General features: G+C 58.1%; 52 protein-coding genes, 1 tRNA gene and 5 pseudogenes. 47 read left to right on the plus strand and 11 right to left on the minus strand.

Annotation, left to right across the window (positions count from 1 at the left end; all coding sequences use genetic code 11):
• Positions 1 to 119: 119 nt before the first annotated feature.
• Genes SD70_RS23785 through larA form a run of 5 tightly spaced genes read right to left on the minus strand, consistent with a single transcriptional unit; the run spans position 120 to position 4,400 of the window.
• A complete protein-coding gene (locus tag SD70_RS23785; RefSeq protein ID WP_041050342.1) occupies positions 120 to 431 on the minus strand; it encodes an MTH1187 family thiamine-binding protein in 312 nt (103 codons plus the stop codon).
• Positions 432 to 484: 53 nt separating this feature from the next.
• Positions 485 to 2,128: a GMC family oxidoreductase gene (locus tag SD70_RS23790; protein ID WP_156158162.1), complete on the minus strand. Its 1,644-nt coding sequence runs from the start codon at positions 2,126 to 2,128 to the stop codon at positions 485 to 487.
• On the minus strand, positions 2,125 to 2,718 hold the full coding sequence (locus SD70_RS23795) for a gluconate 2-dehydrogenase subunit 3 family protein (protein WP_041050343.1): 594 nt from the start codon (positions 2,716 to 2,718) through the stop codon (positions 2,125 to 2,127). Before SD70_RS23795 ends, SD70_RS23790 begins: the two co-directional genes overlap by 4 nt.
• Before the next feature lie 5 nt (positions 2,719 to 2,723).
• A complete protein-coding gene (locus SD70_RS23800) occupies positions 2,724 to 3,116 on the minus strand; it encodes a hypothetical protein (RefSeq protein ID WP_041050345.1) in 393 nt (130 codons plus the stop codon).
• Between the two features lie 24 nt (positions 3,117 to 3,140).
• Entirely contained in the window at positions 3,141 to 4,400 is a 1,260-nt protein-coding gene (larA, locus tag SD70_RS23805; RefSeq protein ID WP_041050417.1) for a nickel-dependent lactate racemase, read from the minus strand.
• A gap of 399 nt (positions 4,401 to 4,799) precedes the next feature.
• Here larA and SD70_RS23810 point away from each other — a divergent pair, with 399 nt between their 5' ends.
• The 22 genes and pseudogenes from SD70_RS23810 (at position 4,800) to trxB (ending at position 24,435) form a co-directional block, all read left to right on the plus strand.
• On the plus strand, positions 4,800 to 5,054 hold the full coding sequence (locus SD70_RS23810; RefSeq protein ID WP_041050347.1) for an isochorismatase family protein: 255 nt from the start codon (positions 4,800 to 4,802) through the stop codon (positions 5,052 to 5,054).
• Between the two features lie 23 nt (positions 5,055 to 5,077).
• Entirely contained in the window at positions 5,078 to 5,212 is a 135-nt protein-coding gene (locus SD70_RS39415) for a hypothetical protein (protein WP_269432520.1), read from the plus strand.
• Positions 5,209 to 5,355 carry a hypothetical protein gene (locus tag SD70_RS35240; RefSeq protein ID WP_197081145.1) on the plus strand — a complete coding sequence of 49 codons (147 nt, stop codon included), beginning with the start codon at positions 5,209 to 5,211 and terminating at the stop codon, positions 5,353 to 5,355. The genes SD70_RS39415 and SD70_RS35240 overlap by 4 nt, the downstream gene beginning before the upstream one ends.
• A 423-nt stretch (positions 5,356 to 5,778) precedes the next feature.
• Complete coding sequence (locus SD70_RS23815; RefSeq protein ID WP_041050348.1) at positions 5,779 to 6,900, plus strand: PucR family transcriptional regulator; 1,122 nt, start codon at positions 5,779 to 5,781, stop codon at positions 6,898 to 6,900.
• A gap of 93 nt (positions 6,901 to 6,993) precedes the next feature.
• Positions 6,994 to 7,421, plus strand: a pseudogene (locus SD70_RS38520) (ABC transporter ATP-binding protein); the annotation flags it as partial.
• Between the two features lie 291 nt (positions 7,422 to 7,712).
• The gene (locus SD70_RS38525; protein WP_231571477.1) at positions 7,713 to 8,120 is read left to right on the plus strand and encodes a TOBE domain-containing protein; all 408 of its coding nucleotides are present in this window, start codon (positions 7,713 to 7,715) and stop codon (positions 8,118 to 8,120) included.
• A gap of 123 nt (positions 8,121 to 8,243) precedes the next feature.
• Positions 8,244 to 9,185, plus strand: coding sequence for an HPr(Ser) kinase/phosphatase (gene hprK / locus SD70_RS23825; RefSeq protein WP_041050350.1), 942 nt, complete (start codon positions 8,244 to 8,246; stop codon positions 9,183 to 9,185).
• A 19-nt stretch (positions 9,186 to 9,204) separates the two neighbouring features.
• Positions 9,205 to 10,203 carry a prolipoprotein diacylglyceryl transferase gene (lgt, locus tag SD70_RS23830; protein WP_041050352.1) on the plus strand — a complete coding sequence of 333 codons (999 nt, stop codon included), beginning with the start codon at positions 9,205 to 9,207 and terminating at the stop codon, positions 10,201 to 10,203.
• A gap of 21 nt (positions 10,204 to 10,224) precedes the next feature.
• Positions 10,225 to 10,872 (plus strand): pyrophosphatase PpaX, encoded by a 648-nt coding sequence (gene ppaX / locus SD70_RS23835; protein ID WP_041050354.1) that lies wholly within the window; start codon positions 10,225 to 10,227, stop codon positions 10,870 to 10,872.
• Positions 10,873 to 10,900: 28 nt separating this feature from the next.
• Complete coding sequence (locus SD70_RS23840) at positions 10,901 to 11,428, plus strand: acyltransferase (RefSeq protein WP_052487817.1); 528 nt, start codon at positions 10,901 to 10,903, stop codon at positions 11,426 to 11,428.
• 100 nt (positions 11,429 to 11,528) lie between these two features.
• Positions 11,529 to 12,758 carry an ATP phosphoribosyltransferase regulatory subunit gene (locus tag SD70_RS23845; protein WP_041050356.1) on the plus strand — a complete coding sequence of 410 codons (1,230 nt, stop codon included), beginning with the start codon at positions 11,529 to 11,531 and terminating at the stop codon, positions 12,756 to 12,758.
• A gap of 25 nt (positions 12,759 to 12,783) precedes the next feature.
• Complete coding sequence (gene hisG, locus SD70_RS23850; protein WP_041050357.1) at positions 12,784 to 13,416, plus strand: ATP phosphoribosyltransferase; 633 nt, start codon at positions 12,784 to 12,786, stop codon at positions 13,414 to 13,416.
• Between the two features lie 53 nt (positions 13,417 to 13,469).
• Positions 13,470 to 14,765 (plus strand): histidinol dehydrogenase, encoded by a 1,296-nt coding sequence (gene hisD / locus SD70_RS23855; RefSeq protein ID WP_041050358.1) that lies wholly within the window; start codon positions 13,470 to 13,472, stop codon positions 14,763 to 14,765.
• Between the two features lie 685 nt (positions 14,766 to 15,450).
• Positions 15,451 to 16,066 (plus strand): annotated as a pseudogene (gene hisB, locus SD70_RS23865) (imidazoleglycerol-phosphate dehydratase HisB).
• 3 nt (positions 16,067 to 16,069) lie between these two features.
• Entirely contained in the window at positions 16,070 to 16,687 is a 618-nt protein-coding gene (gene hisH, locus SD70_RS23870; RefSeq protein WP_041050362.1) for an imidazole glycerol phosphate synthase subunit HisH, read from the plus strand.
• A 77-nt stretch (positions 16,688 to 16,764) separates the two neighbouring features.
• Positions 16,765 to 17,508, plus strand: a complete 744-nt coding sequence (gene hisA / locus SD70_RS23875) for a 1-(5-phosphoribosyl)-5-[(5-phosphoribosylamino)methylideneamino]imidazole-4-carboxamide isomerase (protein WP_041050364.1) — start codon at positions 16,765 to 16,767, stop codon at positions 17,506 to 17,508.
• 576 nt (positions 17,509 to 18,084) lie between these two features.
• Positions 18,085 to 18,843, plus strand: a complete 759-nt coding sequence (gene hisF, locus SD70_RS23880; protein ID WP_041050366.1) for an imidazole glycerol phosphate synthase subunit HisF — start codon at positions 18,085 to 18,087, stop codon at positions 18,841 to 18,843.
• Between the two features lie 5 nt (positions 18,844 to 18,848).
• Complete coding sequence (gene hisIE / locus SD70_RS23885; protein WP_052487822.1) at positions 18,849 to 19,550, plus strand: bifunctional phosphoribosyl-AMP cyclohydrolase/phosphoribosyl-ATP diphosphatase HisIE; 702 nt, start codon at positions 18,849 to 18,851, stop codon at positions 19,548 to 19,550.
• The gene (hisJ, locus tag SD70_RS23890; protein ID WP_041050370.1) at positions 19,550 to 20,356 is read left to right on the plus strand and encodes a histidinol-phosphatase HisJ; all 807 of its coding nucleotides are present in this window, start codon (positions 19,550 to 19,552) and stop codon (positions 20,354 to 20,356) included. The genes hisIE and hisJ overlap by 1 nt, the downstream gene beginning before the upstream one ends.
• Before the next feature lie 92 nt (positions 20,357 to 20,448).
• The gene (locus SD70_RS23895; RefSeq protein WP_041050371.1) at positions 20,449 to 21,393 is read left to right on the plus strand and encodes a ribose-phosphate diphosphokinase; all 945 of its coding nucleotides are present in this window, start codon (positions 20,449 to 20,451) and stop codon (positions 21,391 to 21,393) included.
• A gap of 317 nt (positions 21,394 to 21,710) precedes the next feature.
• Entirely contained in the window at positions 21,711 to 23,447 is a 1,737-nt protein-coding gene (locus SD70_RS23900) for a tetratricopeptide repeat protein (RefSeq protein ID WP_041050373.1), read from the plus strand.
• 31 nt (positions 23,448 to 23,478) lie between these two features.
• Entirely contained in the window at positions 23,479 to 24,435 is a 957-nt protein-coding gene (trxB, locus tag SD70_RS23905) for a thioredoxin-disulfide reductase (RefSeq protein ID WP_041050375.1), read from the plus strand.
• A 57-nt stretch (positions 24,436 to 24,492) separates the two neighbouring features.
• On the opposite strand, the gene SD70_RS39420 is transcribed toward trxB, so the two are convergent.
• Genes SD70_RS39420 through SD70_RS23915 form a run of 3 tightly spaced genes read right to left on the minus strand, consistent with a single transcriptional unit; the run spans position 24,493 to position 25,349 of the window.
• Complete coding sequence (locus SD70_RS39420; RefSeq protein ID WP_269432521.1) at positions 24,493 to 24,771, minus strand: SRPBCC domain-containing protein; 279 nt, start codon at positions 24,769 to 24,771, stop codon at positions 24,493 to 24,495.
• A gap of 22 nt (positions 24,772 to 24,793) precedes the next feature.
• Positions 24,794 to 25,000 carry an SRPBCC domain-containing protein gene (locus SD70_RS39425; RefSeq protein WP_269432522.1) on the minus strand — a complete coding sequence of 69 codons (207 nt, stop codon included), beginning with the start codon at positions 24,998 to 25,000 and terminating at the stop codon, positions 24,794 to 24,796.
• A 19-nt stretch (positions 25,001 to 25,019) separates the two neighbouring features.
• The gene (locus SD70_RS23915; RefSeq protein ID WP_041050421.1) at positions 25,020 to 25,349 is read right to left on the minus strand and encodes an ArsR/SmtB family transcription factor; all 330 of its coding nucleotides are present in this window, start codon (positions 25,347 to 25,349) and stop codon (positions 25,020 to 25,022) included.
• A gap of 283 nt (positions 25,350 to 25,632) precedes the next feature.
• Here SD70_RS23915 and SD70_RS23920 point away from each other — a divergent pair, with 283 nt between their 5' ends.
• From SD70_RS23920 to SD70_RS23950, 7 genes are all read left to right on the plus strand, one after another.
• A complete protein-coding gene (locus tag SD70_RS23920; RefSeq protein ID WP_041050423.1) occupies positions 25,633 to 26,583 on the plus strand; it encodes an ROK family glucokinase in 951 nt (316 codons plus the stop codon).
• Between the two features lie 46 nt (positions 26,584 to 26,629).
• Complete coding sequence (rapZ, locus tag SD70_RS23925; protein WP_041050377.1) at positions 26,630 to 27,517, plus strand: RNase adapter RapZ; 888 nt, start codon at positions 26,630 to 26,632, stop codon at positions 27,515 to 27,517.
• Positions 27,518 to 27,550: 33 nt separating this feature from the next.
• Positions 27,551 to 28,543, plus strand: a complete 993-nt coding sequence (locus SD70_RS23930) for a gluconeogenesis factor YvcK family protein (protein ID WP_041050379.1) — start codon at positions 27,551 to 27,553, stop codon at positions 28,541 to 28,543.
• A 10-nt stretch (positions 28,544 to 28,553) separates the two neighbouring features.
• Positions 28,554 to 29,486, plus strand: a complete 933-nt coding sequence (gene whiA, locus SD70_RS23935) for a DNA-binding protein WhiA (RefSeq protein WP_041050426.1) — start codon at positions 28,554 to 28,556, stop codon at positions 29,484 to 29,486.
• A gap of 194 nt (positions 29,487 to 29,680) precedes the next feature.
• Complete coding sequence (locus tag SD70_RS23940; protein ID WP_041050381.1) at positions 29,681 to 29,950, plus strand: HPr family phosphocarrier protein; 270 nt, start codon at positions 29,681 to 29,683, stop codon at positions 29,948 to 29,950.
• Between the two features lie 198 nt (positions 29,951 to 30,148).
• A complete protein-coding gene (locus SD70_RS23945) occupies positions 30,149 to 31,903 on the plus strand; it encodes a copper amine oxidase N-terminal domain-containing protein (RefSeq protein ID WP_041050383.1) in 1,755 nt (584 codons plus the stop codon).
• Positions 31,904 to 32,021: 118 nt separating this feature from the next.
• Positions 32,022 to 32,576: a DUF3231 family protein gene (locus tag SD70_RS23950; RefSeq protein ID WP_041050386.1), complete on the plus strand. Its 555-nt coding sequence runs from the start codon at positions 32,022 to 32,024 to the stop codon at positions 32,574 to 32,576.
• Positions 32,577 to 32,664: 88 nt separating this feature from the next.
• Here the strand turns inward: SD70_RS23950 and clpP are convergent, their stop codons facing one another.
• Together clpP and SD70_RS23960 are read right to left on the minus strand one after the other, a co-directional pair.
• Entirely contained in the window at positions 32,665 to 33,246 is a 582-nt protein-coding gene (gene clpP, locus SD70_RS23955; RefSeq protein ID WP_041050388.1) for an ATP-dependent Clp endopeptidase proteolytic subunit ClpP, read from the minus strand.
• Positions 33,247 to 33,408: 162 nt separating this feature from the next.
• Positions 33,409 to 33,480, minus strand: a tRNA-Arg gene (locus SD70_RS23960).
• A gap of 220 nt (positions 33,481 to 33,700) precedes the next feature.
• On the opposite strand from SD70_RS23960, the gene SD70_RS23970 reads away from it, so the two are divergent.
• From SD70_RS23970 to SD70_RS24000, 7 genes and pseudogenes are all read left to right on the plus strand, one after another.
• Positions 33,701 to 34,765: a sugar-binding transcriptional regulator gene (locus SD70_RS23970; RefSeq protein WP_041050392.1), complete on the plus strand. Its 1,065-nt coding sequence runs from the start codon at positions 33,701 to 33,703 to the stop codon at positions 34,763 to 34,765.
• Between the two features lie 61 nt (positions 34,766 to 34,826).
• A complete protein-coding gene (gene gap / locus SD70_RS23975) occupies positions 34,827 to 35,831 on the plus strand; it encodes a type I glyceraldehyde-3-phosphate dehydrogenase (RefSeq protein WP_041050394.1) in 1,005 nt (334 codons plus the stop codon).
• A gap of 451 nt (positions 35,832 to 36,282) precedes the next feature.
• Positions 36,283 to 37,464 carry a phosphoglycerate kinase gene (locus SD70_RS23980; RefSeq protein WP_041050395.1) on the plus strand — a complete coding sequence of 394 codons (1,182 nt, stop codon included), beginning with the start codon at positions 36,283 to 36,285 and terminating at the stop codon, positions 37,462 to 37,464.
• Positions 37,465 to 37,484: 20 nt separating this feature from the next.
• Complete coding sequence (gene tpiA / locus SD70_RS23985; protein ID WP_082053611.1) at positions 37,485 to 38,240, plus strand: triose-phosphate isomerase; 756 nt, start codon at positions 37,485 to 37,487, stop codon at positions 38,238 to 38,240.
• 3 nt (positions 38,241 to 38,243) lie between these two features.
• Positions 38,244 to 39,781 (plus strand): annotated as a pseudogene (gene gpmI, locus SD70_RS23990) (2,3-bisphosphoglycerate-independent phosphoglycerate mutase).
• Positions 39,782 to 39,823: 42 nt separating this feature from the next.
• Positions 39,824 to 41,115: pseudogene (gene eno, locus SD70_RS23995) on the plus strand (phosphopyruvate hydratase).
• Between the two features lie 110 nt (positions 41,116 to 41,225).
• Positions 41,226 to 41,930 (plus strand): M50 family metallopeptidase, encoded by a 705-nt coding sequence (locus SD70_RS24000; protein ID WP_041050428.1) that lies wholly within the window; start codon positions 41,226 to 41,228, stop codon positions 41,928 to 41,930.
• On the opposite strand, the gene SD70_RS24005 is transcribed toward SD70_RS24000, so the two are convergent.
• A complete protein-coding gene (locus tag SD70_RS24005) occupies positions 41,931 to 42,575 on the minus strand; it encodes an SGNH/GDSL hydrolase family protein (RefSeq protein WP_041050399.1) in 645 nt (214 codons plus the stop codon).
• 330 nt (positions 42,576 to 42,905) lie between these two features.
• Between SD70_RS24005 and SD70_RS24010 the strand changes: the two genes are divergently transcribed.
• The 11 genes and pseudogenes from SD70_RS24010 to rnr all read left to right on the plus strand — a co-directional run.
• Positions 42,906 to 43,664: a DeoR/GlpR family DNA-binding transcription regulator gene (locus tag SD70_RS24010; protein WP_041050401.1), complete on the plus strand. Its 759-nt coding sequence runs from the start codon at positions 42,906 to 42,908 to the stop codon at positions 43,662 to 43,664.
• 95 nt (positions 43,665 to 43,759) lie between these two features.
• Positions 43,760 to 44,575, plus strand: coding sequence for a BtpA/SgcQ family protein (locus SD70_RS24015; RefSeq protein ID WP_041050403.1), 816 nt, complete (start codon positions 43,760 to 43,762; stop codon positions 44,573 to 44,575).
• Between the two features lie 3 nt (positions 44,576 to 44,578).
• Complete coding sequence (locus tag SD70_RS33880) at positions 44,579 to 45,256, plus strand: FGGY family carbohydrate kinase (protein WP_082053613.1); 678 nt, start codon at positions 44,579 to 44,581, stop codon at positions 45,254 to 45,256.
• Positions 45,210 to 46,097, plus strand: coding sequence for an FGGY-family carbohydrate kinase (locus SD70_RS35245; protein WP_269432523.1), 888 nt, complete (start codon positions 45,210 to 45,212; stop codon positions 46,095 to 46,097). The genes SD70_RS33880 and SD70_RS35245 overlap by 47 nt, the downstream gene beginning before the upstream one ends.
• Positions 46,098 to 46,100: 3 nt before the next feature.
• A complete protein-coding gene (locus tag SD70_RS24025; RefSeq protein ID WP_041050405.1) occupies positions 46,101 to 46,883 on the plus strand; it encodes an SDR family NAD(P)-dependent oxidoreductase in 783 nt (260 codons plus the stop codon).
• 44 nt (positions 46,884 to 46,927) lie between these two features.
• On the plus strand, positions 46,928 to 48,229 hold the full coding sequence (locus SD70_RS24030) for an ABC transporter substrate-binding protein (protein WP_197081150.1): 1,302 nt from the start codon (positions 46,928 to 46,930) through the stop codon (positions 48,227 to 48,229).
• Entirely contained in the window at positions 48,216 to 49,115 is a 900-nt protein-coding gene (locus SD70_RS24035; protein ID WP_197081152.1) for a carbohydrate ABC transporter permease, read from the plus strand. Before SD70_RS24030 ends, SD70_RS24035 begins: the two co-directional genes overlap by 14 nt.
• Positions 49,116 to 49,572: 457 nt before the next feature.
• Positions 49,573 to 49,938 (plus strand): ABC transporter permease subunit, encoded by a 366-nt coding sequence (locus SD70_RS37150; protein ID WP_197081155.1) that lies wholly within the window; start codon positions 49,573 to 49,575, stop codon positions 49,936 to 49,938.
• A gap of 68 nt (positions 49,939 to 50,006) precedes the next feature.
• Positions 50,007 to 50,768: an inositol monophosphatase family protein gene (locus SD70_RS24045; RefSeq protein WP_197081154.1), complete on the plus strand. Its 762-nt coding sequence runs from the start codon at positions 50,007 to 50,009 to the stop codon at positions 50,766 to 50,768.
• 153 nt (positions 50,769 to 50,921) lie between these two features.
• The gene (secG, locus tag SD70_RS24050) at positions 50,922 to 51,161 is read left to right on the plus strand and encodes a preprotein translocase subunit SecG (RefSeq protein ID WP_041050413.1); all 240 of its coding nucleotides are present in this window, start codon (positions 50,922 to 50,924) and stop codon (positions 51,159 to 51,161) included.
• A 355-nt stretch (positions 51,162 to 51,516) separates the two neighbouring features.
• Positions 51,517 to 53,715, plus strand: a pseudogene (rnr, locus tag SD70_RS24055) (ribonuclease R); the annotation flags it as partial.

Genomic DNA, 53,715 nt, shown 5'->3' on the forward strand with positions numbered 1-53,715 from the left:
GAGCGCAAAGAAAGCTAAACAAGCTGACGCCGGCAGAGTACCGACGTCAGCTAGCAGCTTAGGGCTTTTTTCAATGTCCGCTATTTGGGGTCTTGACCACAATGCTGCCGGGCTTCTTTTTACAGCTTCTCTTGCACGGACTGCAGTTTCTGCCGGATCGACACCCCGGGCTTGTCGCGGCGGTCGTCGATTTTGATCGAAGTGGAGACGCGACCGGCACCCTGCTCGAAAGGAACTTCATGCACGCGCCGCACCACAGCCAGCACCTCGTCGAGCGGCCCCTCCACAATGGTGCTCATCGCTGTCAGCTCGAACCGGACGAGCCCTTTGGCTTGCTCCGCTTCCAGCACGCGGTGCATGGCCGCCACATACGAGCTCAGGCTCGTGCTGCCGGTACCGATCGGTACGACGGTAAATTCCGCAATAGCCATAATCTTTTAGCCTCCTCGACCTCTTTGTACGCTCTGCCATCCATCATGGCAAATCAGGCGCGGCTTTGCAAGGCTTGCAGCTCCAGCTTTTTGGCCTTGTCGATCAAGTGGGCGGCGGTCCGGTAGGCGAGCGCCATGACGGTGTTGGTCGGATTGCACCCGCTGGAAGTGACGAACAGGCTGGCGTCGCAAATATACAGGTTGGGGATGTCGTGCGTACGGCCGAACGAGTCCGTGACGGAGCTCGAAGGATCGGTTCCCATCCGGCAGCCGCCCATCAAGTGAGCCGTGTCCGGGACGACGAATTCCGGCGTTCCTCCGGCGGCTTTAATGATCGAAGACATTGTCTGTACGGCGTGCTTGATCAGCTTCATATCGTTGTCGCAGTACGAATAATTCACCTTGGCCCGCGGCAAGCCGTTCTCGTCTTTCTCGTCTGCGAGCGTGACGCGGTTGTCCGCGCCGGGAAGCGTTTCGCCGACGAGCGTGACGCGGCTGTAGTGATTGTAATCGAGCATCATATGTCTCAGCCGCTCGCCCCATACCGGAGGAGATCCCGAACCGACGCCGGCTTGCGGGACGTTCGGCTTCAAGTCGAGGGGCTGCGAACGGGTGATTCCTTGCGCTATCGCAAGCGGCCGGGAGCCGTGCGCATGCAGCGTATATCCCCGCGCGAAGCCGCGTTTCGGGTCCGTCGCGTACAGCTCCTGCGTCGACGCCAGCACCGGGGTTCCTTTGTACAAGCGCACTTCTTCGTCAAATTTCCCGTAAACGTCATGGCTGCTGTGCACCATAATGCCGCGCCCGACCCATCCGCTCGAGTTGGCTAACCCGTCGGGGAACTGCGCATTGGCGGAATTGAGCAGCAGCCGCGGATTTTCGACGACGAATGCGGACAGGATGACGATTTTCGCCCGCTGTTCGTACTCGCGTCCCTCGTGCCGAAACGCAACTCCTCGCGCCCGGCCGTCGGCGCCCATCAGCACTTGCGTCACCATGCAGTCCGCGAGCACTTCGGCGCCGGCCCGGACCGCTTTAGGCACATGAACGATTAACGTGCTGAATTTGGAATTCGGCATGCAGCCTTGGTTGCAGAAGCCGCGGTTAATGCAGGGCGGCCGCCCCTCGAACGGCGCGGACAAAATCGCCAAGGGCGAAGTGACCGTGCGTATGGCGAGCTTCTCGCAGCCGATTTTGAACAAATAAGCGTTCGGGCTGAGCGGCTCCCGTTCGGGATACGGGTACGGGCCGTGAAACTCTCCCCAGGGAAAATGCTTCGGTCCGGACACGGCGATTTCGCGTTCGGAGCGGTCATAAAACGGTTCCAGATCTTCGTAACGGATCGGCCAATCCTCGCCCACTCCGTCTACGGTCCGCGTCATGAAATCGGAAGCGTGAAACCGCAAAAACACGCCGGTAAAATGCGTCGTGCCTCCGCCGACGCCGTACCCCGAGTTGTTGTGGCCCATCGTCAGCGGGTCGCTGCCGCTGACGAGGCGCGTCTCTTGCCAGCCGAGGCTTTTCATCGAGAGCTCGTCGCTGGCAAAATCGTGCTGCGGATCGCGCCAAGGCCCGGCTTCCAGCACGACGACGCTCATGCCGGCCTCCGCCAGCTCTTTGGCCAGCACGCCCCCCGCAGCTCCGGCGCCGACAATGACGAAGTCGACTTCTTCCTGTTCGTAACGTCGTTCGATCATGGCTCTGCCTTCGCCTCCCACGGATCCAGTTGGCCGATATTGGTGCGTACGTAGCCGCGGGGATAGGCCGGACCGCCGTACCCGATTTCGGACCATACCGTCGGATGCGAGTAGTACGATTCCACGGTGAGCGCCAGCACTTTGCCGAACAGCTCCTTTTGCGGCACGCCGTTCCAGACGGAAGACGGTTCGGCGTCGGCTTGGCTGAGTTCGGTCAGCAGCTTGCGGCGCGTCTCTTCGTCCAGATGGAAAAAGTTCCGCCCATGCGCCGAGAGCGCCGCCTGCTCCATCGCTTTCAGCCCGCTGCGCAGCAGCTCGCGCTCGGGCGGGACGCCCGGCTTGCGCTGGCTTTCGCCTTTATTTTTCTCCAGCGTCTCGTCGATATGGCACAGGACGTACTGGATAATGTCGGCCCGGGTGTCGTCCACCAGCAGCGGACACCATGCCCGCAGCGTCTCGGCCTCCACCGTCGTCAGAAACCGGTAGCCATGCTCGCGCACGAGCCGGCTGCTCACGATCGACCTCGTATGCTCGTCCCAGTGCTCCTGCTGTTCCATCACATCATAGGTCGGATATTTTGAGTTTTTCACGGCAGCTACCTCCAATACAAGGCTAATAGCCCCAGGGCGCCGAGCGACGAGAACATGAGAGGCAGCACGACCGGAGGCCCGATCAGGAAATTGCGAGGCTCGTAGCCCCCGACCCTGACCCCGACGCCGGAAAAATGGTAATAAAACCCGACAAAACCTTCCGCCACACCGACCCACATCAGAATTTGGAACAGCACCGCCAGCCAGGGCAAGTTGAGCAGCGCCAAAGCAAGTCCGGCGAGGAAGAACACCGGCGAGGAGAGGACAGGCCCCCACATCGACTTGTGGTGAAAATTTTGCCGGTAATGGAACATCGTCACTTGAATCCCGATAAACGCATACGCGGCCGCGACGAACAGAACGACGATCCGGTCCAGCGGCCAACCGCTCCAGTACATAAAGCGCCAACCTCCTTCGATAGACTAGGCCAAGCTATCGCTTTCCAGCGGATAGGTCAAGCCGCCGTACGGCATTATCGCCATACGAACGTCCGGGCGTTCGCCCGCAAGCTGCGCCACCGCCGCCTCGATGTCGTCGATAGGAATGAAACCGGCGAGCTCAACCGCGGCGGGCGGCATTTCCGAGTACAGAAAAATGCGATTGCGCTTCAACAGTTGATCGATATGCCCCGTCTTATGGGCGCCAAGCACGAATTGCTCCTGCAGCTTGCGTGCCATCGTGGCGCGGTCCTGGATCGTTTCGATCCATTCCTGGAACGTGCCGTTGCCGAACAGCTCCTGACAGCGGGAGACGGTGATGATCGCTCCTCCGGGCTTCGCGTGGGCGGCGGCATTTTTCATCGTCTTGACCGTTTGGTACAGCTGCGTATCTTTCGGATAGCCGCCCGGCGAGGCGATGACTACGTCGTAGTCGGGCTTCGCTTCGACCAAAAACAGCCGCCGCGCTTCGATCACCCCTGCATGGTGTGCCTCGGCTACATGCCCGGCAAAAGCAGCCAGCGGCTGCTGCCGATGATTCACAACTACGTTAAATAAAAAATGGAGCGGAAGCAGCCGTTGCGCCTCCTCCAAATCGCGGTGGACCGGATTGTCAGGGAAGCCGGGCTGCGCCTTGTGCGACTGGGACAGCGAATGATTTCGCTCGATCGTCTCCCGCGCTGCAACGCCGGGCACGAGCGCCTTGACGCCGCCGGAGACGCCAACCAAAGCATGCGGCTCGATGTTGCCCGTGGCTATGCGCAGTTCGGCCTGGACGACAATCCGATTGATGGCAACCGGGGTGCCGTTCGACGTCGTTCCAACCGGTTCGCAATCCTCCGCCAGCGCAGAATGATTCACGACCCGCACCCGGCGGTACACCTCGCTTCCGGCGAGCCGCATCAGCTCTTCCTCGGTATGCTTGCGGTGCGCGCCGAGAGCGACGACGATCGTTATCCCGTCATCCGGTATTCCGCCCCGTTCCAGCTCCCGCAGCAGCAGCGGCAAGAACAAATGGCTCGGGCTGAGGCGCGTGCCGTCGCTGATCAGAATGACGGCGGATGAGCGGCCTCGCGCCAGCTCGTGCAGCGGCGGCGAGGCGATCGGTGCGGCGAGCGCTTGCTCCAGGACGGCGGCCCCGTCGATCGGCGTCACTTGGGCGCCCGGATATACAATGGTGTCGCAGCCCGCACCCGGCGGCAGGCGGAGCGCAACGTCTCCATGTCCGTAAGGCAGCTTGATCATGACCGGCTCCTTTCCATATGCCCTCATTGTTGCCAAAAAGTTGCGAATTATCCGCCGCCGCATCGCGTCCGTCAGGTCCTTGCGGGACATCGGCAAAGGTGCCGGAAGGTGCCGCCGGAGGGCAGCGGTATGGCAGCGAAGGCACGGTGCAGGCGAAGGGCGGGCTGGGGCAAACGTGGTGACGGATCGCGAAGCAAGGGGAACGTAGACTGGGTGCACGCGTAGTGGCGGATCGTGAAGCAAACGTAACGCGGATTGGGCAACGGCGGTACGGGTCCGGTTCAATGGACGGACCCGGTGCAAGCGCGGGCGGGCCGAATCGGTCTCCGGACTGATGCGGGCCACCGGCTTTGTTACCATAATTGTGAATGACGTTAATTCTCCAAGGTGGCCTGTGTAATGATAAAGCCTGTGCTTTTGGTCATGGATATTCAGAACGATTTCACGCTGCCGGCCGGGCGGATGCGCATTGCCGACCACCACATCGAGCCGATGTTGGACGGGGCGAACCGGGCTATCGAAGCTTTTGCCGCGAGAGAGTGGCCGATCGTTTATGTCGCTAACGAATTCGAGAAAAGGCAATGGATCGGCAATCTGGGGCGGCGATTCGCGGCGATGAAGGGCAAGGAGGGGGCCAAGCTCGATTCGCGCTGACGGTGAAGGAGGGCGGCATCTACTTGCCGAAGCGGACGCCCAGCGCCTTCGTCAATGCGCAACTGCAGGCCGAGCTTACGAAGCATGACGCAACCGGGCTCGTTTTGGCCGGCCTGTATGCCGAAGGTGCGTGGCGGCAACGGCGCGAGCCGGCTTGAGCCGGGGCTATCCGGTCACGCTGCTGTCGGACGCGATCGGCAGCGCCTCCGACGGCAGACGGGACAAAGCGATGAACAAATTGCGGCGCGCAGGGGCGCTTATTGCCGACACGCGGAGCTATTTGGAGCGGCTGGGCTACTAACAGTCTGAGTTAGAGTGCGCAGACGAAGTCATATGCAAAACGTAGGAAAATCAGCGGGGAAAGTCGAACCCAATTTAAAACGTACATGTTTTTCCAAGCCATCCATCCGATTAGGGACATTTCGCAACAATTACGTGTAAATTTTGCATCTTATATCTACTTATTTGCTGAAATCGTTCTTTTGAAATGCACAATTTGCAATTGACGTCTTATGGCACAACGAGTTGATGCTTTATGGCGAAAATAGAGTCGTTCAGTATGGGACTGTTGCGCGGAGCTAGTGGCTTCCGTAGAACGCAGCTGCTTCCCGCCAAATAGGCTTCAATTAGTTTTTATCTCGTCCTATTGTCGAGCGGACAATCGATAAGGGCTTTTTTATGGTAATATAGAATGAAACCGATAGACACGAATGGGAGACGTGCGATGGACTGGGAGCAGATGAAAACGCAACTGGAAGCGATCCTGGGAACGCCTCTGTCGATCAAAGACATACCGGCGGACGAGTGGGAGAAGCTTGCCGCCGGCGAGCAGCAAACAAGCGGTGCGGCGGGTGCCGTGCGCAGCGCAGCCGCGGATCACTCGATCTATTTCCCGCTGCAAAAAAGCGGCCACAACGTGCGCGTTCTGCTCGCCCCGGACGGACTCATGACATCGTCGGAGCGGCAGCTCGTGGAGCTGACGATCGAGGCGAGGCGGGCGTCCGAACGCAAAGCGGCGCTGCCCGGGCAATCCGACGAGGAGAAGCGCATCGCGGCGCTGCGGGAGTGGCTGCTGGAGCAGACCGAGCTCGGCGTGACCGAGGCGGAGCTGCCGGATTCGTTCGTCTCGCAGCTGTCGCTGTACTACACGCGCATTCCGATTTTGCTGTACGGCGACTATTCGACGACGAGACGGGTGACGTACCAGGAACTGAAAAAGCTGCTGGAAACGTTTTTCGACGGCGATATTATTCTGATTCCGCTGCTGGACAAGGAATGGCTCATTCTCGGCTCGGAAGGGCTGCTTGTCAGCGGCGGGGAAGAAAGAGACGACGATGCCGAGGAGACCGTCGAGGAAACGCTGTCCGCGCTGGTGTCCGGCCTGCATGCGATGCTGGAGAGCGAATGGGTGGGCGAGTGCCATCTGGCCGTCGATCTGCCTCTGAAGCCGGCGCAAGGGCTGCTCGGGGCGCTGCTCAGGCTGCGCGAGACGATGATGCTGGGACGGCTGTTCCATGTGACGAGCAACATTCATTTGCCGTGGATGCTGCGGCTCGAGAAGCTGCTGCACCTGCTGCCGGACCGCGACAAAGCCAAGTTTTTGGAGCAAGTGCTGAAGGGCGCCGATCATTTGCTGGACGCCGAGACGCAGACGACGCTGGAGCAGTTTTTCGCCCTCGACTGCAACGTGAGCGAGACGGCCAAGAAGCTGTACGTCCACCGCAATACGCTGCTGTACCGGCTGGACAAGTTCAAGCAGGAAACCGGACTCGACGTGCGCACGTTCAGCGACGCCGTGCTGGTGCGCATCGTGCTGCTATTGTATAAAGTCACGAAAAGAAAGTAATTTTTTTGTAGAGATTGTGCATAGTCACGCGCATAGGGCTGGGGTAAGATGTAGGTAGTTGAAAATCACTTTTTCGGTAGGGGGAATACTACGATGGCAGGCGTTCGTTTGAACCACATTGTGAAGAAATACGCTGGCAACGAAGAAGCGACGGTAAAAGATTTCCACCTCGATATTAAAGATAAAGAGTTTCTCGTTCTTGTAGGCGCTTCCGGCTGCGGTAAATCCACTACGCTGCGGATGATCGCAGGCCTCGAGGAAATTACCGAAGGCGAGCTGTACATCGGCGACCGTCTGGTCAACGACGTAGCTCCGAAAGACCGCGACATCGCATGGTGTTCCAGTCCTACGCGCTGTACCCGCACATGAGCGTGTATCAGAACATGGCGTTCGGCCTGAAGCTCCGCAAATTCAAAAAAGCCGACATCGACGCTCGCGTTCGCGAAGCGGCGCGCATTCTCGATATCGAGCACCTGCTCGACCGCAAGCCGAAGGCGCTCTCCGGCGGTCAGCGCCAGCGCGTTGCACTCGGCCGTGCGATCGTCCGCGAGCCGCAAGTGTTCCTGATGGACGAACCGCTCTCCAACCTTGACGCCAAGCTGCGCGTACAGATGCGCGCCGAAATCGGCAAACTGCAAAAGCGTCTCGAAGTTACGACCATCTACGTAACCCACGACCAGACGGAAGCTATGACGATGGGCGACCGTATCGTCGTTATGGATAAGGGTATCATTCAACAAGCCGATACGCCGGAAAACATCTACAACTACCCGGTCAACATGTTCGTAGCCGGCTTCATCGGTTCGCCTTCGATGAACTTCGTTACCGGTACGCTTTCCGAAGAAGGAGGCGTCGTACGCTTCAAAGCTCCGGGCATGAACGTCGCTGTGCCGCAAGGCAAAGCGCAAGGCCTGCGCGAGAAAGGCTACATCGGCAAAGAAGTCGTGCTCGGCATTCGTCCGGAAGACATCCATGAAGAAGCGATCTTCCTGGAAGCTTCCCCGAACACGATCATCGACGCCAACATCGAGCTGTCCGAGAACCTCGGCCACGAAATGTACCTGTACATCGCCGGCATCGGCCAAGGTACGGTCATCGCTCGCGTCGACGGCCGCGCCGGCTTCAAGGAAGGCACGAACGTGAAGCTCGCGCTGGACATGAACAAAGCGCACTTCTTCGACAAGACGTCAACCGAGTCCATCCTTGTCAACGTGAATTAATAATCGTTATTAAGGCTTGCCGTTCCGACGAACGGCAGGCCTTTTTTCATGCAGAGAAGTTGCTTTCCCCGCCTGTTTCCTTTACGATGGGAGTATTGGGGACACGCAAAGGAGACATGCACCGTGGGCAAAAGGGTGAAAGTAGCGGACCTGGTCGAGCAATTCCGGCTGGAGGTCGTTGCTGGGGAAGCGGGACTGAAGCGCCCGATCACGACTGCCGACTTATACCGCCCCGGCCTCGAATTGGCCGGTTATTTCAATTACCACCCGAACGAGCGGGTGCAACTGATGGGCAAGACGGAGCTCTCCTTCATGGAAACGTTGTCGGCGCAGCAGCGCCGGGACCGTTTGGACGAGCTGTGCAAAGGGCCGGAAACGCCGGCGATATGCGTGACGCGCGGGCTCGACATTCCGCCCGAGCTGGCCGAAGTGGCGAGCGAACGCGCTTTGCCGCTGCTGCGCAGCCAAATGGCGACAACGACGCTTGCCAGCAGAATTACCGGGTTTCTCGAACGCCGCCTGGCTCCTTCGACAACGATTCACGGGGTGCTCGTCGACGTATACGGCATCGGCATGCTGATTACCGGATCGAGCGGCATCGGCAAAAGCGAGACGGCGCTCGAGCTGGTGAAGCGGGGACATCGGCTGGTCGCCGACGATGCGGTCGAAATCAGGCAGACCGGAGATTTTACGCTTATCGGCAATGCGCCGGAGCTGATCCGCTATTTGCTTGAGATCCGCGGCGTCGGGATCATTAATGTCATGACGCTGTTCGGAGCCGGAGCGATTCGGACGGATAAAAAAATTTCCGTCGTCGCCAGGCTCGAGAACTGGCAGCAGGACAAACAATATGACCGGCTCGGCCTCGACGAGGAGACGACGCGCATCATCGACACGGACTTGCCGCTTGTGACGATACCGGTTCGCCCGGGCCGCAACCTGGCAGTCATCATCGAAGTGGCGGCCATGAACTTCCGCTTGAAACGAATGGGCTATAACGCGGCGCTTCAGTTCACGAACAAGCTGACGGAGACGCTAGCCGAAGATATGGACGACAGCGATTGAAGGGAGTTTGCAAAACTACATGTTGAATCCGATCGCATTCTCGCTCGGGCCGATCCCCGTGCATTGGTATGGCATCATTCTAGGCACGGGCGCGCTCGTCGGTCTGCTCCTCGCGATACGGGAGGGCAAACGGTTCGGGATCGTACCCGACTTTTTTATGGATCTGCTCCTCGTCGGAGTGCCGTCGGCGATCGTCGGCGCGCGCATCTATTACGTCGCTTTCCAATGGGATCAATATAAGAACAACTTGCTCGATGTGTTCAAAATCTGGAACGGCGGCATCGCCATCTACGGCGCGCTGATCGGAGCCATTATCGGCGCCGTTATTTATACGAGGCGCAAAGGATACAACTTTTGGCGCATCGCCGATATTTGCGCGCCCAGCTTGATTGCCGGGCAGATGATCGGCCGCTGGGGCAACTTCATGAACCAGGAGGCGCACGGCGGGCCGGTGGCGGAAAGCTTCCTGCGGAATACGCTCCATTTGCCGAATTTTATCGTAAATCAGATGTATATTCAGGGTGAGTACTATCATCCGACGTTTCTATACGAATCGCTCTGGAACTTGGCGGGTCTCTTGTTCTTGTTCTGGCTGCGCCGCCGTCCGGGGCTGCGGGCCGGGGAGCTTTTTGCTGCGTATTTTGCCTGGTACTCGGTAGGCCGCTTCTTCGTCGAAGGAGTGCGCACGGACAGCTTGTCGTTCGCCGGCCCGGATTGGCTCGCTTCGCTGCTGCGGACGCTCTGGTCGCCGATGAATTCGTTCGGGTGGGGCGCCATGGAGCCCGGCACGAACATCCGCGTCTCGCAATTGCTGGCGGTGCTGCTGGTGATCGGCGCTACTGTGTTCGTCATATACCGCAGACGGAAAGGGCTTGCCGTAATCCGCTACGCGGACCCGATCGTTTCGGCGAAAGCAGCAAAAAGGGAAAACGGTTCTGCCGAAGACGGCGCAGCGGCGGCAACCCCGGCCGAACGCGCCATCGACGCCGCTCCAGCCCGCGAAGATACGGCAACGTGACCAATACGAAGGAGCTGCTGCATGATTACGACCGTATTGTTTGATCTGGACGGCACGATTGTCGATACGAATGAGCTTATTATTCAATCGTTTCTATATGCGCTCGAGGGAGTACCGGCCAAGCCGCTGACGCGCGAGGTCATCATTCCGAATATGGGCGGAGCGCTGACGGATCAGCTGCGGCTGTTCTCCGGGAAGAACGACGTGGACGATCTGGTGCGCAAATACCGCGAGTTCAACATCTCCCGTCATGACGAGCTGGTTCGGGAGTTTCCGGAAGTGAAGGACACGCTGGCGGAGCTGCGGCGGCGCGGTCTGCGCCTCGGCGTCGTGACGAGCAAGGTGCGGAACACGACGGAGATGGGGCTGAAGCTGTGCGGCTTGCGGGACTTCATGGACATCGTCGTCACCGTCGACGACGTGCAGAAGCCGAAGCCCGATCCGGAAGGGATCCGCAAAGCGCTGGCGGCGCTCGGAGCGAAGCCGGAGCAAGCGATTATGGTCGGAGACAGCCATTACGACATCGAAGCCGCGAAAAACGCGGGGGCGCGCTCCGTCGGCGTCGCCTGGTCGCTGAAGGGCGAAGCGTACTTGCAGCAGTTCCGGCCGGACGATATCATTCAGTCGATGAGCGAGCTGCTCGAGGTTGTGGACCGGGCGAACGGGTGACGGCCCGCCCGGCGGGGAGAGGATGACTGTGAGAAAAACGCAGCGGTACCCGGTCGACGGACCGAACGCGTTGTGGCAAATATACCGTACCGTCAGCCCTTGGAGGTCGGTACGGAATTTTATTTTTATCCAGCTTGCCAGATACTGCCCGTGGCTGCCGGCGAAAAACTGGATCTACCGGCGGGTGCTCGGCATGCAGGTCGGCAAAGAGACGGCGTTCGCGCTCATGGTCATGGTGGACGTGTTTTTTCCGGAGCTGATCAGCGTCGGGAACAACTCGATCATAGGCTACAATACGACAATTCTCGCGCATGAGTACTTGATCAAGGAATACCGGCTCGGCGAGGTCAAAATCGGCTCGAACGTGATGATCGGCGCCAACTGCACGATATTGCCGGGTGTGACGATCGGCGACGGCGCCGTCGTAGGGGCCGGATCCGTCGTCCACAAAGATGTAGAGCCGGGCTCGTTCGTGGCCGGCAACCCGCTGCGGGTCGTCCGCGAGGCGGGCGAAGGCGTGCAGAACGCTCTTGAAAACGGCGCTGAAAACCGTTGACGGGTTTTCGCCGCCGTGGTAAACTTACGAGTACATTCTTTACTTTGGTAGCATGGTAGCATATTAGCAGACTAAAGCGTTTGTTGTTGGGGTGATCCGGTTGACGAAACCGAAAGTGTTTGAAAAACCTACCGGCGTCCGGGACTATTTGCCGGAAGCGGTAGCGCAGCTGCGCGCGGTCGAGTTCCGCGTGCTCGAATGCATGGAGCGTTGGGGCTACAGGCAAATTATAACGCCGACGCTGGAGTTTTACGATACGGTCGGGGTGGCCAGCTCGACGGAGGATAAAAAGCTGTTCAAGCTGCTGGACCGCAAAGGCCAGACCGTCGTGCTTCGTTCCGACATGACGGCGCCGATTGCCCGCGTCGTCTCGTCGCTTTTGAAGGAGCATCCGTTCCCGGTGCGCCTTTCTTATCATTCCAACGTATTCCGCGCGTTCGAGGACGAGGCCGGACGCGATGCGGAATTTTTTCAGACCGGGGTGGAGCTGGTCGGCGACGCTTCGTCGGAGGCGGACGCCGAAGTGGTGGCGCTGGCGGTGGCCAGTTTGCGCGCGGCCGGCGTGAAAAGCTTCAAAATCGCGATCGGCCACGTCGGATTCCTCAACGGCTTGCTGCAGGAGACGCTGCCTGGCCGGGAGGACGACCAGACGCTTCTTAAGGAATGCTTGCTGCACCGCGACTATGTCGGGTATCGCGACGCGATTCGCCGCTTGAACGTCAGCGCGGACGCCGCCAGGGAGCTTGAAGGCATTTTGCGGCTGCGCGGCGGGCAGGAAATATGCGAGCAGGCGGTGCATGTCACGAAGGACGAGACCGCCAAGGCGGCGATCGGCCATCTGTGCGGAGTATGGGACGTGCTGAAGGCGTACGGCGTAAGCGAGCATGTGCTGATCGACCTGACGATGATCGGAGATTTTTCTTACTATACAGGCCTCACGTTCGAGGGCTACGCGGCGGAGCTCGGTTTCCCGGTATGCAGCGGTGGCCGTTACGACAATTTGCTGGCGCAGTTCGGGCGCCCGGCACCGGCGACGGGGTTCGCTTTGAAGACGAACCGCATTTTGGAGGTTGTCGGCAAAGAGCGGGGCGAGCAGCCGCAGCGCGTGCTCGTTATGTATACGGCGGGCCGCCGGGCGGAGGCGTTTGCGGCAGCGGCGGAGATGCGCTCCCGGCAAGGGCTGCTTGTGGAGACGCGGCTTGTGCCCGGCCGCGCGGATGGTGCCGGTTCGGCGGACGATGCCGGACGCCGCGTCGAAGCGCTGGCGGACGGCACGTACCGGTTCCAGGGGATTTTGTACCATAACGTGATGACGTATTCGGATAAGTAAGTCAGGACGAAGCGGGTGAGTAACGATGGGGGATTTGTTAAAGGTTGCGATGCCCAAAGGGCGCATTTATAAGCAAGCGGCGAAGCTGCTGCGCAGCGCGGGCTTGCCCGTTCCGGAAGAAATCGACGATTCGCGCAAGCTCATTATTCCGGTGCCGGAGATGAACATGGAATTCATTATGGCGAAGCCGGTCGACGTGCCGACGTATGTGGAATACGGGGTGGCGGATATCGGCATCGTCGGCAAAGACGTGCTGATGGAGGAAAACCGCAACGTGTATGAGCTGCTGGACCTCGGCATCGCGCGCTGCCGCATGTCGGTCATCGGCTTGCCGGACTGGCGGCCGGCGCTCCATCCGCGCGTGGCGACGAAGTACCCGAACGTGGCGTCGCAGTTTTTCCGCGAAAAGGGGCAGCAGGTCGAGGTGATCAAGCTGAACGGCTCCATCGAGCTGGCGCCGCTGATCGGCCTAGCCGACCGGATCGTCGATATGGTCGAGACCGGGCAAACGCTGCGCGAAAACGGACTGGTCGAGCAGGAAGTGCTGTTTGAAATTACGAGCCGGCTCATAGCCAACCGCGTCAGCTACCGGATGAAGAACGAGCCGATCCAGCGGCTGTGCGATTTGCTGCAGGACACGGTGACGCAGCGTGCGTAGCTTAGCGATGGGCGCGAAGCGGACGGCACAACGGTAAAAGGAGGAATGGGACGATGAAAATTATCGGCGCGGCGGATTTTAAGCTGGAACGGGAAGTGGAGATGGGCACCGCCGAGCATCAGGAGACGGTGCGGCGCATTATCGGCGACGTGCGGCAAGACGGGGATGCGGCGCTGAAGCGGTATGCGCGGCAGTTCGACGGCGTGGAGGTCGATGAGCTTCGCGTCGGGCCGGAAGAGCTGGAAGCCGCGTACAAGAGCGTCGACGCCGGGTTTTTGGCCGCTCTTCGCCAGGCGGCTGCCAACATTCGCGCTTTCCACGAGAAGCAGAAGCGGACCTCATGGTTCGATCTGCAGCCGAGCGGAACGATGCTCGGCCAAATCATCCGGCCGCTGCGCCGCGTCGGCTTGTACGTGCCGGGAGGCAAGGCGGCGTATCCGTCCTCCGTGCTGATGAACGCCATCCCCGCGCAGGTTGCCGGCGTACCGGAAATTGTCATGGTGACGCCGCCGGCTACGGCAGGCACCCACGGCATCGATCCGCACATCCTCGTAGCCGCTGCCGAAGCGGGCGTGCGCGAAATATACCGCGTCGGCGGCGCGCAGGCGATCGCGGCGCTGGCATACGGGACGGAATCGATCCGTCCCGTCGACAAAATCGTCGGCCCGGGCAACGTCTATGTCGCCTTGGCGAAGCGCGCCGTGTACGGCGCCGTCGACATTGACAGCATCGCCGGCCCGAGCGAGATCGTGGTGCTCGCCGACGAAACGGCGAATCCCGCGTATGCGGCGGCGGACCTGCTGTCGCAAGCCGAGCACGACGAGCTGGCGTCGGCCATGCTCGTCACGCCGTCGCGCGCGCTCGCGGAGCGTGTGCAGGCGGAAGTACTGCGCCAGCTCGAGACGCTGCCGCGCAAAAGCATCGCCGCGAAGTCCGTCGCGGACTACGGGGCGATCCTGCTCGTCGACTCGCTCGCGGACGGCGTGGAGCTCGTGAACAAGCTCGCGCCGGAGCATCTCGAGCTGCTCGTCGCCGAGCCGCTGGAGCTGCTGGGCGCGATTGAGAACGCCGGCGCGATTTTCCTCGGGGCGTACAGCTCCGAGCCGGTCGGCGACTATTTTGCCGGTCCGAACCACGTGCTGCCGACGAGCGGTACGGCGCGGTTCTCATCCCCGCTCAACATCGACGATTTCGTCAAAAAGTCGAGCGTCATTTCGTACAGCAAACAAGATTTGCTGGCGAACGGCGAGGCGATTATGACGCTGGCGCGCCACGAAGGGCTGGAAGCTCACGCGCGGGCCATTCAGGTGCGGCTTGAGAATGAAGGAGGGGGCCGCGGTCATGAGTGATCAGGAGCGCAGGGACACTGGCGCGCCGCAAGGCGCGGACGGCAGCGAGGCGGAGCAGAGCGGGAAGCAGGCGGAGCAAGGCGGAAGTGCGGAAACGGGGCGCACGGGCCCCAATTGGTGGGAGCTGCGGCCGGACCCGGACGCCGCTTATGCGGAGCCTGCGGGAAGGCCTGCGGCTTCGGCCGGCGGGTCCGGGACGGAGCATATCGTGACTGGCTCGTGGGGCGAAGGCAAGACGGTCGCCGACGCCCAGCTGCTGCAGGCGGCGGCGCAATCGGCGGCCGGGCGGGAGCAGCCGGAAGGCACGAACGCAGCCGGAACGCCGGGGCGGCCGCGAACGCAGGCGCCGCACGGAACAGTGGCGGTGCAGCAGGCGCAGGCGGCGACAGTGGCGCTGCCGGTACGGGCAGTGCGGCGAGTGCAGGCAGTGGAGCGGCAAATGCAGACAAAGACAATGGGCGGGGGAACGGTTGTAATGGGCGGTGAGTATGGAGCAGTTGGTACCGGAAGCGGTGGTAGTGCGGCAAGTACAAGCACAGGAGGCGGCGCGGCAGGTTCGGGCGAATTCGCAGGCGGTTATGCAGCTGCGTCTGGGCAGACGGGCGGAACCGCCGGCAGCCTCGGTCAAGCGCCGGGTAACGGGGGTACGGCCGGCATTGCTTCTTCGTCCGCTTCCTCCTCCCCCCTGGGCGAACGCCTCACGGGGCCAGTCGGCGGGGAGCGGACCGCTTCCATCTCCCGCCGCACGAACGAAACCGACATTTCGCTCACGTTCGCGGTGGACGGCAGTGGCCGGTCGGAGATCGAGACGGACGTGCCGTTTTTGAACCATATGCTCGATCTGTTCACGAAGCACGGCCAGTTCGATTTGCGCGTGACAGCGCGCGGGGACGTCGACATCGACGATCATCACACCGTCGAAGACATCGGCATCTGCCTCGGCCAGACGCTGCGCGAGGCGCTCGGCGACAAGCGCGGCATCAAGCGCTATGCGAGCGTGTTCGTGCCGATGGACGAAGCTTTGGCGCAAGTTGTGATCGACATCAGCAACCGGCCGCATTTTGAATACCGGGCTCAGTACCCGTCGGCCGGGGTCGGGAGCTTCCAGGTCGAGCTTGTGCACGAGTTTTGTGGAGCTGGCGCTGGAGGCGCGCATTACGCTGCACGTCATTGTGCACTACGGGCTGAACACGCACCATATGATCGAAGCCGTGTTTAAGGCGCTCGGACGCGCGATCGACGAGGCGACGTCCATCGACCCGCGCGTGCAAGGGGTTCCGTCCACGAAAGGGGTGCTGTAGCGAATGATCGCGATCATCGATTACGGCATGGGCAATCTTCATAGCGTCAGCAAAGCGGTCGAGCGGCTCGGCTTCGCGTATGTCGTAACATCGGACGAGGCCGAGCTGATGAAGGCGGACGGGGCGATTTTGCCCGGCGTCGGGGGATTCGGCGATGCGATGGAGCAGCTGCGCGCCACGGGCCTGAAGGACGCGGTGCTGCGCTTTGCGGCCAGCGGCAAGCCGCTGCTCGGCATCTGCCTCGGCATGCAGCTGCTGTTCACGAGCAGCGAGGAGCACGGCGAGCATGAAGGCTTGAATCTGCTGCCGGGGCGGGTCGTCCGTTTCCGGGGCGACTACAAAGTGCCGCATATGGGCTGGAACCGGCTTTCGTTCGTAGGTCCGAGCCCGCTGTTTGACGGCCTGGAGGAAGGCTACGTTTATTTCGTTCACTCGTATCATGCGCTGCCGGAGCAGGCTTCCGATTTGCTGGCGGTGACCGACTATCACCAGCCGGTGACGGCTATCGTCGGCCGCGGCAACGTGTACGGCATGCAGTTCCATCCGGAGAAGAGCAGCGACGTCGGCATGAAGCTGCTGAGCAATTTTTTGCGGCTGACGGCTAGTCCGGTATTAGGGTGACGGGGCGATTCGCCCCCCTATGTCGAACAGTTAACCGAATAAAATTTTTATCCCATTAACGGAGGCACATCATCCTCATGTCCGCTTTTATCGTTTATCCAGCCATCGATATCCGGGACGGCAAATGCGTCCGGCTCGTTCAAGGCGATTACAATCGGGAGACCGTCTATAACGACAATCCGCTGGAGGTTGCGCTTCAGTGGCAGGAGCAAGGCGGGGAGTGGATCCACACCGTCGACCTTGACGGCGCGAAAGCCGGTCATCCTGTCAATTACGAGCTGATCGGGCGCATCGCCAAAGCCGTCCGGGTTCCGGTCCAGACCGGCGGCGGCCTTCGCACCGAAGAAGACGTCGACCGGCTGCTGTCGCTCGGCGTCTCTCGCGTTATTCTCGGTACGGCCGCGATCGAAAACCGCGCATTCGTGCACGAAGTGCTCCGCAAGCACGGCGGCGACAAAGTCGCCATCGGCCTTGACTGCCGGGGCGGGTACGTCGCCACTCGCGGCTGGTTGGAGACAACGGAAGTGCTCGCCGCCGACCTTGCCCGCGAGCTTGCGGAGTACGGCGCGCGCACGTTCATTTTCACCGACATAGCCCGCGACGGCATGATGGGCGGCCCTAACGTGGAGGCTATCGTTCAGCTCGCGCAGGCGTCGAAGCAAACCGTCATCGCCTCGGGCGGCATCAGCCGCTTCGAAGATCTTGCCGCGCTTGCCAAGCATGCGCCTGAGGGCGTCGGCGGGGCCATTGTCGGCAAAGCGCTGTACACCGGAAGCATCGTGCTGAAGAGGCGTTGGTCCGAGCTGGGACGCAGCCGGTAAATTGATTCTCAGAGAAGGGGCCCCGGTTAACGGAAAATGGTTCCGCTATCAGTCGATCTCGATTAACGGAAAATGGTTCCGCTATCGGGTCTATCCCAGTTAACGGAAAATGGCCCCGCTATCAGTCGATCTCGATTAACGGAAAATGGTTCCGCTATCGGCCTATTTCCCGAGTATTTCCCGAAAATAGCGGAACGAGAGTGCGTTATTTAGGCGTTTTGGGGAAGTATCGTGCTAATAACGGACAAATAACGGAACAAAGTTCCGTTAAGATTGATCTGTTGACTTTCAATCCGTGCGATAACGGAACTAAGTTCCTTTAAGGCGCCAAGGCAAGTGCAAGCTGCCAAGAAGTCATGTTTTGCCCGGCTGCGGCGTTTCTTGCTGCAGTCCTGTCCACGCCTTTTGGTTGTAGCGGGAAACTTAACCGCCGCTGCAGCTGCAGGTCGTGGCACATCGCCGCAGCAGGGCCATCCAACAGCAAAAGCGGCCACCCGCCGCAGCGCCACCATCCAACGGCAAAAGCGGCACACCGCCGCAGCACCACCATCCAACAGCAAAAGGAGGCCTTCCCGCATGCTGGCCAAACGCATCATTCCTTGCCTTGACGTCAAGGACGGCCGCGTTGTCAAAGGCGTCAACTTCGTCAATTTGCGCGACGCGGGCGATCCGGTCGAGCTGGCGGCGCTTTACGACCGCGAAGGCGCCGACGAGCTTGTGTTCCTCGACATCTCGGCGTCGGTCGAAGGCCGGGCGACGATGGTCGAGGTTGTCCGCCAAACGGCGGGCGAAATCACGATCCCTTTCACCGTCGGCGGCGGCATATCCAGCGTCGACGACATGAAGCGGCTGCTACGCGCAGGCGCCGATAAAACCGGCATCAACACGGCTGCCGTGCTGAGTCCGCAGCTCATCTCCGACGGCGCGCGCCGTTTCGGCTCGCAGTGCATCGTCGTGGCGATCGATGCCCGTATGAACCCGGAATGGGGCGAATGGGAAGTCGTCACGCACGGCGGCCGCAATCCGACCGGCATCAAGGCGCTCGAATGGGCGAAACGCGTCGAGCAGCTCGGCGCCGGCGAAATTTTGCTTACCAGCATGGACGCCGACGGCACGAAGGACGGTTTCGACCTGCCGCTTACGAAAGCGGTGTCCGAGCTCGTTTCGATCCCGGTAATCGCCTCTGGCGGAGCCGGACGCGCCGAGCATTTTTACGACGTGTTTACCGAGGGGCGCGCGGACGCAGGACTTGCCGCAACCATTTTTCACTATAAAGAAATTTCCATCCATGAGGTCAAGGACGACCTCCGCCGCAAAGGAGTCGAAGTCCGGTGACAACTATCCCCGCCGAAATCAAATACGACGCGCATGGACTCGTCCCGGCGATCGTTCAGGACGTGGCGAGCAAGGAAGTGCTGATGCTCGCGTACATGAATGCCGAGTCGCTCGAACGCACGGTCAAGACAGGCGAAACGTGGTTCTGGAGCCGCTCGCGGCAGGAGCTGTGGCATAAGGGCGCGACGTCCGGCCACACGCAAGCCGTCGTCTCGCTGAAGTACGATTGCGACGCCGACACGCTGCTTGTGCTCGTGGAACAGAAAGGGCCGGCCTGCCACACCGGCAAATACAGCTGCTTCTACAACGACATCCCGCTGCAAAACGGCGCCGAAGCCGCATCCGCCGCTCCGGACACCGGCTCCGAGCATGCCGCAGCCCGCCGCTTCGCCATCGTGTCCGAGCTCGAGTCGCTCATCGCCTCCCGCGACGCCGAGCGCCCGGAAGGCTCGTACACGACGTATTTGTTCGAGAAAGGGCTCGACAAAATATTGAAGAAGTTCGCCGAAGAGGCAGCGGAAGTCGTCATCGCGGCCAAAAACAACGACAACGACGAGCTACGCTGCGAAGCGAGCGACGTGCTTTTCCATTTGCTGGTGCTGCTTCGCGAGCGCAAGCTGCCGCTTGACGCGGTGCTGCGCGAGCTGGAAAACCGCCACGTGAAAGGCTCGGACGTCAAATATTCCCGCAGGAGTGAGATACGCTGATGCTGATCGATTACCACACGCATCACGTCCGCTGCGGCCACGCCTCCGGCACGCTGGAGGAATACGTACTACGCGGCATCGAGATCGGGCTGACCCAGCTGGGGCTGTCCGATCATATGCCGCTTCTTCATGTGGACCCGGCGACGTATTACCCAGGCATGGCCATGCCGATGGAGGAGCTGCCGCGCTATGTCGAAGAGTGCCTGCGGCTGAAGGAGAAATATAAAAGCGAGATCGATATCCGCGTCGGGCTCGAAGGCGACTACATCGAAGGCTACGAACGCCAAATCGAGGACATCATAACGAAGTACCCGTTCGATTACGTGATCGGCTCGGTCCATTTTCTCGGGGAGTGGGACATTTCCGATTCGCGCCAGCTCGCCGGCTGGGAAGGCAAACGCGTTATCGACGTATTCCGGCAATACTACGATGCCGTGCAGAAAGCGGCGCGCACCGGTTTTTACGACTACATCGGCCATATCGACGTCATTAAACGATTCGGCCACAAGCCGGAGGAGGAGATTGCCGAGCTGGAGCGGGAAACGCTCGACGTAGTACGTTCCTGCGACCTGGCGATCGAGCTCAATGCATCGGGGCTGAGCAAGCCGTGCGAGGAAATGTTCCCGAGCCACCGCATGCTCGAATACGCGCACCGCATCGGCATCCCGATCACGATCGGCTCGGATGCGCACCAGCCGGAGCGGCTGAGCGAAAATCTTGACCGGGCGGCGGCGCTATTGAAGGAAATCGGTGTTACCGAATTAGCCACATTTTCCGGGCGAAAACGCTTTATGACGGCTTTCTAAATTCGACATCTTTCATGTATAATGGGAAGTGTGTGACAGGCTCGGGTCCGCGCTAGCGCCGATCCCGCCATGATTTGAATGCGGAGGGTATCATGGATAAACTGAAGATCTTCTCGGGCTCCTCGAACCCGAAATTGGCGGAGCGAATCGCCGCCGAGCTGGGCCAGCCTTTAGGGGAAATTAAGCTTTCGCGCTTCAAGAGCGGCGAAATTTATTGTCTTTACGAAGAGAGCGTCCGCAACTGCGACGTCTTCCTGGTACAAACCTTCTCGCATCCGATCAACGAGCATCTTGTCGAACTGCTGGTCATGATGGATGCCGCCAAGCGCGCGTCGGCAAGAACGATCAATATTGTCATTCCGTACTACGGCTATTCCCGCCAAGAGCGGAAGGCGGCGCCGCGCGAGCCGATCTCGGCGAAACTGGTGGCCGACTTGCTGCATGCCGCGGGCTGCAACCGGATCGTGACGATCGATCTGCACGCTCCGGCGATTCAAGGATTTTTCGACATTCCGGTCGATCATCTGACCGCGCTCGATCTTATCAGCGATTACGTCCGCCGCAAAAACATCCGCAACCCGGTCATCGTCTCGCCGGATGCGGGTCGGGCTTCCACCGCGGAGAAAATGGCCAGCGTCCTCGACGCACCGTTCGCCATTATGATCAAGAAGCGGCCGGCCCATAACGAATCGGTCATCACCCACCTGATCGGCGAAGTCGAAGGGTATACGCCGATCATTATCGAGGATTTGATCGATACGGGCTCGACGATCGTCAACGTTGTCGAAGGGCTGAAGGAACGCGGTGCGGAGGACGCCTATATTTGCGCCACCCACCCGGTATTTTCCGGCCCGGCGGTCCAGCGTCTCGACCATCCGAATATTAAAGAAGTGGTCATCACCGACTCGATCGCGGTGGAAGGAGGCAACCCGGACAAGTTCAAAATCTTGACGGTAGCGCCGCTCTTATCCAACGCCATCCGCATCATCGTAGAAGGCGGTTCAATCAGTTCGCTATTTAAGTACGGCGGGGTGTGACACCCCGCTTTTTTGTTTGCTGCCGACTGGCCGAGAAAGTAGGACTGCGCACCCGCACTCGAGTTTCCATGAATGAGGAAATAATTTTGGAACACGAGTTCAAAGGCTGATGCTTACGAAGCGAGTTTTGCTGCGCAAAACTTGTGGCTCACCGGCGCGCATCCCCATCCTCCGCTCCGCCATTCTCGGGCAGCAGGAGTTTTTCTACTAAACCGTTTGCTCCGGCAGGGGCGTATTTTGCATTCACTTGATCTGTGCTATAATCTTGATTATAGTATTCTAGAATGATTCTAATTTACACGGAGGTGCCGGGCGACATGGAGAGGAAAAAGCGCGTATCCGCAGCGAAGAACGGCAGCCGCAACGTCATCGACGTTCGGATGGATGCGGCGTTCTTCTTCGACCGGGCCGTGGAGTCTTTGGGTCGGTTCCGTTACGACAGAGCGGTCAAGTATTTCCGGCGCGCCGTCGAATACGAGCCCGGGAACCCGGTGAACCATTGCAATTTGGCCGGCGTCCTGTCGGAAATGGGCGATTACGAAGAGTCGAACCGGCTCTTGCGGCACGTGCTCGACAACATCGATCCGGCGATGACGGAATGCCATTTCTATATGGCTAATAATTTCGCCAACATGGAAAACTACGAGCAGGCCGAGGAAGCGCTCGTCCGTTATTTGGAGAACGACGAAGGCGGCCAGTACCTGAGCGAATCCGAAGAAATGATGGAGTTTCTGTCGCTCGAGCTCGGCAGGCCGCTGAAGCTTACTTCGATTAAGGCGCGGGAAGGGTTGTACGAACACGATAAGGCCCGCTCGCTGCTGGAGGAAGGCAAATTCGCCGAAGCGGTGCGGCTGCTCGAGAAACTGCTCAAGCAGCATCCCGATTTCACGGCGGCCCGCAACAATTTGGCACTCGCCTATTACTATATGGGTCAGTTCGACAAATCGACGGCTACGATCCGCGAAGTGCTCGAACGCGACCCGGGCAACTTGCATGCGCTGTGCAATCTGGCTATATTCCACCAGCATTTCGGCAACAAGCAGCAGCTGCAAGAGCTGCTCGACACGCTTCGCAAGACATACCCGTACCATGCGGATCACGTCTTCAAGCTGGCGACGACGATGGGCATTCTGGGCGAGCATGCCAAGGCGTATCGTTTGTTCAAGCGGCTGCTCAAGACGGGCGAGGCCGGGGGCGAACCGTCCCTGTACCATTACGCCGCGGTAGCGGCGGCGAACATCGGCCGCTACGCGGAAGCCGAGAGGCTGTGGCGGCAGGCGGAGAAGCTCGACCCGGGGTCGGACATCCCGCAGTTCTACGTCGGCCAGCTCGAGCTGCTGCGCAGCGGACAATCGGCCCAGCCGCTGAGCTACCATTACCATCTTCCGTTCGAGGAGCAGTTCCGCGTACTCGAGAAGACGAACCAAGGCATACCGGATCATCTGAAAAAAGATCCGCTCGTCCGCTCGTCGTTCTTCTGGGCGCTGCGCCACGGCGATACCGATACGAAGCTGCAGGTCATCCAGGCGTTCGGCCTGATCGGCGACGGCGAAGTGAAAGACGCGCTGCGCGAGTTCATTCTCGACCCGGCGGAAGACGATTACTTGAAGAAGGTCGCCGTCTTCGTCCTGCGCTACATAGGGACCCGGGAGCCGCTGCCCGCGGTGCTGGAAGGCCAGAGGCTGACGCTGGAGGCATCGCCGTATTCGCCGAAGCTGCCGCGCTGGGAAGCCAAATGGCAGTCCGTGATGGACACGGCGCTTCACACGATGAACAAGCGGTACGACATGGTCCAGCAGCACGATCTGGAGACGCTGTGGGTCGAATACTTGACCCGCGTCTACCCGAACGTGCCGAAGATCACCAAGATCGAGGGCTGGGCCGCGGCGCTGGAATACCTCATCGCCAAAATGCACCGCCGCGCCATTTCGTACCACGAAGTCGCGGCCCGCTACAACGTCGGCGTCACGACAGTGAGCAAAAACGCCAAATGGATCGACGAGGCGTGCGGCTTGAAAGAGAAGATGGATGCGATTTTCCCCAAATTACCATAATCATGGTCAGGTAGAGAGAGGAGAGATTTATATGTACAAAACGGTAGTAGTCGGCACGGGCCCTTCGGGGCTGACAGCGGCCATTTATCTTGCCCGCGCCAATCTGAATCCGCTGGTGATCGAAGGCCCCGAGCCGGGCGGCCAGCTGACGACGACGACGGACGTCGAGAACTTCCCGGGCTTCCCGGAAGGCATCATGGGTCCCGAGCTGATGGACAACATGCGCAAGCAGGCGGAGCGTTTCGGCGCCGAGTTCAAAACGGGCTGGGTGAACAGCGTCGACTTGTCGAAGCGCCCGTTCAAGTTGAAAGTTGAAGGGCTCGGCGAAATCGAAACGGAGTCGCTCATCATCTCCACCGGCGCCTCTGCGAAATATCTCGGCATCCCGAACGAGCGCGAAGCGATCGGCCGCGGCGTAAGCGCGTGCGCAACGTGCGACGGCTTCTTCTTCCGCGGCAAAAAAATCATCGTCGTCGGCGGCGGCGACTCCGCGATGGAGGAAGCGAACTTCCTGACCCGCTTCGGCTCGGAAGTGCGTCTCGTGCATCGCCGCCATGAATTGCGCGCCTCCAAAATCATGCAGGACCGCGCCCGCCAAAACCCGAAAATCGTCTGGAGCCTGAACGAAACGCCGCTCGAGGTCGTGCTGAACGATCAAGGCGCCGTGGCAGGCCTGAAGACCAAAAACAACGAAACCGGCGAAGAGCACGTGTTCGAAACCGACGGCTTGTTCATCGCAATCGGCCATAAGCCGAACACCGAGTTCCTCGGCGGCCAAATTACGACCGACGAAGTCGGCTACATTCAAGTGAAGCCGGGCACGACGGAAACGAACATCCCGGGCGTATTCGCTTGCGGCGACGTCCAAGACAAGCACTACCGGCAGGCGATTACGGCGGCAGGAAGCGGCTGTATGGCGGCGCTCGACTGCGAGAAGTTCCTCGAGGGCAACCCGGTCCACGACTGGAGCCAAACGCTGAGCAAATAATAGTTAAAAATGAACAGGGCGCCCATAAGAGCGCCCTGTTCATTTTGCCTGAAGCGATTATTGAATGGCTTGCAGATGCTCGGCGAGACGATCCCAAGTTTCCGTGATGCCTTGTTCCATCCCCATATCCAGGACGGTTTTGAGCGCTTCGGCAGAAGCGTAACGAGCCCGATTGACAAGCTTCGTCTTGCCTTCGTGTTCGACAAAAGTGAGCGTAACCTCAGTCGAAGGCATCCCCTCCGCTTCATTGCCCTCGGCATCCGAGAAGTAGTCGACGTAGACGATCTTCTCCACAGGCGCGATTTCCTGGAAAACCGCTTTGCCCCAAGATTCCATTCCGTAAAAATCCCCTTGGTTCTTATCTTCGCACTTCATTCAGTAATGCCAAACGCCGCCCGGACGAAAATCGATGTTGCATACCGGCAGCGTCCAGCCGCGGGGGCCACCAACGCTTCAGGTGCTCAGCCTCCGAGAACGCTTTGAATACGAGCTCGCGCGGCGCATCGAAAACGCGCTCCAGAATAAGTTCCTGACCTTCTACCTTCTTCATCATTTTGTTCGACATTGACAATTCCTCCTGGAAATTAGTTTTGCTCGTTTTGTTTGATTCGCAGCTTCTGCAAGTAGCCCGCCAGTGCGTCGAATCGTTCGTCCCACACTTCGCGGTACGTTTCCAGCCAAGCGTCCAGCTCTTGGAACGGCTCCAGCCGGAGCTTGTAATTGCGGCGGTTGGCAACCGCCTGTACCTCGACTAATCCCGCCTCCAGCAGGACGCGCAGATGCTTCGAGGCTTGAGGCTGCCGGAGCCCCAGCTTGTCGGCGATATCCCCTACGGTCAAGGGGCCGTCGAGCAGAAGCTCTACTATGCGCATGCGGTTCGGTTCGGCCAGCGCGCTAAAAGTCGTAGTATCCATCATTCTCAAGTCCCTTTAAATCGAATGTTTGCACAGGGGGCGGCTTGCGCTTTGCAAACAGCCCCGGTCATATCGTCACCTCGTTTCGCTTGCCAATCCGTTTTCACAATCCAAATATACCATTTCAGGAATATTCCTGTCAACGAATATTTGAAATTGGCCAAGCTCGATCGGAAGCGTTTGGGAAAACGCTTCGTCGCCTTGACCTGCCTTGGTGGTTCGCTTATAGTGGGAAAAGGAGAATATCCCTGTGGGCCAATCTTATGTTGAGGTGAAGTTTGCAATGAACCATATTTATGTAGGCGTCGATATCGGCGGCACCAGCATAAAAGTAGGCTTGTGCGACGAAGAAGGCAATCTGATTCAGACATACGAGGGTCCGACGGACGCCGACCAAGGGCCGGACACGGTGCTGGACCGCATCGCCGAATATGTGAAGAAAATTGTCGAGCAATCCTCATACGAGTGGGAACAGGTGGCAGGGATCGGGATCGGAATTGCAGGCTTTATGGACATTCCGGAAGGATTCGTCAAGCTGTCGCCGAACTTCCCCGGCTTCCGCAACGTTCCGGTGAAGAGAACGCTGGAGGCGAAGCTGGGCAAGACGGTCCGAATCGACAACGACGCCAACGTCGCAGCGCTCGGCGAAGCTTGGGGCGGCGCGGGACGCGGCATTTCGCATATCGTCGCGTATACGCTTGGAACCGGAGTCGGCGGAGGCATTATTATTAACGGCAAAATTCATCAAGGGGCAACCGGCATGGCCGGCGAACTCGGCCATATGGCGATCGTGCCGGACATCGAGGCGATCAAATGCGGCTGCGGCCAAATAGGCTGCCTGGAGACGGTATCTTCGGCGACGGGCATCGTGCGCATGGCGAAAGAAGCGGTAGAGCGCGGCGAGACGACGTCGCTGGGTGTTCTTGAGCGGATCGAAGCGAAGGACGTCTTCGACGCGGCGAAGGCCGGCGACGAGGTGGCGCTGCGCATCGTAGGCCGCGCCGCTTACTATTTGGGACGGTCGATGGCGCTTGTTGCCGTCGTCGTCAATCCGAAGCGTTTTGTCGTCGGCGGCGGCGTATCGAAGGCTGGCGACATTTTGTTCGAGCCGATTCGCGAAACGTTCCGCAAATTTGCGCCGGAGGTCGCCCAGGAGGGCGTCGATATCGTGCCGGCCACGCTCGGCAACAATGCCGGCGTCGTCGGCGCGGCCGGACTGAATTTGCGCTCGTAGCACAGGCATCCCAATCATCATCAGCGTGGAAGGAGGATGAGCATCCATGGACGAAACTCGGGCTCCGGCGAAACTGGTCATCATTACCGGCATGTCGGGAGCAGGCAAAACGATTGCGGTGCAGAGTCTGGAAGATCTCGGGTTTTTCTGCGTGGATAATTTGCCTCCGGTGCTCATTCCGAAATTCGCCGAATTGATCGAGCAATCGCAAGGGAAAATCGGCAAAGTGGCGCTTGTGATCGATTTGCGCGGCCGCGAGTTTTTTACTTCGCTGCAAGAGACGCTGAAGTATATGCGGGACCATTTCACCATCACGTACGAAATATTGTTCCTCGATGCGACCGACAGCACGCTCGTGCAGCGTTACAAGGAGAGCCGCCGCCGCCATCCTCTCGCGCCGGAAGGGCTGCCCCTGGAAGGAATCGCGCTTGAGCGGAAGCTGCTCGAGGAGCTGAAGGGCGAGGCGACGCAGGTGATCGACACCAGCTCGCTCAAGCCGGGGCAGCTGAAGGAGAAGATCGTGTCCCGCTTTACCAATATGGGGCAGAGCGGCATCAGCCTGAACTTCGTATCGTTCGGGTTCAAGTACGGCGTGCCGATCGATGCGGACCTCATATTCGACGTGCGCTTTTTGCCGAATCCCCATTACGTCGAGTCGCTGCGGCCGCAAACCGGGCAAAATCCGGACGTTTACGAGTACGTGATGAAATGGTCGGAAACGCAGGAATTTCTCGCCAAGCTGAGCGACATGATGAATTTTCTTATTCCGCAATACAAGAAAGAAGGCAAAAGCCAAGTCGTTGTCGGCATCGGCTGCACCGGTGGCAAGCACCGCTCGGTAGCGATCGCCGAATACCTCGGCAAGCTGTTTGCGAACGACGAGAACGGTCAAGTGCGGGTGACGCATCGCGACTCCGACAGAGACCGCCACTAACCGCCGGCGCCGGCGAAGAAAGGTGATACTCAATTGACTCGAACTCGCAAAGTCGGCGAACCGGCGTTGCCGCGCATCGTCGTCATCGGCGGCGGTACGGGGCTGTCTGTCATGCTGCGCGGATTGAAGGAGAAGCCGATCGACATTACGGCGATCGTTACGGTCGCCGACGACGGCGGGAGCTCCGGCATTTTGCGCTCCGAGCTGCAAATGCCGCCGCCGGGCGACATCCGCAGCGTACTGACGGCGCTGGCCGACGTAGAGCCGCTGCTCACGCGCGTGCTGCAATACCGGTTTTCAACGGGTACAGGACTAGCCGGCCACAGTCTGGGAAATCTAATTCTTGCCGCCATGCACGACATTACCGGCGATTTCGTCACCGCGGTGCGGGAGATGAGCCGGGTGTTCGCCGTGCGCGGCCGGGTGCTTCCGGCGTCTAGCCACGGCATCGTACTGAGGGCTGAAATGAGCGACGGGACGATGGTGGTAGGCGAATCGAAAATTCCGAAGGCCGGCGGCAAAATCAAGCGCGTCTTCATCGAGCCGCACGATATCAAGCCGCTGGACGAAGCGATCGAAGCCATCCGCGAGGCGGACGCTATTTTGGTCGGGCCGGGGAGCTTGTACACCAGCATTCTCCCGAATTTGCTCGTGCCCGGCATTGCCGCGGAGATTATGGAATCGGACGCGGTAAAGATTTTTATATGCAACGTAATGACACAGCCTGGGGAGACGGACGACTATTCGGTCAGCGACCATCTGCAGGCGATCCACGATCATGTCGGGCATCATCTGTTCGATTACGTCATTGTGAACAACGGCGAAATTCCGCCGCAAGTACAAGCCCAATACGCCGAAAAGGGCGCCAAGGCCGTGCATCTGGATCTGGAAGAAGTAAGGCGCAAAGGCTACCAGATCGTCGCCGATCAGCTCGTTCTGTTCCGCACGTATTTGCGGCATGACGCGGAGCGGCTGAGCGAGCACATTTACCAACTGGTGGAAACATGGATGGAACGGAAGAAGTGAGGTGATTCGAATGTCTTTTGCGGCCCAGACGAAAAAAGAGCTGACGATGGTGGAACTGGACGAATGCTGCGAGAAAGCGGAGCTGTCCGCTCTGATCCGCATGAACGGCTCCGTGCAGCTGTCCAGCCAGCGCGTCGTGCTCGATATTTCAACGGAGAACGCCGCTATAGCCAGACGAATCTACACCTTGCTGAAGAAGAGGTACAAGCTGCACGCCGAAGTGCTTGTCCGCAAAAAGATGCGCCTGAAAAAGAACAACGTGTACATCGTCCGCGTTCCGAGCGGCGTGCAGGAGCTGCTGAAGGACCTTTGCATCGTCACGGAAGGCTTCCATTTTACACCGGGCATCGAAAAAGGTATTATAAGAAATAACTGCTGCAAACGATCTTATCTGCGGGGAGCGTTCCTCGCCGGGGGTTCGGTCAACAATCCGGAAGGCTCGTCGTATCACCTGGAGATTGCGTCGGCCTACGAGGAGCACTGCAACGCGCTTTGCCGGCTGGCGGGCAAGTTCAATCTCAACGCGCGCTGCATCGAACGCAAAAAAGGCTACGTGCTGTACATCAAGGAAGGCGAGAAGATCATCCAGTTTTTGAACCTGATCGGCGCTCACCAAGCGCTGCTGCGGTTTGAGGACGTCCGCATTATGAAGGATATGCGCAACTCCGTCAACCGGATCGTCAATTGCGAGACGGCGAACCTGAACAAGACGATCGGGGCGGCGGTGCGGCAAATCGACAACATCCGGCTGCTGCAAAAGGAGATCGGGCTTGAGAACTTGCCGGAGAAGCTGCGGGAGGTGGCGGAGATTCGGCTGCAGTACCCGGACATGAATCTGAAGGAAGTCGGCGACATGCTGGGAGGCAAAGTAAGCAAATCCGGCGTCAACCACCGCTTGCGCAAGATCGACGAGCTGGCGGAGAAAATTCGCAACCAAGGGTGACGGGTGGTAGGCCGGCGTTGCAACGTCGCGCATCTTGCTCAGCTGAATGAATCCCGCTTGACACCCCGGTGTTAACCCGGCCGTGAGACGTAGTGCTTTTCGCTCGGCTGAACTAATCCGGGTTAACACCCTAGTGCGATTTCCTGAAAAATGCTATAATATACGAAGCTAATGAAGTAGGGGGAATTGGTTCGATGGCGAGACGACCTGTAGTCGTGAAATTAAAAACCGGACTTCATGCCAGACCGGCTGCGCTATTCGTGCAAGAGGCGAATAAATTTTCTTCGGAAATTTTCGTCGAGAAGGACGAGAAGAAAGTGAACGCGAAAAGCATCATGGGCATTATGAGCTTGGCGATCAGTTCGGGTACGGAGGTTTACATCAGTGCCGAAGGCTCGGACGCAGAGCAGGCTGTAACCGCTTTAGTCAATCTGGTCAGCAAAGAGGAACTGGAGAACCAGTAACGCTTGCCCCCGGGTCGTTCGGCCGAACTGTCGAACTTTTCCGAATATGGCAAAATAGCGAGAAAGCCGCGCAACCTTTTCCGGCAGCTAACGTCTATTTAGGCGTGAGAACGGGGAAGGTTTTTTTGTTGTTCCGCTCCCGTTCCCGTACATAAGAAATTTGTCGAAAAAGAGAGTGAACAGGAGAGGAACCGGAAGATGAAGATGCTCAGGAAAGAAATGGCGCTGCTGCTGACGGCCGCATTGCTGCTGCAGCTGTTCGCGGCTGCGTCCGCCCAGGCTGTGTCCGCGACGACGGCCACCATCTTGCTGTATTTGAACGAATCGAAAGCGTACGTAAACAAGGACGAGGTGCAGCTCGACGCACCGGCTACGGTGATCGACGGCAGCACGTATGTGCCCGCGAAGTTCCTCGGCGATACGCTTGGCTTCGATGTCAAGTGGGACGCGGCCACGAATACGATCGCAATGAAGCCGCAGGGCTACAACATTGTGCTGGATTCTCCCAACAAAAAAATTACGATCAACGGTGTCGAAACGACGTTTGCGCCGTATGCCGCGATCGTGAACGGCAAGCTGCTCGTCAAGCTTACCTGGGTTGCCGATTACATGGGAGCTACGTACACGTACAACGATGAGCTGAAACGCGTGCAGATCACCTACGTGAAAGCGCCGCCTGGCGTTGCTATAGACGCTTACAGCAATAAGCCGGTAGCGAAATTTACTTTCGGCAAGAAGGAGTACCGGATCGGGGAACCGGTCAAATACGTGGATCTCAGCTACTCTCCGGATGCCCAAGGCATCGCGAATTACGAATGGATCGGCAAGCAGGAAGCGTTCTTCACGCCGGGGACGTACTCGATCACGCTCATCGTCACCGACAGCAAAGGGCATAAAAGCGCCCCTTTCACGAATTATGTCAAAGTGAGCGACAAGGTGTACTTGAGCGAGTTCGAATACCCGCTCTATATGAAACCGGTAGGCAGCACGTTCCGTTCCGACTGGAGCATGTATTACTCGCACTTCAGCGATTTGCCGGAGGTGCCGAAAACCGTTACCGAAGACAAGAGCCGCAAGCTGCTGCTCAGCGACAGCCCGGAGGAAATCAAGCAGCAGGGCATTCTGTACCAAGACGAAGTAAACGGCAAAGCGCGCTTGTACTCCGATCATATCAACGGCACAGATTCGCCGCTTTCCATGGCCGTTCTGGCCACGAACAAGACGGATAAGCCGGTCGTGATCAAGACGACGAACCGCGGCGAGGTGTACCCGTCCGTATACGCGCAACTGATCGGCAACGAAGCGTCGGTCGATTTCCTTATGAACATGTCGGAGGAGACGACGTTGACGGTGCCGCCGAAGCAAACGGTAGTGTATACGCAGCTGCCCACGATGTACCCGCGGCAGGGCGTCAACCTGTTCTATGACATCGAGACCGACGGGCCGGTAGACATCACCTTCGCGGCTGCCGACAAAATTACGCCGGATTCCGTGCTCACGCTGCCTCGCCAATCGTACGTCGGCAACGTCCGCGGCACGTTCCCCGTATCGGGCCTGCGCTGGGACATAGACGGAGCGGCCTTGAGCAAGCCGTCGCGGCTCATACTCGGCGACGGCAAATCCGATCCGTTCGTTGACGGAGTCGATGTGTTCCGCTCGCTGGCGATCAAGAACGAGGGCAACTACGGGGTCAAATACGACATTCACATTAGCAATCCCAAGAAGATGGTTGTCATGATTATGGGCCGCGGGGGCGGCTTCAAGGGGCCGTTCAAAATCAACGGCGACTTCCAGCTCGTGCCGTGGTCGGGCGTGCTGCCTGCGTTCAAAGAGGTGCAGCTGCTGGCGCGCACAACCGGCGACGAGCCGTCGCTCGACATCGAGTATACGCCTCCGGCCGGCACCGGCTTCCCGGCGGATCTCATTTTCTATCCGTTGCCGAACGTAGATTGACGAATAATGGACAAAGCCGGCTTCCGCGCAGTTTGCGGAAAGCCGGCTTTTTTGCGAATAAAGAAATCGCCCAGGCAAACAATATACCTGAATGTTATAAGGTCAGGAGGAAGCCGGGATGGTGAACGTATTGGAAACGGCGATAGATACGATAAAATCGATAACGACTCAAGACGAGGACCAACCTCTTCATATCGGAGAGGCTATGGGGTGCTGGACTTACTTGAAGGGCCTTGAATTGGCCAAAACATCCGTGCAAATAGGCATAAATTCCACGACCGATCATGAGTTAAAAACGCTGCTTGAAGAAGATTTGAAGCTCGGAACGAGTCAGCGAAAGCGGCTGCATGAATTTATGCTGAGGGAAGGGCTTACGTTGCCGAAGGCCCCGGAAGAGCTGCCGAACTCCGATCCGACCCGCATTCCCTTTGGAGCTAAGTTTACGGATGAGATCATCGCCACCGATTTATCGCTGAAGATCGTCTCTTTGATCGTAGCTGCGGCCGCTAACGCCGCTGACGCGGTCCGCACGGATGTCTGCGCCATGTTTATTCAGTTCCAGGCGGAGAAGCTGGCTTTTGCCGCCAGATTGAAACAGTCGATGCGCAAGCGCGGCTGGATCGATGTGCCGCCGTTCTACATTCCGCCAGGCGCCCAGGAGCAGCCGAGTTGAATTTGAGCCAACAAGGCGTTCATGCAGCAAAAAGCCCGCCTTACATGCATTGTAAAGGCGGGCTTTTTTTTGCCGTGTTGACGGGAGATTACAGTTTTTCGATCACTTTGTCGACGAGGCCGTACGCTTGCGCTTCGGCGGCGCTCATGAAGTTGTCGCGGTCGGTATCTTTCTCGATCCGTTCGATCGATTGGCCGGTCCGTTCGGCAAGAATGCGGTTCAAGTTGTCGCGCATTTTCAAAATCCGCTTGGCGCGAATTTCGATGTCGCTCGCTTGGCCTTCCGCCCCGCCGAGCGGCTGGTGAATCATCACTTCGCTGTTCGGCAGCGCATAGCGCTTGCCCTTCGCTCCTGCAGCCAGCAGGAAGGCGCCCATCGAAGCGGCCATGCCGACGCAGATTGTGGACACGTCAGGCTTAATGAACTGCATCGTGTCGTAAATCGCCATGCCCGCCGTAATCGAACCGCCCGGCGAGTTGATGTACAGGCTGATGTCTTTGTCCGGATCTTGCGCCGTCAAAAACAGCATCTGGGCGATAATGGAGTTCGCCACCACATCGTTGACCGGAGTACCGAGGAAAATGATGCGGTCCTTCAAGAGCCGGGAGTAAATATCGTATGCGCGTTCGCCGCGTCCGTCTTGCTCGACAACCATAGGAATGAAACTCATTGCAATAACCTCCTCAATGTCACTATATTGGGATAATCGTAGAGCTTATATACGTATCATAGCGGATTTTGCCGCAAAGGTCAAGAAAGGTCAAACGTTAGGTATGAAAAAAGTCCGGCTGCGCCAGACTGGGTTGATAGAGCAACAGTTTTGGGAATGTTACGCGCCCGAAGGGAATCGAACCCCTATCTCAGGCTCCGGAGGCCTACGTCATATCCATTGGACCACGGGCGCATGAAGGTGGCGACTAATTCAATTAGTCAACAGCAAGAGTTATTATATCGAGCTGAACGAAAAAAAGCAAGTCAATTCCGCATACAACTTTTTTCCGGGGATAGGTTTGCCATCGGCCGCATGTTGGAGTATAATGTATTTGCAAGCGTGGGACTCAAAATGTATAGGCGGGACATTTTGCGACCAACCAATTTGGCGGAAGCGAGGCGAGGCCGGCGCTATGCGTAGGGTGCTGGACATTCAAAAACAGCTCGTCCCGGACTTGCTGGAGATCATGAGGAAGCGGTACACGATTTTGCACCACGTAATGCTCTCCGGCAACGTGGGACGCCGTACGCTGGCCGGGACGCTCGGCATGACGGAGCGGGTGCTGCGCGGCGAGATCGATTTTCTCAAGACGCAAGGCCTGCTTGAAGTCGACGCGCTCGGCATGCGCGTGAGCGAAGCCGGCAGGCAGCTCGTGGAAAGCTTCCGGCCGCTGCTTCAGGACGCATTTGGCCTCACCGAGCTGGAGGAACGCATTCGCAATCATTACGGGCTGAAGCAGGTCATCATCGTGCCCGGAGACTCGGACGCATCCGCCCATGTCAAAATGGAGCTCGGGCGTGCCGGAGCCGCCGCACTGCGCAAAGCGATGAAAGAAGCGAATGCGGTAGTGGCCGTTGCGGGCGGATCGACGATGGCCGAAGTGGCAAGCCACCTGACGTCGGCGGTGCCGATGAAGGGAGTCTGGTTCGTGCCCGCCCGCGGCGGACTTGGCGAGAGCGTCGAGCTGCAGGCGAACACGATCGCCTCTACCATGGCCAAAAAAACCGGCGGCCAGTACCGGCTGCTGCACGTTCCCGACCATTTGAGCGAAGAGGCGTACCAGTCGCTCATGCTGGAGACCGGCATCGTCGAAATTATTCAGGCAATCCGTGCCGCCCGCATCGTGGTGCACGGAATCGGGGATGCTATGGTCATGGCTAAACGCCGCAAGGTCGATGAAGCGACGAGACAATCGCTCGTAAGCGAAGGGGCCTTGGCCGAGGCGTTTGGCTATTATTTTGACAGGCAAGGGCGCGTCGTTCACAAAATGCCGACGATCGGGCTCCGCATCGAGGATATCGAGCAGATGGAGACGGTCATCGGCGTCGCCGGAGGCAAGAGCAAGGGCGAAGCGATCGACGCCGTGCTGCGTTACGGCCACGAGGACGTGCTTGTGACGGACGAGGCCGCAGCGCTCCAAATTGCCGAGCATATGGTGCGGGAAAAGCAGCCCGAAACGAAAAACAAGTCATCTTGACGTGCCGGCCCGTCCGGTCCGTCTTGAAATAAACCTATTATAGGTCTAGGAGGAATTCGCAATGGTGAAAGTAGGTATTAACGGTTTTGGTCGTATCGGCCGCAACGTGTTCCGCGCAGCTCTGAACAACCCGAATTTGCAAATCGTCGCTATCAACGATTTGACGGACGTGAACACGCTCGCTCACTTGCTGAAGTACGATTCGACTCACGGCAGACTGAACGCTACGGTACAAGCCGGCGAAGGCGAGCTGATCGTCAACGGCCGTTCCGTCAAAGTATTCGCCGAGCGCGATCCGGGCGCATTGCCGTGGGCTGAGTACGGCGTTGAAATCGTCGTCGAGTCGACCGGTATTTTCACCGCGAAGGAGAAAGCCGAGCTGCACCTAAAGGGCGGCGCGAAAAAAGTTATCATCTCCGCTCCGGCAACGAACGAAGACATCACGATCGTTATGGGCGTCAACGAAGACAAATACGATCCGAAGGCGCACACGATCATCTCCAACGCTTCTTGTACGACGAACTGTCTTGCTCCTTTCACCAAGGTGCTGAACGAAAAGTTCGGTATCGTCAAGGGCATGATGACGACGATTCACTCCTACACGAACGACCAGCAAGTGCTCGACCTGCCACACAAAGACCTGCGCCGCGCTCGCGCCGCTGCGGAGAACATCATCCCTTCCTCGACAGGCGCAGCCAAGGCGATCGGCCTCGTGCTTCCTGAGCTGAAGGGCAAGCTGAACGGGATGTCGTTCCGAGTTCCGTCGCCGAACGTTTCCGTTACCGACCTTGTCGCTGAAATGAAAGTCAATGTAACGGTCGAAGAAGTCAATAACGCGCTGAAAGAAGCTGCAGAGGGCCCGCTGAAAGGCATCATGAACTACTCCGACGAGCCGCTCGTATCCCGCGATTACAACGGCGACCCGGCTTCCTCCACGATCGATGCCCTGTCGACGATGGTCGTCGAAGGCAACATGCTGAAAGTCGTTTCCTGGTACGACAACGAGTGGGGCTATTCCAACCGCGTCGTCGACCTGGCCGTCTACATCGCCAGCAAAGGCCTGTAATCGGAAGAGCGTTAGGCTGCCGATAGGCCGGTTCCGCTGCGGATTGGAATATGAGGCTACGGCTTCGTTGAACTTGTGTTCCTTGAATTGAACCCCGAGGGGGAACACGAGTTCAAAGGCGCTCTCCGCTTTATATTCCATCCTCCGCTCCACCTTACTCGACAGCCTAAATAAAAAAGTAATAAAATACGAAAGAGGAGAAGGAATTCTCCTCTTTCGTATGGTTTTATATATCGCCCCACAAAAATTCATACGGATCGCTGATCGAACGAGCATCTGCGGAGCGGAGGAGCAATATGGGCCGGAGTGCCGCCTTTGAAATCGTGTTCCTACCGCCTAGTCGGGATTCAAGGAACGCGATTTCAACGAAGGCCGGAGGCCCATATTCCAATCCGCAGTGTAGCGGCCTTGCAGGAGAAATCGCAACTTTCAAGGAGGAATTTCCACCCCCATGAACAAGAAAAGCGTAAAAGACATCGACGTCGCCGGCAAAAAAACGTTCGTTCGCGTCGACTTCAACGTCCCGCTGGAGAACGGCGCCATCACCGATGATACGCGCATTCGCGAGACGCTGCCGACCATCCGCTACTTGATCGAAAAAGGCGCGAAGGTCATCCTCGCTTCGCACCTCGGCCGTCCGAAGGGCGAATTCGTCGACGAGCTGCGCCTGACGCCGGTAGCGGCACGCCTTTCCGAGCTGCTCGGCAAGCCGGTGGCGAAAGCCGACGAGGCGGTAGGCGACGCTGTTAAAGCGAAGGTAAACGCGCTGCAAAACGGCGACGTGCTGCTGCTCGAGAACGTCCGCTTCTACCCGGGCGAAGAGAAGAACGATCCGGCTTTGGCGAAGCAGTTCGCCGAGCTCGCCGATGTGTACGTCAACGATGCGTTCGGCGCGGCGCACCGCGCCCATGCTTCGACGGAAGGCATCGCGCACTTCCTGCCGGCCGTCTCCGGCCTGCTCATGGAGAAGGAGCTCGACGTGCTCGGCAAGGCGCTAAACAACCCGGAGCGTCCGTTCACGGCGATCGTCGGCGGCGCAAAGGTGAAGGACAAAATCGCCGTGATCGACAACCTGCTGAACATCGCCGACAACGTCATCATCGGCGGCGGCCTGTCGTATACGTTCCTCAAGGCGCAAGGCTACGAAATCGGCAAATCGCTCGTTGACAACGAGAAGCTCGATCTTGCGCTCGGCTTCATCAACAAGGCGAAAGAGCGCGGCGTAAACTTCCTGCTTCCGGTCGACGTCGTCGTAGCCGACAAGTTCGGTGCCGATGCCAACACGGAAGTGGTCGGCATTGACGCGATTCCGGCCGACTGGGAGGGCATCGACATCGGACCGAAGACGCGCGAGCTGTACGCGAAGACGATCAAGGAATCGAAGCTCGTCGTCTGGAACGGGCCGATGGGCGTATTCGAGATCGAGCCGTTCTCGCACGGCACCCGTGCCGTAGCCGAGGCGTGCGCGGCAACGCAGGCCTACACCGTCATCGGCGGCGGCGACTCCGCGGCGGCGGTGGAGAAGTTCCACATGGCCGACAAAATGGACCACATCTCCACGGGCGGCGGCGCATCACTCGAGTTCATGGAAGGAAAAGCGCTCCCGGGCGTCGTAGCTTTAAACGACAAGTAAGGGAAAGGCGGTAATCAAAGGTGAGTAGACAACCGATCATAGCGGGCAACTGGAAAATGTTCAAGACCGTGCCGGAGGCCGTCGCGTTCGTAAACGAAGTGAAGGGAAAAGCGGAAGCAAGCGGCGTCGAGAGCGTTATTTGCGCGCCTTTCACAAACCTCCCGGCCTTGGTGGAAGCGGTGAAGGGGACTTCGCTCAAAATCGGCGCGCAGAACCTGCACTGGGAAGACAGCGGCGCGTACACAGGCGAAATCAGCGGCGTTATGCTGAAGGAGCTCGGCGTGCAGTACGTCATCATCGGGCACTCCGAGCGACGCGCTTATTTCGCCGAGACGGACGAGACCGTCAACAAGAAAACGCATGCGGCGTTCAAGCACGGCCTCATCCCGATCGTCTGCGTCGGCGAGAAGCTGGAAGAGCGCGAAGCGGAGCAGACGAAAAACGTTTGCCGCGTCCAGACGGAAGCGCTGTTCCAAGGGCTTTCGGCCGAGCAGGCGGCGCAAGTGATTATCGCCTACGAGCCGATCTGGGCGATCGGCACCGGCAAATCGTCGACGGCGGACGACGCCAATGAAGTCATCGGCTACATACGCAGCGTCGTGGCCGGCTTGTACGATCAGGCGACGGCGGACAAAGTCCGCATCCAATACGGCGGCTCCGTGAAACCGGGCAACATCCGCGAGTTTATGGCGATGCCGCACATCGACGGCGCACTCGTCGGCGGCGCAAGCCTTGAGCCTGCGTCGTACGTCGAACTCGTGCAGGGGGCGAAGTAAGCTATGCCGAGACCGAAACCGGTAGCGCTTATCATCCTCGACGGGTTCGGCCTGCGCGGCGAAACGTTCGGCAATGCGGTGGCGCAAGCGAACAAGCCGAATTACGACCGGTACTGGAGCACGTTTCCGCATACGACGCTGACGGCTAGCGGCGAGGCGGTCGGATTGCCGGAAGGCCAGATGGGCAACTCCGAGGTCGGACACCTGAATATCGGCGCCGGCCGCATTGTGTACCAGGACTTGACGCGCATCTCCAAATCGATTCGCGACCGCGAGTTTACCAGAACAAGACGCTGCTCGGCGCCATTCATCACGCCAAGGACAACGGCAAAAAGCTGCATCTGTACGGGCTGCTCTCGGACGGCGGCGTGCACAGCCATATTGAGCATCTGTTCGCGCTGCTCGAGCTCGCCAAGCAGGAAGATTTCCGCGAAGTATACATTCATGCGTTCCTCGACGGGCGCGACGTGGCGCCGGACAGCGCCAAATCGTACATGGAGCGGCTGCTGGCGAAAATCAAAGAAACCGGCGTCGGCAAAGTGGCAACGGTGCAAGGCCGCTACTACGCGATGGATCGGGACAAGCGCTGGGAGCGCGTCGAGAAAGCTTACCGCGCCATGGTGTACGGGGATGGGCCGCAGTACACGGATCCGGTCAAGGCGATAACGGAGTCGTACGAGAAATCGGTGTTCGACGAGTTCGTGATGCCGACGGTTATCGTGGGCGAGGACGGCAAGCCGGTCGGGCTGGTGGAGTCCGGGGACTCCGTCATTTTCTACAACTTCCGTCCGGACCGCGCCATCCAGCTGTCGCAAGTGTTCACCAACGAAGACTTCCGCGGCTTCGACCGCGGCGACAAGTGCCCGAAAGACTTGTACTTCGTCGCCATGACGCTGTTCAGCGAGACGGTCGGCGGCTACGTCGCGTATTCGCCGAAAAACCTCGACAACACGTTCGGCGAAGTCGTCGCCCAGAACGGGCTCAAGCAGCTTCGCATCGCGGAGACGGAGAAATACCCGCACGTGACGTTTTTCTTCAGCGGCGGCCGCGACGTTGAGCTTCCCGGCGAGACCCGGATTCTCATTCCGTCGCCGAAAGTGGCCACGTACGATCTCCAGCCGGAGATGAGCGCTTACGAGGTGGCGGATGCGGCTGTCAAGGAAATCGAAGCCGAGCGCCAGGACGCGATCATCCTCAACTTCGCCAACCCGGACATGGTCGGCCACTCCGGCTTGCTGGAGCCGACGGTGAAGGCGATCGAAGCGGTGGACGAATGCCTCGGAAAAGTGGTGGAGGCAATTCTCGCCAAAGGCGGCGTCGTATGCATTACCGCCGACCATGGCAACGCCGACGTCGTAACGAATCCGGACGGCTCGCGCAACACGGCGCATACGACGAACCCGGTGCCGTTCATCGTCACGAGCAAAGACGTGAAGCTGCGCGAGGACGGCATTTTGGCGGACATCGCGCCAACTCTGCTGGAGCTGCTGCAGCTAAAGCAGCCGGCGGAGATGACCGGCAAGTCGATTATCCAACACTAATCATCAACCCCATAAACCAATTCCGTAAGGAGTGTTCCCACAATGACGATTATTGCTGACGTTCTCGCCCGCGAGGTGCTCGACTCCCGCGGCAACCCGACCGTTGAGGTCGAAGTGTATCTCGATTCCGGCGTCATGGGCCGCGCCATCGTACCGTCCGGCGCTTCCACCGGCGCGCACGAAGCCGTAGAGCTGCGCGACGGCGACAAAAACCGCTACCTCGGCAAAGGCGTGCTCAAAGCCGTCGAGAACGTGAACGACATCATCGCGCCGGAAATCATCGGCCTTGACGCCCTCGACCAAGTCGGCATCGATAAGAAAATGATCGAGCTCGACGGTACGCCGAACAAAGGCAAGCTCGGCGCCAACGCGATTCTGGCCGTGTCGATGGCGGTCGCCCGCGCTGCCGCGGAAGCCGTCGACCTGCCGCTGTACGCTTACCTCGGCGGCTTCAACGCCAAAACGCTGCCGGTGCCGATGATGAACATCGTCAACGGCGGTGCGCATGCCGACAACAACGTTGACGTGCAGGAATTCATGGTGCTGCCGGTCGCGCGCCGACGTTCCGCGAAGCGCTGCGCATGGGCGCGGAAATTTTCCACAACCTGAAGGCGGTTCTGAAAGGCAAAGGCCTGAACACCGCTGTCGGCGACGAAGGCGGCTTCGCTCCGAACCTGAGCTCCAACGAAGAAGCGATCAAAACGATCATCGAAGCGATCGAGAAAGCCGGCTACAAGCCTGGCGTCGACGTGTTCCTCGGCATGGACGTCGCTTCCACCGAGTTTTTCAAAGACGGCAAGTACCACCTCGAGGGCGAAGGCAAGTCGTTCACTTCCGCCGAATTCGTGGACCTGCTGGAATCCTGGGTGAACAAATACCCGATCATTACGATCGAGGACGGCTGCTCCGAGGACGACTGGGACGGCTGGAAGCTGCTCACCGAGCGCCTTGGCGGCCGCGTGCAGCTCGTCGGCGACGACCTGTTCGTAACGAACACGAACCGCTTGTCGCAGGGCATCGAGCAGGGCATCGGCAACTCCATCCTGATCAAAGTGAACCAGATCGGGACGCTGACCGAAACGTTCGACGCGATCGAAATGGCGAAGCGCGCCGGCTACACCGCCGTCGTCTCGCACCGTTCCGGCGAAAGCGAGGACAGCACGATCGCCGACATCGCCGTGGCGACGAACGCCGGCCAGATCAAAACGGGCGCACCGTCCCGTACAGACCGCGTAGCGAAGTACAACCAGCTGCTGCGCATCGAGGACGAACTGTCCAGCGTAGCGCAATACGCCGGCAAGCAGGCGTTCTACAACCTGAAGAACTTCAAATAAGCCGATAGGCGAAAATGGAACGGACCGGGCGGGCGCTCGGTCCGTTCCATTTTGCCGGCGGATATGGTTATAATCAGGGTATTACGTTAGCGGCGGAAGGGGACTGCTTTATGGGCAACTGGGTGAAGACGTTCGCGTTATTGTTGGTGTCGGCGGTGCTGACGAGATTTATTCCGTTCTCTTCGTTTTTCCGCAATGTAGATACGCTTGTGCACGAGTTCGGCCATGCCGTCGTAACGCTGCTGCTGTCGGGCAAAGTGATGTACATCGAGCTATATGTCGACCACAGCGGGGTAACGTACTCGTCGGTGACGAAGCCGTGGACGACGATTCCGATCGCGCTGGCCGGCTATATGACGGCGTCGCTCTTCGCCTGGCTGCTGTTTCGGCTCTATGCGGCCGGGAAGCAGCGCACGGGCCTGCAGATCGTCACCCTGATCTCCGTCGCCGCACTGGCGCTGTTCGTGCGCAACCCGTTCGGCATCACCTGGCTCCTCGGTTTTATTGCACTGACCGTTCTCATATTGGCTTTCGCTCCGCGCTGGCTGACCAGCGGCTATTATTTGCTCATCGCCTTCTTGTCGCTGGAGGAGTCGGTGTTCGGACCGCTATCGCTCACGTTCACGGCGTACTTGTCGCCTCGGCAAGCCGGCGACGCGACGAATTTAGCGCTGCATACGCCGCTGCCGGCGGTTGCTTGGGCCGCGGTGTTCTCCGTGTTCGCGCTGTGGTGCGCTACGAAAGCTTTGCAGAGCTTTTTCCGCGCGGGCAGACGGGCGGCGGCACCGCCGACGTACGGCAGGCAGTATGAGTAATTATTTGCGAGGGATGAGGTATGGGGCTAGTCCCATGGCAATCACTCGATGCCCCCGATCGTTCGGATGAATGGGCAAAGATCCGCTCAGCGCGTCTTCGAGCTTGCCAGTTCGATATCCGCAAATAAGCTCCGCCTGTCTTCCTTCAAACCATAGATGTGCGGGAGCGACTGTCACCTCATAACTGCTTGCGAGTTCGTTGATCGTACGATTTAATCGGCTTATCCCTTCAGCCGCAAGGGGGCTGTTTGGGAACGGATTGTATTGCGTGCAGCAAACGACCCGGGCGCGGCTGCCTTTTTTTATTTGGGCAAAAATGGCGCTTAAATTGTACCTGAAACTTGCAGCAATGTCGTTTGCGGCCAGCGGCTGCCTGGTTCGAAGCGATAATAGCGCCGCTTTGACCAAATCCACTCCTCCGATCCATACGGTAACAAATGCAGATTGACTGAGCAAGGGAAACCCTTGCCATACCACGGCATCCAATAGATCATTGCTGCTCCAGCCGGGCTGGGCCAAAACAACCCCGCGAACCTTATGTGAGCCCGAATTGATGATAGACACAGTCAAGCGAGGGTAAGCCTTTGCCAAGGAGGAGGCGTTTTCCCCAAAAGTAATAGAATCTCCGAGAGCTGTATATAGCATATCCAAATCAACTCCAACTTTTGATTATGTCTGCTTGACGTATATTTGCAAGAATGTATAAGTATAATATTAAAATCGCGCACAGGCCGTGTGGACGTTGCCGGCTTTGATGTCAGAGCAAATAAGTTCTATCTCTAACAGCTATCGGGACCTTGATCGAATCTGATCAGGGTCCCGATTTCCTGTTTTAGTGTGATGGATATTGGGTCTATTGCGCCGGAATTGAGAATGCTGATATGAAAATTGTGGTGGATTTACGATGCGTGATCTATTATGATCAATTTATCGTATAATAATCATAAACCGTAAATGAAAGAAAGGGAGAGCTGTATGATTAACCAAAGAGGCGAAGAAATTATTAAGCTGTTGAGCGAGAAGTCGCCAATGAGCATAGAGGAGTTGGCTGTTCAACTTGCTGTGTCGGAAGTGACCGTAAGACGTGTGCTGAGCGAACTGGAGGACGAAGGGCTTGTGATTAGGGAATGGGGCAAGGCCGCCTTGCCCGGACTCGGCATTGAGCCTATGTATAACCAGCGGCAAAAGGTGAATACGGAGCTCAAGAAGCAAATCGCCAGGCATGCCGCGAAGCAAATCAGGGACGGCGAGGTTATCGCACTGGACGTTGGGACGACGAATGCCGAATTGGCGAAGGAATTAATGAAACGCACCAATATTACGATCTTTACGTCGTCGTTTCAGGTCGCCTCCATTTTGTCCAGAAGCCAGCTGAATGTGTATATGATCGGCGGCTTTCTGAGAAAATCGGAGATGTCCATGGTCGGCTCGATAGCCACCGAAGCGATTATGAAATTCAATTTTGACCGGTTTTATTTGGGGCTTGCAGGTTTGAGCAAAGAAGAGGGCCCCACCGACTTCAATCTGGAAGATGTCGACGTGAAGCGGGCGTTTATCCGGAGATCCAAGAAAGTGACCGCTCTGGTAGACAAGAGCAAAATCGGGCATTCCGCACTCGTTCAAGTGTGCGAATTAAACGAAATCGACGAGATTATAACGAATAAAGAGATCGACAGAGAGGCGAAGCTGAACACGCAGGAATGGGGTTATGCAGGGAAATTAACCTTAGTTTAAATAGAAAGCCTTGACAATTTTCATATTCCGATAGAAAATGATCAATATAGTTACAAATGACTTTCAAATATTGATCGAAAAAGAGGAGAACATGTATGACCTGGTTAAAGGAAGTTTTGGGAACCGAGAAAGCTATCATTGCGATGTGCCACCTGCAGCCGCTGCCCGGGGACCCTTATTACGATTTCGACAAAGGGATGGATTACATTTGCGAGATGGCCAAAAAAGATTTGTTGGCTCTGCAAGAGGGCGGCGTCGACGCTGTCATGTTCTCCAACGAGTTCAGCCTCCCCTATTTGACGGACGTTAAGACCGAGACGGTAGCTGCAATGGCACGTATTATCGGCGAGCTTATGCCTCTTATTCAAGTTCCTTTCGGCGTGAACGTTCTGTGGGATGCGAAGAAATCGCTCGATTTGGCCGTCGCTACCGGCGCCAAGTTCGTCCGAGAAATTTTCACCGGCGTTTATGCGAGCGATTTCGGCCTTTGGAACACGAACGTGGGAGAGACGGTAAGGCACCAGCGGCATATCGGAGCGGCTAATGTGAAGCTTCTGTTCAATATTGTTCCGGAGGCCGCTGCGTATTTGGCGAATCGGGATATCGAGAGCATAGCCAAGTCTACGGTATTTAACAACCGCCCGGATGCCCTCTGCGTTTCAGGGTTGACCGCGGGCACGGAAACAAGCACTCAGTTGCTGCAAAATGTAAAGGCTGTCGTGCCGGAAACGGTCGTGCTGGCGAACACGGGCGTGCGGCTTGAAAATGTAGAAAAGCAACTGAGTATTGCGGACGGGGCCGTCGTCGGGACGACGTTCAAATTCGACGGCAAGTTCGAGAATCAAGTGGATGTTGCGAGAGTGAAAGCTTTTATGGACAAGGTGAGGTCGTTTAGAAGCAATATGAGATAAGGAATGATCTGGAATATGGAACCCTATTTGCTCGGTATCGATATCGGGACGACAGCTACGAAGGTCGTTCTTGTCCACCCGGCCGGAGACATTGTAAAGAGCATGTCCAAGCCCGTCGATTTATTTTCGCCCAGGCCCGGTTGGTCGGAAGAGGATCCGGAGCAATGGTGGCGCAATGTGCAGTCGCTGATTCCGGCACTGCTGAAGGCAGCGGATGTACGCCCCGGGCAAATTGCGGCTGTAGGAGTCAGCGGTATGGTTCCTACGCTCATTCTGCTCGATGCAGACGGGAAGCCGCTGCGCAGATCGATTCAGCAGAACGATGCAAGGGCGTTTGCGGAAATCGAAACGCTGCAGCAGCGTCTCGATCAAGAGTGGCTGCTCAGCAAAACAGGCTCCGTCATTACCCAACAGTCCATTGCTCCGAAGCTGATGTGGATTGCCCGCAATGAACCCGACCACTACCGGCGGACGGCGTCCGTATGCGGATCGTACGACTATATTGCGAGATGCTTGACAGGGCATCGCGCGCGGAACGTAGAGGCTAACTGGGCTCTGGAAAGCGGTCTTTACGACTTGCAGCGCACAACGTGGCTGGATGGAAGTGTGCGAGGCAGGCCGGGGTGCGCAAAGAATGGCTCGGGGATGTGTACAGTGCCAGCGCTGTGGTCGGTACGGTAAGCGGCGATCACGGTACGGGTCTTCTGGACGGAACTCCGGTTGTGGCGGGCACGGCGGATCATGTTGCCAGCGCTTTCTCGGCCGGGCTTGTCAGGGAAGGCGATCTGCTGATCAAGCTGGGCGGCGCCGGAGATATTCTCATGAGCACCGGCCGGGCGGTCATGGATCGGAGATTGTATCTGGATTACCATTTGATCCCGGGACATTATTTGCCGAACGGTGCATGGCTGCAAGCGGAAGCGTCATCAAGTGGTTTCAAAATGAATTGGCGGGCGGAGCTTCTCTTGATGTGCTGGACAAGGAGGCCGAGCTTGCCGGTCCGGGTGCGGACGGTCTCGTTTCCTTGCCCTATTTTCTGGGGGAGAAGACGCCGATTCACGATCCCCATGCCCGCGGCATGTTTGTCGGCCTGCATCTGGGCCACAAGAGGGGGCATCTGTTCAGGGCGATACTGGAAGGCATCGGCTTCGGGTTTTATCATCACATCGAAACGTTTGCCGAGCTCGGCCTTACCCCTCAGCGGGTGCGGATTACGAACGGCGGCTCCCGCTCGCGGGTGTGGCGGCAAATTGTCGCCGATATTTCGGGCCTTTCCCTGGAATCGATCATCGATCATCCCGGTTCTTCCTTGGGGGCGGCTTTCGCCGCAGGCGTCGGCAGCGGAGTTCTGACAGGCTGGGACGAAATCGACAAGTTTATTAAAGTAGAGGAACGAATTGAGCCTAATAAGGGCAATACGCAGCAGTATCAGGAGCTTTACCGGGTTTACCGCTCCATCTATCCGAATTTGCTGGAGCAGCAGCATCAATTGGCGCGTTTTAGCCGCGCTTTGGGGGATTGAGATATGACAACTCATAAAGGACTTGCAGTAGTAACAGGGGCGGCCAGCGGAATCGGCAAAGCGATCGCGGAGCGGCTCGCGGCTGACGGCTATGCCGTAGCGGTTGCGGATTTAAATGTTGAGGCGGCCGCCCGAACGGCCGAAGGCATTCGGGCAGCTTCAAGGACCGCCCAATCGTTTGCGATCGACGTAACCGACAAAGCTTCTATCCAGCGCGCGCTGGACGAGGCGATAGCCGTATTCGGTCCCTTGAAGGCGTGGGTTTCCAACGCCGGCGTGTCGACGATGAACCATTTCGTGGATTTGACGGAGGAGGAGTGGGATATCAACCTCAATGTCAACGCCAAAGGGCCATTCTTGTGCGGACAGGTGGCGGCCAGAACATTTATTGAGCAAAACCAGGGCGGTAAAATAGTCAATACTGCGTCGTTGGCCGGCAAACGCGGCGGCATACCGTTCCTGGCCCACTATGTCGCCTCCAAATTTGCCGTCGTCGGGCTGACTCAATCTATGGCTTACGAGCTGGCAAAGCATCGCATTACCGTCAACGCCGTATGTCCGGGGTACGTCCAGACGCCGATGCAGAGCAGGGAATTGGAATGGGAGGCCAAGCTGCGCGGCGTAACGCCCGACGAAGTGATTCAGATCATGTTAAACGAAACTCCGTTGCAAAGGCTGCAGACTCCGGCTGACGTAGCCAAAGTCGTATCTTATTTGCTGAGCGAGGATGCCGATTTCATTACCGGGGAAGCGATTGCCGTTAATGGCGGCGTTTACATGGATTAATTCGGTTTACGTTCCTTACCATACTTTATAAAGGGATGATATCAATGATGAAATCGGGTTTTGCGCGAATGACCGGCGTAGTTTCGGTTGCGGCAGTACTGTTAAGCGGCTGCACAGGCGCCGGCGGGAATGAGAAACAGGGCGCCTCAGCCGGCAATGCGGGGCAGAAGGTCACACTTAAAGCGATTATGGAGCAGGTGCCCGACTCGGATATCGTGAAGAAGATGGTGGCGGACTTCAACAAGGAAAACCCGAACATCGACGTCAACATCGAGATGCTGCCTTACGACCAGATTCGGGATAAAATCGTCACCTCCTTCCTGGCGCCGAGCGCGACCTACGACCTCATTGTGGTAGACAATCCATGGATGAACGACTTCGCGTCCGCAGGTTATTTGGAGCCTTTGGAAGAACGGGTGAAGGCGGCCGGGGCAGATTACAACTATCAGGACTTCTCCGCTCCGCTGCGGGGGATCGGTGAAGTCAACGGCCACACTTACGGCATTCCTTTCTACAACTATGCGCTGGGTCTTATTTACCGCAAGGACTTATTCGAGAAGCAAGGGTTAAAACCGCCGTCAACGCTGGCGGAGCTGCGGCAAGACGCCAAGCTGCTGACGACCGGCGACCAGGCGGGACTGGCCATGCAGCCTCAGCGCGGCTACAAAATTTTTGAAGAGTGGGCCAACTGGCTCTACGCCGCAGGAGGCGCTATCCAGGACAACGCAGGCAAAATTACGTTGAATTCGCCGCAAGCAAGGGAAGCGCTGACACAATACATTCAGACGTATAAAGAGTCTGCCCCCAAAGACAGCTTGAACTGGGGCTTTGACGAAGCGCTTAGAGCCGTTTCGGGCGGCAAGGCGGCTATGATGCTGTCCTACAACTGGATGCTTCCCGCTCTGAACGACAAGGGCGGACAAGCAGGCGACCTGGCCGGAAAATTCGGACTCGCCGAAGTGCCCGGCGGCAAATCCGTACTTGGAGCCTGGTACTGGTCGATTCCGGCCAATACGAAAAATAAAGAGCAGGTATGGTCGTTCATCAAGTGGATCACTTCGCCTCAGCATGAGAAGCAGCGTGTAATCGCCGGCGGCGCCCCTGTCAGAAACAGTGCTATGGACGATTCTGAAGTTCAGCAAAAAGGCTTCGGCGTGGAGTATTACAAAACCGTCAAAGCCATTCTCAAAAATGCGGCGCCGCTCGGCAACAGCCTGAATGCGGAGGAAATGGTCCAAACCGTAGGGACGGAGCTAAGCCAGGCAGTTTCCGGCCAAAAGAGCGTAGATCAAGCTATTGCCGATGCGGACAAGGAAGCAAAGGACATCATCAATGCGAAAAAATAAAAGTTCCGGCGGGAGGCGCTCCGTCTCCCTCTCTCTTCCCTACGAATGGCGAATGCTGCTGCCGCTTCTGATCGTTATGGTTGCGATTTTGGCTTATCCGTTGCTTTATTCTTTCTGGATTTCTTTTCGCAATATCGAAATCACGAAGCCGCATCAGAATCAGTTCGTCGGTCTTGTGCAATACGCGAAAGTGTGGCAAGACCCCGCTTATTGGAACGTACTGAAAAATACGTTCGGCTTCGTATGCATGGCCGTCTCCATGGAGCTTGTTCTTGGCATGATATTGGCGCTATGCCTGAAGAACATGAAGCGCTATCGCAACGTAACCCGGGCTATACTTCTTACTCCGATGTTTATTACTCCAATTGCTGTCGGCCTCATGTTTCGTTATTTACTAAGCACTCAGCTCGGGCTGGTCCCGGCTTTATTGCACTTGTTTGGCATCTCGATCGACTTCTTCAGCGCGAATATGGCGCTCTTCTCGTTATCTATGATCGATGTATGGCAGTGGACGCCCTTCATGCTCCTGATGCTGCTTGCAGGTCTCGAAAATTTGCCCGAGGAGCCATACGAGGCCGCGCGTGTGGATGGAGCGGGCAGTTGGTATATTTTGACCCGCATCACCATTCCGCTGATGAGCCCTGTGATGATCGTCGCCGTGCTCATTCGGGCGCTGGACGCAATGAAGGTGTTCGAATACGTATACGCGATCACTCGCGGCGGTCCGGGCACCGCTACGGAAACGCTGCAATATTATGTGTACAAGACCGGCTTCGGATACTACAATTTGTCGAAGGCGTCGGCTGTCGCATGGACTGTCGTCATTTTTGTCATGATCGTCCTCATACTGATTTTATGGCGGTCGACAAGGGGTGAGCAGCGATGAAAACCGGAAAAAGTCGCACGGAGCCGATCAAACGGGTACAGGCGGTCGTTGTTCTGCTGGCGGTCCTCGTTGTTTTATTCCCTTACGTTTGGGTCATCCTGTCTTCCTTGAAAACGCCGTCCGATTTATCCGATCCGAAGGCCGTCCTGTTCCATCCTGTGCTCGACAATTGGATAAACGTGCTTTCGGGCAGCATTCCGGAAAACTTTGCAAACAGTCTGCTGGTCGGATTCCTCACCGTGGCGATATCGGCGCTCGTGGGCACGCCGGCGGCTTATTCCATCAGCCAGTATAAAACGGGAGGCAGATGGACGCGCTTTGGCATCTTGATTTCGGAAATAGTTCCGTCGGCGGTTCTCGTTGTCCCGTTGTTTTTAATCGCCTATCATATGAAGCTTAACGGCTCTCTGCTGCCGGTTGTCGTGGCCCATCTGACTTTCGTTCTGCCTGTCTTTACCTGGTTTATGATCAGTTTCTTCGACGGGCTTCCGAAGGATATCGAATCCCAGGCGATGGTCGACGCTGCAGCCGGTTTATGGCGTTCCGGAAAGTGGTGCTGCCTCAAGTGCTGCCCGGGCTCGGAGCCGCCGGTTTATTCGGCTTTGTGCTTTCCTGGAACGATTTGTTCTACGTGCTTATTCTGGGCGGCGAGAACGCAAAAACGCTGCCGATGGCGATCGCAGGCTACAATACTTTCCGCGGCGTGCTGCTGGGGGAAATGTCCGTGGCCATCCTCGTCTCTGTGATTCCGACTTTATTCCTCTCGTTCTTCGTTCAGAAGAAACTGGTAAAAGGCATTGGCGGCGGGGGTGTCAAAGGCTGATAGCAGGCGAAACGAACTGCTTCCGGCCAATACGTATGAAACTTTCCTATTATTCGAATGAATTCCAAGTGGCGGAAATCGCTGCGCGAACGGCCGGAAGGGCGATTCTTCATCGGATCGGACCGCTCGAGCAGGAGTGGAAAGGCCGAATCGACCCGGTCACAGCCGCAGACCGGGAATCGGAGCAAATCATTCTGACGTTCATTCGCGACGCATTCCCGCTGGACATTATAGTTTCGGAAGAGAGCAACCCCATTGCCGAGGAGAACGTGCGGGGGAAGCGGAGATGGTATGTAGACCCGCTAGACGGCACCGTCAATTTCTCCAGAAATAACCCGCATTGGTGCGTGTCGATCGCTTTCGTCGACGAATCGGACACCGCGCAGGCCGCTGTCGTGTATGCTCCCAAATGCAACGAGCTGTATGGGGCGGTTCGCGGACAAGGCGCGACATTAAATGGAGAAAGCATCCGTGTGAGCGGCACGGACCGTATGGATAGGGCTGTGCTGGCCTCGGGCTTTCCTTACTCCTTCGACAATCCGGATCGAACGAATTTGAAAGAATGGTCCATGCTTACGCCGCATGCTCTCACGGTCCGCTGTTGGGGCGCCGCAGCCAAAGACTTGTGCGAAGTCGCGCGCGGCCGAATCGACGGGTTCTGGGAGCTGGAGCTGGAGCGGTGGGACATTACGGCAGGAGCTTTCATTTGCTCGGAGGCCGGAGCCAGGGTAACGGATTTATCCGGGAAGCCTGTAGCAGGTCCTTCCCGAGACATTATGGCCGCGAATCCGGGGTTGCATGCCGCCATGATGGAACTGCTATCTCGTTGAACCCATCCGGCGAAGCGCGGCGGCACCTGCGTGAACTGGCTGGCTTGCCATCGGCCGACGCTGCATCGCTTGTGCTTTAGGGCTTTATATGGTACAATTACGTATGCTGTGTTTTGTATCGAAAATCCCGTACAGGCTTGAGGTGCAACATCCATGGTCATTTTGTTCAAAGTCCTGCTCATCATTGCTTCTATCGGCTTGATCGCCGTTGTTTTATTGCAAAAAGGCAAGAGCGCCGGGCTCAGCGGCTCGATCAGCGGCGGCGCGGAGCATTTGTTCGGCCGCACGAAGGCGCGCGGACTCGACTTGTTCTTATCGCGCTTGACGATGGGGCTGGCGGCGGCGTTCATCGTTTTGGCGGTTGTGGTGGCGTACTTTGCGAAGGCGATTTAACGCAAAATAGACACTGGAGCAGCAGGGGCATAACCTCCTGCTGTTTTTGCGTTTCGCGGCTTTGCAGCGGTGTGGCTAGTTTCCCGGCGCAAGATATGTTTTGCGCGGGTTCCGGCTATACTGTTAATGCTGCGGTTTTTGCCGGGATACGTTTCGTATAGATTCGTTGCCTTCGGAATGACGCCTATGCTTGGCGTTCCCGGCGTGAATACGATGATACGGAGAGAGAAAGCCGAGCGGCGGGCGGCACGGACGGCGATGTGCCGGGCGGAACGCCGACGGGGCCCCGGGCGACAGGCACGGACTATGATCGGAGCGACAAAAGAGCGCCCCGGACGAAGAGAAGGTGACATTGATGACTTCAAGACAATCGATTCTTGATTTTATGCGAGAGACGGCGTACAAGCCGATGACTTACCAAGAGCTGGAACGGCATTTCGGCGTCGATGACGCGTTCGAGTTCAAGGAATTTTTAAAAACGCTGAACCAGCTCGAGCAGGACGGCGAAATTATTCGCACCCGCAACGACCGCTACGGCGTGCCGGAACGGATGAACCTGCTGCGCGGCCGAATGCAGGCGCACGCCAAAGGCTTCGGGTTCCTCATTCCGGAAGATAAAGACCATGCCGACGTGTACATTCATGCGAACGACATGAACAGCGCGATGAACGGTGATACGGTGTTTGTGCGCATCACCGGCAAGGGCGGGCCGGGCGGGAACCGGCTCGAGGGCGAAGTGGTGCGGGTCATTACCCGCGCCAACACGCAAATCGTCGGCACGTTCCAGCATCACGAGAGCTACGGCTTCGTCGTGCCGGACGACAGGCGGATCAACCGCGACATTTTCATTCCGCAGGACAAGTTTCTGGGGGCCGTCGACGGCATGAAAGTCGTCGTGCAGCTGGTCAAATATCCGGAAGGCCGGGCCGCGGCGGAAGGCGAAGTCATTGAAGTGCTCGGCCACAAGGACGATCCGGGCGTGGACATTTTGTCCATTATTCGCAAATACGGGCTGCCGGAAGCTTTCCACGAGGAGGTCATCCTCGAAGCCGATGCCGTGCCTGATGCGATCCGTCCGGAGGAGCTGGCCGGCCGCCGCGATTTGCGCCATAAAAAAATCGTCACGATCGACGGCGAGGACGCCAAAGACTTGGACGATGCGGTATGCGTCGAGCGGCTGACGAACGGCAACTATTTGCTTACGGTCAGCATCGCGGACGTCGGCTATTATGTGAAGGAAGGCTCCGCGCTGGACCGGGAAGCGTACAACCGGGGCTGCAGCGTCTATTTGGTCGACCGCGTTATCCCGATGCTGCCGCACCGGCTGTCGAACGGTATCTGCTCGCTTAATCCGCGCGTCGACAGGCTGACGATGACGTGCGAAATGGAGCTGGACGAAGGGGCCAACGTCGTCCGACATGACATTTATCCAAGCGTGATCAAGACGGTAGAGCGGATGACGTACACGAACGTGCGCAAAATGCTGACGCTCCCCGAAGAAGAACTGGAGGATGCGGGCCTCATCGCGAAATACGGCTATTTGTGGGACGAGTTCCGGCTCATGGAGGAGCTGGCGATGAAGCTGCGCGGGAAGCGGATGGCGCGGGGCGCGATCGACTTCGATTTCAGCGAAGCAAAAATCCTCGTCGATCGCGACGGCAAGCCGTACGACATCGTGGGGCGCGAGCGTTCCATCGCCGAGATGATGATCGAGGAGTTCATGCTGGCGGCCAACGAGACGGTCGCAGAGCATTTTCACTGGCTGAAGGTGCCGTTCCTGTATCGCATCCACGAGCAGCCGGACGGCGAGAAGCTGCAGCATTTTATGGAGTTTATCGCGAACTTCGGCTATGCGGTGCGGGGGCGTGGCGACACGATTCATCCGCGGGCGCTGCAGTCGCTGCTGGAGCAGATTAAGGGAACTAAGGAAGAGACGGTCATCAGTACCGTCTTGCTGCGCTCGATGAAGCAGGCCAAGTACGACGCCCAGACTACCGGGCACTACGGGCTTGCGGCGGAGTTTTACTCGCATTTCACGTCGCCGATCCGGCGTTATCCGGATCTTGTCATCCACCGGGTGATGAGGGAAGTGCTGGAGGGCGGCGGCGTTTTGACGGAAGAGCGGCTCGAAGCTTTGGCTTCGCGGATGGACGACATCGCGCGGCAATCGTCCGAGCGGGAGCGGATCGCCGTCGAAGCCGAGCGCGAAACCGAGGCGCTCAAAAAAGCCGAGTTCATGCTCGACAAAATCGGGGAAGAGTTCGAGGGCATCATTTCGAGCGTTACGAGCTCGGCATGTTTGTGGAGTTGGACAATACAGTCGAAGGGCTCATCCGGCTCAGCGATATGACGGACGATTATTACCATTTCCACGACCAACAGCTGGCGCTTATCGGGGAGCGGACGTCAAAAATTTACCGCATCGGCGACGAAGCCAAAGTGCGCGTCTCGCGGGTGAGCATCGACGAACACACGATCGACTTCGAGCTGGTGGATATGAAGCCGCGCGGCGAGGGCCGGCCGCCGTTTCGGCGGCGGCTTGGGAGCGCCAGGG

Origin of the sequence: Gordoniibacillus kamchatkensis (assembly GCF_000829455.1) — a bacterium.
Taxonomy (GTDB): domain Bacteria; phylum Bacillota; class Bacilli; order Paenibacillales; family NBRC-103111; genus Gordoniibacillus; species Gordoniibacillus kamchatkensis.

Coding starts and splice junctions, on each gene's coding strand:
- SD70_RS23785 (WP_041050342.1), bottom strand. CDS start 431: ATGGCTATTGCGGAATTTACCGTCGTACCGATCGGTACCGGCAGCACG.
- SD70_RS23790 (WP_156158162.1), bottom strand. CDS start 2,128: ATGATCGAACGACGTTACGAACAGGAAGAAGTCGACTTCGTCATTGTC.
- SD70_RS23800 (WP_041050345.1), bottom strand. CDS start 3,116: ATGTACTGGAGCGGTTGGCCGCTGGACCGGATCGTCGTTCTGTTCGTC.
- larA (WP_041050417.1), bottom strand. CDS start 4,400: ATGATCAAGCTGCCTTACGGACATGGAGACGTTGCGCTCCGCCTGCCG.
- SD70_RS23810 (WP_041050347.1), top strand. CDS start 4,800: ATGATAAAGCCTGTGCTTTTGGTCATGGATATTCAGAACGATTTCACG.
- SD70_RS23815 (WP_041050348.1), top strand. CDS start 5,779: ATGGACTGGGAGCAGATGAAAACGCAACTGGAAGCGATCCTGGGAACG.
- SD70_RS38525 (WP_231571477.1), top strand. CDS start 7,713: ATGAACTTCGTTACCGGTACGCTTTCCGAAGAAGGAGGCGTCGTACGC.
- lgt (WP_041050352.1), top strand. CDS start 9,205: ATGTTGAATCCGATCGCATTCTCGCTCGGGCCGATCCCCGTGCATTGG.
- ppaX (WP_041050354.1), top strand. CDS start 10,225: ATGATTACGACCGTATTGTTTGATCTGGACGGCACGATTGTCGATACG.
- hisG (WP_041050357.1), top strand. CDS start 12,784: ATGGGGGATTTGTTAAAGGTTGCGATGCCCAAAGGGCGCATTTATAAG.
- hisD (WP_041050358.1), top strand. CDS start 13,470: ATGAAAATTATCGGCGCGGCGGATTTTAAGCTGGAACGGGAAGTGGAG.
- hisH (WP_041050362.1), top strand. CDS start 16,070: ATGATCGCGATCATCGATTACGGCATGGGCAATCTTCATAGCGTCAGC.
- hisA (WP_041050364.1), top strand. CDS start 16,765: ATGTCCGCTTTTATCGTTTATCCAGCCATCGATATCCGGGACGGCAAA.
- hisF (WP_041050366.1), top strand. CDS start 18,085: ATGCTGGCCAAACGCATCATTCCTTGCCTTGACGTCAAGGACGGCCGC.
- hisJ (WP_041050370.1), top strand. CDS start 19,550: ATGCTGATCGATTACCACACGCATCACGTCCGCTGCGGCCACGCCTCC.
- SD70_RS23895 (WP_041050371.1), top strand. CDS start 20,449: ATGGATAAACTGAAGATCTTCTCGGGCTCCTCGAACCCGAAATTGGCG.
- SD70_RS23900 (WP_041050373.1), top strand. CDS start 21,711: ATGGAGAGGAAAAAGCGCGTATCCGCAGCGAAGAACGGCAGCCGCAAC.
- trxB (WP_041050375.1), top strand. CDS start 23,479: ATGTACAAAACGGTAGTAGTCGGCACGGGCCCTTCGGGGCTGACAGCG.
- SD70_RS39420 (WP_269432521.1), bottom strand. CDS start 24,771: ATGGAATCTTGGGGCAAAGCGGTTTTCCAGGAAATCGCGCCTGTGGAG.
- SD70_RS39425 (WP_269432522.1), bottom strand. CDS start 25,000: ATGTCGAACAAAATGATGAAGAAGGTAGAAGGTCAGGAACTTATTCTG.
- SD70_RS23915 (WP_041050421.1), bottom strand. CDS start 25,349: ATGGATACTACGACTTTTAGCGCGCTGGCCGAACCGAACCGCATGCGC.
- SD70_RS23920 (WP_041050423.1), top strand. CDS start 25,633: ATGAACCATATTTATGTAGGCGTCGATATCGGCGGCACCAGCATAAAA.
- rapZ (WP_041050377.1), top strand. CDS start 26,630: ATGGACGAAACTCGGGCTCCGGCGAAACTGGTCATCATTACCGGCATG.
- whiA (WP_041050426.1), top strand. CDS start 28,554: ATGTCTTTTGCGGCCCAGACGAAAAAAGAGCTGACGATGGTGGAACTG.
- SD70_RS23940 (WP_041050381.1), top strand. CDS start 29,681: ATGGCGAGACGACCTGTAGTCGTGAAATTAAAAACCGGACTTCATGCC.
- SD70_RS23945 (WP_041050383.1), top strand. CDS start 30,149: ATGAAGATGCTCAGGAAAGAAATGGCGCTGCTGCTGACGGCCGCATTG.
- SD70_RS23950 (WP_041050386.1), top strand. CDS start 32,022: ATGGTGAACGTATTGGAAACGGCGATAGATACGATAAAATCGATAACG.
- clpP (WP_041050388.1), bottom strand. CDS start 33,246: ATGAGTTTCATTCCTATGGTTGTCGAGCAAGACGGACGCGGCGAACGC.
- SD70_RS23970 (WP_041050392.1), top strand. CDS start 33,701: ATGCGTAGGGTGCTGGACATTCAAAAACAGCTCGTCCCGGACTTGCTG.
- gap (WP_041050394.1), top strand. CDS start 34,827: ATGGTGAAAGTAGGTATTAACGGTTTTGGTCGTATCGGCCGCAACGTG.
- SD70_RS23980 (WP_041050395.1), top strand. CDS start 36,283: ATGAACAAGAAAAGCGTAAAAGACATCGACGTCGCCGGCAAAAAAACG.
- SD70_RS24000 (WP_041050428.1), top strand. CDS start 41,226: ATGGGCAACTGGGTGAAGACGTTCGCGTTATTGTTGGTGTCGGCGGTG.
- SD70_RS24005 (WP_041050399.1), bottom strand. CDS start 42,575: ATGCTATATACAGCTCTCGGAGATTCTATTACTTTTGGGGAAAACGCC.
- SD70_RS24010 (WP_041050401.1), top strand. CDS start 42,906: ATGATTAACCAAAGAGGCGAAGAAATTATTAAGCTGTTGAGCGAGAAG.
- SD70_RS24015 (WP_041050403.1), top strand. CDS start 43,760: ATGACCTGGTTAAAGGAAGTTTTGGGAACCGAGAAAGCTATCATTGCG.
- SD70_RS33880 (WP_082053613.1), top strand. CDS start 44,579: ATGATCTGGAATATGGAACCCTATTTGCTCGGTATCGATATCGGGACG.
- SD70_RS35245 (WP_269432523.1), top strand. CDS start 45,210: ATGGCTCGGGGATGTGTACAGTGCCAGCGCTGTGGTCGGTACGGTAAG.
- SD70_RS24025 (WP_041050405.1), top strand. CDS start 46,101: ATGACAACTCATAAAGGACTTGCAGTAGTAACAGGGGCGGCCAGCGGA.
- SD70_RS24030 (WP_197081150.1), top strand. CDS start 46,928: ATGATGAAATCGGGTTTTGCGCGAATGACCGGCGTAGTTTCGGTTGCG.
- SD70_RS24035 (WP_197081152.1), top strand. CDS start 48,216: ATGCGAAAAAATAAAAGTTCCGGCGGGAGGCGCTCCGTCTCCCTCTCT.
- secG (WP_041050413.1), top strand. CDS start 50,922: ATGGTCATTTTGTTCAAAGTCCTGCTCATCATTGCTTCTATCGGCTTG.